Source organism: Yinghuangia aomiensis (assembly GCF_039542225.1).
Lineage (GTDB): Bacteria > Actinomycetota > Actinomycetes > Streptomycetales > Streptomycetaceae > Yinghuangia > Yinghuangia aomiensis.
The window spans coordinates 226,578-282,454 of the sequence record NZ_BAABHS010000010.1 but is presented as its reverse complement, the minus strand read 5'-3'; the positions used below and the strand labels follow the sequence as shown (position 1 = coordinate 282,454).

Here is a 55,877-nt window from a genome sequence, read left to right as displayed (position 1 = left end):
GTCGTGGGCAACGGCCTGTGGCAGGTGTTCACCCACCCGGAGGTCGTCACCGACTGGCGGCATGCACTGGTCGCCGAGCGCGGCAGCATCTGGGTGATGATCGGCGTCTCGCTGGTCGTGTTCCCGAAGCTCGCCCTGGGCCTGTCCGGGTTCGAGACGGGTGTCGCGGTCATGCCGCACGTGCGGGGCGACAAGGGCGATACGCGGGCCAAGCCGGCCGGGCGGATCCGCGAGACGAAGAAGCTGCTGACCACGGCGGCGCTCATCATGAGCGTCTTCCTCATCACGTCCAGCTTCATCACCACGCTGCTGATCCCCAAGGACGACTTCAAGCCGGGCGGCCCGGCGAACGGGCGCGCCTTGGCGTTCCTCGCCCACGAGAACCTCGGGTCGGCCTTCGGCACCGTCTACGACATCTCGACGATCCTCATCCTGTGGTTCGCGGGCGCGTCCGCGATGGCGGGCCTGCTGAACCTGATGCCGCGCTACCTGCCGCGGTACGGCATGGCGCCGGCGTGGGCGCGCGCGGTCCGGCCGATGGTCATCGTGTTCACTCTCGTGGCTTTCCTGGTCACCTGGATCTTCGACGCGAACGTCGACAAGCAGGGCGGCGCGTACGCGACCGGCGTGCTCGTGCTGATCACGTCGGCGGCCATCGCGGTGACCATCGCCGCCCGCCGGGCGCGGCAGCGCGGCTGGACGATCGCGTTCGGCATCATCGCCGTGGTCTTCGTCTACACGACCGCGGTCAACATCGCGGAGCGGCCGGACGGCGTGAAGATCGGCGCGTGCTTCATCGCCGGGATCATGGCGCTGTCGCTGCTGTCCCGCCTGGTGCGGGCGTTCGAGCTGCGCGTGACCGATCTGGAACTGGACCGGCTGGCCGAACGGTTCGTCCGCGACTGCGGGCACCGCACGATCCGCTTCGTGGCGAACCAGCCGGACACCCGCGACGACGCCGAATACCGCGACAAGGAAGACCGCATGCGCGCGGAGAACCACATCCCGGAGCACGAGGACGTGGTGTTCCTCGAGGTGACGGTGCTCGACCCGTCGGAGTTCGAGTCCGGGCTGAAGGTCGCCGGCAAGGTGATGCACGGCAAGTACCGGGTGCTGACCTTGCAGAGCACGTCGGTGCCGAACGCCCTCGCGGCGTTCCTGCTGTACGTCCGCGACAGCACCGGACAGCGGCCGCACATCTACTTCGAGTGGACCGAAGGCAATCCGCTGGCGAACTTCCTGCGCTTCTTCCTGTTCGGCCACGGCGAAGTCGCGCCGGTGACCCGCGAGGTCCTGCGCGAAGCGGAACCGGACCAGTCGCGGCGGCCGCACGTGCACGTGGGCTGACCGCCCGCCGACGGGTTTGCCTCGTTTGCCCGCTTTTCCGGATGCCGCGTGTCGCTTCCGGGTTCCTTGGGGATGAGGGCCCGTATGCCGATTGCTCCCGAACCCGTCCTCGGCCTGGTGAAGCGGCGCAACGAGCCGGTGGTGGTGCGGACGCTGCGCAGCACCGTCGCCGCGGTGCTGGCGTTCGTGGTCGCGCAGTGGCTGTCCGGCAACTCGGCGCCGCTGCTGGCCCCGCTGACCGCACTACTGGTCGTGCAGGTCACGACGTATTCGACGCTGACCATCGGCATCCGGCGGATGTTCAGCGTGCTCCTCGGCGTGCTCATCGCCGTGGGCTTCGCCGAGCTGGTCGACCTGACGTGGTGGAGCCTGGGCGTGCTCATCCTGGCGTCGCTCGTGGCGGGGCATCTGCTGAAGGTCGACCCGTTCGTCGAAGAGGTCGCGATCAGCGCGATGCTCGTGCTGGGCGTCGGCAACCTGCACGCCGCGCACACGACCGCGGCCGGGCGGGTCGGGGAGACCCTGATCGGCGTGGTCGTGGGGATGCTGTTCAACCTCGTGTACGCGCCGCCGACGTACATCCAGCCCGCCGGCGACGCGATCCACGACCTGTGCGCGCGTTTCCGCCGCCTGCTCACACGGATCGGCGGCGACCTGCGCACCGGGGCGTCGCGCAAGCACGCCGACGCGTGGATGCAGGAGGCGCGGGCCCTCGACGGCGAAATCGTGCAGGCGGACGCGGCACTGTCGCAGGCCGAGGAGAGCCTGCGGCTCAATCCGCGCGCGGCGCGCCACGCGCTGAACGCGGGAATCGTGCTGCGCAGCGGGCTGGACTCGCTGGAGCACTGCACGGTGACGATGCGGTCGGTGTGCCGCGGGCTGCTCGCGTTGACCGAGGAGTCCGACCGCTACGAGAACGTCTATCCGGCGGACGTGGCCGCCGCCCTCGACAACCTCCTCGGGCACATGGCGGATGCCGTCGACGCGTTCGGGCAGATGGTGACCGCGGAGATCAGCGCCCAGGCGGAGGAAGCGGAAGCGCACCTCGCGGACGCCCTGATCCGGTCCCGCGACGCCCGCGACGCGATCGCGCAACTGCTGCGCTCGGAAAGCGAGTACGAGCCGGACACCTGGGAGCTGCACGGTTCGCTGCTGGCGAGCGTGGACCAGATCCTCGACGAACTGGACGTCGACAAGCGCGCCGAACCGCGCCTGGCGGCGGCCAAGGCCGCGGCGGGCCCGACGCGCGCGGCACGGCATCTGCTGCGCATGAGCCGGGTCCGGGCACCGGAGGGCTCACGGGGCCGGGAGAACCGCGCCACCGTGGAGTGGCGGGCCGAGCACGAGCCCGGGGACGAACCGGAGGTCGGGTCGGGGCGGCGGTTCCGCGGGTCGCCCTCGGCGTCGCGCGGGCATCCGGGGCCGCCGCAGGCGCCGCGGTAGGCGGTCAGCCGGCCGGGCCGTGGCGGTACGGGGCCCGCCAGGTCAGCACGGTGCCTGCGCCGTCCGGGCGGGGCTGTGCCGCGAACGTGCCGCCGAGTTCGGCGGCGCGGGCGGCGAGGTTGTCGATGCCGCTGCTGCGGGTGCGGTCGGCGGGCATGCCGATGCCGTTGTCGGCGACCGTCACCACGACGTCGGCGGCGGTCGCGGCGACGGAGACCTCGACGGCGGTGGCCCGGGCGTGCCGGGCGACGTTGGAGAGCGCTTCGCGGGTGACGGCGAGGACGTGGTCGGCGACGTGTTCCGGCACGGCGGTGTCGAGGAGGCCGTCGAGGCGAAGCGTCGGCGAGAAACCGAGCGTGTCGGAGGCGTGGTCGGCGATCTGGAGGACCCGTACCCGGAGCCCGGCGGCGTTGCGGTCGCCGCGTTCGCGGGCCCGCAGGGAGAAGATCGTCGAGCGGATGAGCCGGATGGTCTCGTCGAGATCGTCGACGGTCTTCATGATGAGCTTCGCGGCGTCGTCGCCGACGATGCGGGTGACGCCTTGCAGGGTCATGCCGGAGGCGAACAGGCGTTGGATGGCGACGTCGTGCAGGTCGCGGGCGATCCGGTCGCGTTCCTCGAACGTCGTCAGCAGGTCGGCGTCGCGGCGGCGTTCGGCGATCTCCAGGGCCAGGCCGGCGTGTCCGGCGAACCCGGCGACCATCGCGACCGCGGCCTCGGAGAACGGCGGCCGCCCGGCCTGCGCGGTGAGGTGCAGGACGCCGAGGACGTGGTCGGGGGTGCCGAGCGGCAGCATGATCGTCGGCCCCGCGTCCGGGTCGCCGAGCGCTTCGTGGCCGCCGTGGTCGGCGACGACGCGCTCCCCCGTGGCGTAGACCCGGCCGGCCGGGGACTCGCCGCCGGGCAGCACGAGTCCGCGCACGCGGTCGGCGCCGTCGCCGTCGGCGGCGTCAACCACCAGGTCGCCCGTGCCCGGGACCGGGACCGCGACCGTGACCAGGTCGGCACCCGCCATTTCGCGCACGGTCGCGGCGAACGACCGCAGCACGTCGGCCGGCGCGTCCCCGGACAGCAGGCTCCGGGTCAGCTCGGACGCCGCGGACAGCCACTGCTCGCGCCGCCGCGCGTGGTCGTACAGCCGCGCGTTGTCGATCGCCACGCCCGCCGCGGCGGCAAGAGTGCGCACGACCGCTTCGTCGTCCTCGTCGAAGTCCGCACCGCCGCGCTTCTCGGTCAGGTACAGGTTCCCGAACACCTCGTCCCGGATCCGGATCGGCACGCCCAGGAAGCTGTGCATCGGCGGATGGTTCGCCGGGAACCCGTACGAGTCCGGATGGTCCGCGATCTCGTGCAGCCGCAGCGGATGCGGGTCCCGGATCACCAGCCCCAGAATGCCCCGGCCGGCCGGGAACGGGCCGATCTCGTGGATCGTCCGCGGATCCATGCCCACCGGCAGGAACCGGGCCAGGGTGTCCTCGTCGCCGATCACACCCAGCGCACCGTACTGCGCATCGACCAGCGTCGTCGCCGACTCGATGATCCGCCGCAGCACCGTCTCCAGATCCAGATCACTGCCGACCGACAGCACCGCTTCCAGAAGCGTGTGCACCCGGTCCCGAGTTCCGCGCACCACCTCGATGTGCGCCTGGAGTTCGCCCAGCAACTCGTCCAGCCGCATCCGCGGCAACGGCGCCCGTTCGGCGGGCGTGGACGGCTCCGGCATGGCTCCTCCCCCGGGTGACGGCCCGGCGGCGGCAGGGCTTCGGTGATCGGGCTCCATTATTGCGTCGCCCGACCACCGCGCCTTCACCCCCTCATGCCCCCGGCCGCCGGAACGGCGGCGTCCCCGACAGCTTTCCGCCGTCGATCGGCAGCGTCGCGCCGGTGACGAACGACGACTCGTCGGAGCACAGCCACACCACCGCCGCGGCGACTTCCTCGGGCCGACCGATCCGGCGCATCGGCATGGCAGCGGCCGCCATCGAGCGCGCCTGCTCCCCGGCGCGTTCGAGTTGCCCGGTGTGGATCGGCCCCGGGGCCAGGGCGTTCACGCGGATGCCCGCGTCGGCGTAGTCGAGCGCCGCGACCCGGGTCAGGCCGACCAGGCCGAACTTCGTCGACACATACCCGGCCAGGCCGCCGACCGCCTGGAGTCCGGCGGTCGAGGACATGTTGACGATCGCTCCCCCGCCGGACGCGAGCATCGCGGGGATCTCGTACTTCATCGCGAGGAACACGCCGCGCAGGTTCACCGCGAAAGCGCTGTCGAAGTCGGCGACGTCGACCTCGGCGAGCGGCGTCGGCGGGTGGCCGCCGCCCGCGGCGTTGTTGACCGCGGCGTCGAGGCGCCCGTACGTGTCGCAGGTGCGCGCGACGAGGCGCTCGACGGCGAGCGGGTCCGTCACGTCGGTCGGGACGGCGAGCGCGCGCCCGCCGTCCTCGGTGATCTCGTCGGCCAGCGCCTCCAGCGCGTCCGCGCTGCGGGCGGCCAGCACCACCGCCGCCCCGGCCCGGTGCAGCGCCCGGGCGGAGGCCGCGCCGATGCCGCGGGCGGCGCCGGTGACGAGGGCGACCCGCCCGTCGAGCGGGCGCGGAGCGGGGGTTTCGTGGACGGTCATGGTCGTTCTCCTTCGCGGAAACACGAACGCGTGCGGGGCTGCCGGAAACGCCGCGCACGTCGGCCGTGTCCGGCAGCGCCCCATCCCCTATGATTGATTGGACAGACTGTAAATACAAATTTCCGCCCCGGTCAAGGAGCCCCCACCCGATGAGCCCCCGCAAGTACGACTCCGGCAAGAGACAGGCCGCCGCCGAGGAGACCCGCACCCGGATACTCGACGCGGCCCGGGGCCTGCTGGCCGGGCCCACGCCGACCGCGGTCTCGGTCGACGCGGTCGCCAAGGCCGCCGACGTGTCGCGCCAGACCGTCTACAACACCTTCGGCTCGAAATCCGGCCTCCTCGAAGGTCTGTTCGACGCGCTGGCCGCGCACTCCGGCATGCACCTCGCGGACGCGTTCCGGGCGCCCGACCTGCCGACCGCACTCGCCCACGTCGCCGAGGCGTTCTGCCGGTTCTGGGAGTCCGACCGCGTCGTGCTGCGCCGGCTGCGGGGCATGGGCGCGCTCGACGCCGACCTGGGCCGCCAACTGCGCGAGCGCGACGCCATGCGCCGCACGGTGCTGGCCACCGTCCTGGCGACGTTCGACACGGCCGCGGACGAGGGCGCGATCGACGCGGTATGGCAGCTGACCGGATTCGAGACGTACGACGCGCTGGCCGGGCACCGCGCCGACGGCGCCGCGGAACGCTCCGCGGCAGAGACCGCGCAGGTCGTCACCGCCGCGGCACTCGCGATCCTCGCCGCCGCCACGGAGGACTAGACCGTCCCGGCGTGCCTGGTTGGCACTCTCTGCCACTTGGGCATAAATTGCCAGGAGGGGGTTGTGTACGACGCAAGGAGGACCACGTGCCACGCACGTATCTCGTCACCGGCGCAGCATCCGGGATCGGCAAAGCGACCGCCGACCGGCTCCGCGCCGAAGGCCATCGGGTGATCGGAGCGGATCTCCAGGGCACGGACATCGCCGCTGACCTGGCCACTCCCGAAGGACGCGCCGAACTCGTCGCGCGCGCGACGGAGTTGACCGGAGGCAGTCTGGACGCGGTGGTGGCCTGCGCGGGCGTGTCGCGGTTCGATCCGCTGACCGTGCGGGTGAACTGCTTCGGCGCGTTCGCGACGCTGGAGGGACTGCGCCCGCTGCTGGCGGCCGGGACCGACCCGCGTGCGGTGGTCATCGCCTCGGTGGCGTCGGTGCACCCGGCCGACCAGGCGATCGTGGACGCGGTCCTGGCCGGCGACGAAGCCGCCGCGGTCGACGCCGCGCAGGCCGCCGCGGACCGCGGCGAGGGCGGGGTGATCTACGGGTCGTCGAAGCAGGCGGTCGCACGCTGGATCCGGCGTACCGCGGTCACCGACGCCTGGGCCGGGGCGGGGATCCCGCTGAACGCGATCGGCCCGGGAACGATCCTGACCCCGATGACGGAGCCGCTGCTGGCCGATCCGGAGATGCGGGAGCTGGTGGACCGGAGCGTCCCGATGCCGCTGCACGGGCACGCGCGGCCGGAGCAGATCGCGCCGCTGCTGGACTGGCTGACGTCGCCGGAGAACACGCACGTCACAGGCCAGGTCGTGTTCATCGACGGCGGCGCCGACGCGGTGCTGCGCGGGGACGGTGTGTGGTGACCGCCGCCCGCGAACTCGTACGCACCGCGGTCGTCGACGCCGACCCGGACACCGTGTGGGCGCTGATCGGCGACTTCCACGGCCTGGCCGCCTGGCATCCGCACGTTCCGCCGTCGGAGAAGGACGACGACGGCGCGGTCCGGCTCTTCCGCGTCGACGGCAAGGTCGTGGCACGGGAACGGCTGCTCAGCCGCGACGACGCGGCCCGGTCGTACACGTACACCGTGCTCGACCCGATGCTGCCGATCAGCGACTACGTGGCCACACTGGCCGTCCGCCCGCATGCCGACGGCGTATCGCAGGTCGTCTGGCGCGCGGACTACCGCGCCGAGGACGCGGCGGTGCCGCAGGTCGAGGCCGTGTTCGGCGACGGCACGTACGGGACCGGACTGGCCGCACTCCAGGCCCGCTTCGCCTGACCCGGCCCGCCGGCCACCTCACCGGCATCGCCGCCGCGACCCCGCTTCCGCGACCTCGTGCCACCACGTCGGCGGTACGGGGTCGCACGGCGCGGCGGCCGGCGCGGCCCGGCCGGAGGCCGGCCGACGGTGGGGGTCAGGCGGCTTGGCCGTCGTGCCGTCGGGCGAACAGCACCCCGGCCGCTGCACAGGCGACCGCGGACAGCGCGAGTGCCGCGGCCGCGCCGCCGGGTGTCGGGTCGGCTCCGGCGAGCGCCCCCATCGCGGCGACGCCGAGGGTGGCGCCGGTCTGCCGCACGGCGTTGAGGATGCCGCCCGCGGACCCCGCGGTACCGGGCGGTGCGGCGGCGGCGATCGCGGCCACCAGCGCGGGCAGCGCGAACGAGATGCCGAAGCCGGTGAGCAGCAATCCTCCCGCCAGCACGGGGTACGGCGCGTCCTGCCCGGCGGCGACCGCGAGGGCCGCCCCGCCCGCGGTGAGCAGCGCCGTCCCGGTGAGGATCGGCGTGCGGGGGCCGCGCCGGGCGACGATGCGGCCGGTCAGCGGCGGGTTCGCGACGAACGGGATGGTCAGCGGCAGGAACGCGAGCCCGGTGGCGATCGGCCCGAGCGCGTGGGTGTGCCGCAGGAGCAGCGGGAGCACGAACAGGTCGCCGGCCAGGGTGAAGTTCACCGCCGCGCCGACCGCGAGACCGGCGCGCACGCCGCGGCTGCGCAGCAGACCGCCGCCGAGCACGGGCGCGTCGCTGCGGCGTTCCAGCCATGCGAACAGGGCGACCGCGGGCAGGGTCAGCGCACCGGAGAGTACGGCATGCGCCCAGGAGGACGATCCGGCGGCGATGACCGCGTCGGTCGGCAGCGCGAGGGCCAGGCATGCGGCGCCTTGGGCGCGCCAGTCGATGCGCCGGTCGCCGCGCGGGCAGGCGACGGTGCGGCCGGTCACCAGCAGCAGGACGGCGAGGGCGAGCGGCGCGTTGACGACGAAGATGGCGCGCCATCCGGCGAGTTCCACGAGGAGTCCGCCCGCGATGGGGCCGGTGGCGACGGCCGCGCCGCTGATGGCGGCCCAGGCGGCGACCGCGCGGGTCCGCTCGGCGGGGTCGGGGTAGAGGCGGGCGACCAGGGCCATCGAGGCGGGGACGACGGCTGCCGCGGCCACGCCGAGGAGTGCGCGGGCGGCGATGAGGGTGCCGAGGCCGGGCGCGGCGGCGCAGGCGAGGGAGACGACCCCGAAGGCGGCGGTGCCGGTGCGGAACACGCGGTGTGCGCCGTAGCGGTCGGCTACGGCGCCTGCGGAGAGGAGGAGGGCGGCGAAGAAGACGGTGTAGGCGGTGGTGGCCCATTGCAGGCCGGTGGTCGAGGCGTGGAGAGAGGCGGCGAGGTCGGGTTCGGCTACGGACAGCACGGTGAGGTCGAGGAGGACCATGAAGTAGCCGAGGGAGATGCCGAGCAGGATGACGGGTCTCGGGAGTTTGCCGGTGGTCGGTGCGGTGGCTGCGGGCCGGCCGCGGGGCTCGGTGCGGGGTGGGGCGTCGGTCATGTCCGGCACTCTTCCGGCGGGGCTGCGGGGGCTCCACCGGGGAAGCCGCATGCTCCGTTCGGAATTTCCGAACGCCCGGGGCGGGTTGGGCAGGGGCATGGAACTGCGTCAGCTCAGGACGTTCGAGGCCGTGGTGCGTCACCGTACGGTGACCGAGGCCGCGGCGGTTTTGGACCTTGCTCCGTCGACGGTGTCCGAGCACATTCGGGCGCTGGAACGGTCGCTGGGGGTGCCGGTGTTCGAGCGGACGGCGCGCGGCATGCGGGTGACGCCGGCCGGGGAGGTCCTGCGGGGGTGGGCCCGTCGGCTGCTGGAACAGGCGGATCAGGCACGGCGGGAGGTGGCCGGCGCGGGTCGGGCGCTGCGGTTGGGGGCGTTGGAGACGATCGCCGCGTCGCATGCGCCGGGGGTGTTGTCGCGGATCGCGGCGCGGGATCCGCGGGTTGCGGTGGAGGTCCGGCCGTCCCGGAGCCGTGACGCGTTGATGGAGGATGTGGCGGCGGGGGTGCTCGACGCGGCGCTCGTTCTGGACACGGGTGAGGAGTTGGGGGACCTGGGGTTCGCTCCGTTGTCGGCGTTGGCGTTTGCCGATGTCGAACCGATGCCGCTGGTGCTGGTCGCGGCTGCCGATCACCCGCTGCGGGACGCGGACGAGGTGACGCTTGAGGATCTGCGCGACGAGCGTCTGTTGACGAATGTGCCGAACTGTTCGTTCCTTCTGGCCGCCGACCGGGTTCTCGGTGGTGCGCTGCGTCGGGTCCGGGCGGAGGGTGTCCCGGTCATGCGGGCGTGGGCGGAGCAGGGGTTGGGGATCGCGCTGCTTCCGGAGTTCGCGGTGGCGCAGTCGTTGCAGGCGGGCACGTTGACGCGTCTCGCGTTCCCGGTCCCGCCGCTGCAGCTCCGCTTGATCTGGGGGGCTGACCAGGAAACGCGTGCCGACGTGCGCGAGCTGTTGTACGCGGTGGCGGCGGGGTCGGGCCGCCGCTGACGCCCTCCGCGCTCCCCCGCAGCACCCCTCCGGTCTTCTCGCTTCTCGCGGGTGTGGCGTGCAGCGCGGGCGCGGGGAGGGCGGCACAGGCGTGCGGTTGTCCGGGTCGACTCGTGCCCGGGCTCGGCTTGCGGGCGGGGCGCGTGCTGTGCGCGAGCGTGACTCAGCCTGGCTGCTGCGGCGGCTCGCCCCCACGCTCGAGCGCGCGACTCGGAGCGGCTGTTGCGCGGCTCGTGTCCTCAGGCTCGGGTGCGACTCCGAGCGGTTCGCGGGTGGCTCGACACCTCCGCGGCCGGGCTCCCCCGCCCGAGATAGTTGCATGATTGACACAACAATGCTTGGGTGGCCGGGCTGCTTGGTGTGGGGTTTCGGGGTGCCGGGAGGGTGCAGTGGAAGAGCGGATCCGGGCGTGGTTGGAGAAGCATCTCGGGCGGGTCGACCGGCTCGAGCGGCAGGCGCGGTGGCGGCCGGTGTGGTTTGCCGACGTGACGCGGGGCGACGGGACGCGGCTGCGGTTGTGCGTGCGCGGGGACCGGACCGACTATCCCGGGATCTACCCGCTCGAACACGAGATGCTCGTCCAGCGGCTGCTGAACGAGCGGGGCATTCGGGTGCCCGCCGTGTACGGCTGGATCGACGATCCGCGCGCCTACGTCATGGACCGGGTCGACGGGCAGGTCGACTTCGCCGGGTGCGGTGATGCGCAGCGCGATGCGGTGATGGACGACTATCTCGGCATCCTGGCGGAGATCCACGCGCTGGATCCGGCGCCGTTCGAGGCAGCCGGCGTGCAGGGCGACGGCATGGGCGGCTACGAGCGCTGGTACCGGTCGTCGAAGAAGCGGCCGGATCCGTTCCTGGAGTTCTGCCTCGGCTGGCTGCGGCGCCACCCGCTCGACATGCGGGGCCGCCGGTCGGTGGTGGTGTGGGACTCGGGCCAGTTCCACCACGACGGGCAGCGCATCACGGCCGTCCTCGATCTCGAACTCGCGCACATCGGCGACCCGTTGATGGACCTCGCCGCGTACCGCATGCGCGACACGATCATCGGCTACGGCGACTTCCGCCGCATGTACGCCAAGTACGAGGAACTGTCGGGCACTCCGGTCGACCTGGAGGCCATCCAGCACCACCACTTCGCGTTCACGCTGTCGAATCAGCTGGCGTTCCATGCAGCGCTCGCCGACCCGCCGCCGGGGTCGGACTACATGACGAACCTGCAGTGGTGCCACGAGACGAACCTGTTCGCGGTGGAGGCGCTCGCCGAGTACCAGGGGGTCGAACTGGCGCCGGTGGAGCTGCCGGAGGCCGAGGTGTCGGCGGCGGCGGTGCCGGGGCGGCACCTGGTCGAGTCGCTGCGGTCGGGCGACTACGAGCAGCGGCGGTTGTTCCGGCTGGCGCGGCACATCCGGCGGGTCGACGAGATCGGCCGCGCGTGTGCCGAGGCGGATCTCGACGATCTCGTGCCGCTGCTGGGCCGGCGGCCGCGGACGTGGCAGGAAGGCGACGCGGCCTTGGAGGAGTTCGTGCTGGCCGACGACGGCCGGTCGGACGAAGCGCTGGTGCCGCTGTTCCACCGCCGCTTGTGGCGTGCGCACCAGATGCTGGGCCCGGCGGGCTCCGCGATGACGACGCATCACGCGTTGCAGCCGCTGGCGTAACGGGTTTGCGATTCAAGAAACAGCTTTCCACAAAGCTGTCTGGAAGACTCGGGATGGGTGGTGCGGGAATGACGGATCGGGACAAGCGCGCGCAGACGGTCGCCGACTTCTGGCGCGGCGTCGACAGCCACGACTGGGACTTGGTGGCGTCCACGCTGGCCGACGACTTCGTGCGGATCGGCATGCGCGACAACGAGGAGGACACCTGCCGGGGCAAGGACGCGTACATCGCGTTCGTGTCCGGCGTGATCGGGCGCACGCAGACCCACGAACTCCAGTCGCGCTTCACGTTTTTGAGCGAGGACGGGCGCTTCGCGTTCAACGAGGCCGTCGAGATCATCACGTACGCGCCGGGCGAGGAGCCGCTGGCGATGCGGTTCGCGAACTACCTGGAGCTCGACGATGCCGGGCTGATCTGCAAGCTCGACATCTTCTGGAAGACGCCGCCGTCGATGCCGCCGGACTGGATCACGGTGGAGTCGGTCATCGGCGAGAAGGACGATGCCTGACGGAGGCCGCTGAGGGTGCCGCGGGAACGCGGCGCTGCGGCGGGTGCGGAGATGTGCGGTTCGGGCGGTGCCGTCGGCCTTGCGGGGTCGGCGGCACCGCCCGACGCGTTTCCGGGGCGTACTCGGGGAAGCGCGCGTCAGCGGCCGTCGGCCATCGCGGTGAGGGCGCGGGCGAGGTCGTCGAGCAGCTGCGGGATGCGGTCGCGGTCGGCGGAGTCCCAGTCGGCGGTGGCGTTGCCGAGGAGGCGGGCCCACGCGTCCCAGATGCGGCGCAGCGTGCGGGCACCCTTCGGGGTGAGTTCGAGGGTCGCGGCGCGGGCGTCCTGCGGGTCGGGGATGCGCCGGACCAGGCCGGCGGCGACCAGGTCGGTCACCTGGCGGCTGAGGGTGGTGCGGCCGACTTCCATCTGGTCGGCGAGGTCGCCGAGGCGGATCGGCTGGAAGTCGCCGATGCGGGTGAGCGCGAGCACCAGGTGTGCGGGGACGTCCGCGCGGGCTTCCTTGCCGACGCGGTCGAGCAGGCGGTCGTCGCGGGCGGCACGGACCAGGTCGCGGAGCGGCGGGATGAGGACGGCCAGCCAGGCGGCGTCGTCCGGGCGGCCGGCGCCGGCCGGGTCGGCGTCCGCGTCCTCGGCCGGACGTGTGGTCTTCGGGTCTGCCATCGCCTGCCTTCGCCTTGCCTCTGCGTCGGATGGTGATCGTAGCCGCCGAGGCGGGGGCGGCCGGGAGCGGCGCCACAGCCGACAGACCCATTGACTTTGTCAACCATTCTCGGATAGTTACGTCAGGTACATATTTCGAAGCCGTTCGAGGAACCCCGGACGGTTCGAGGCAAGGGAGCACCGCCGCCATGACAGGACGTCTGGACGGCCGCGTCGCGGTCGTCACCGGATCGGGTGCGGGCATCGGCAAGGGCATCGCACGCCGGTTCGCCCGCGAAGGATGCCGCGTCGTCGTCAACGACATCCGCGAGGCACCCGCGCGGGACACCGCCCGCGCGCTCGAAGCCGAGTTCGGCGTCGCGACGCTGGTCCGGGTCGGCGACGTCACCGACCGGGAGTTCGCGACAAGCCTGGTCGCCGACACGGTCACGGAGTGGGGGCGCATCGACGTCCTGGTGAACAACGCCTGGGGCGGCGGCCGCGTCAACCGGCTGGAGAACAAGACCGACGCGCAGATCGACCACGGCCTCACCATGGCGCTGTGGGCGGGACGCTGGACCATGCAGGCCGCGTTCGCCCCGATGCGGGACGCAGGCGGCGGGTCGATCATCAACATCTGCTCGCTCAACGGCGTCAACGCGCACATGTACACGGCCGAGTACAACGTCGGCAAGGAAGCCCTGCGCGCCTACACGCGCTCGGCCGCCCGCGAATGGGCCCAGCACCAGATCCGCGCCAACGTCATCTGCCCGGGCGCCAAGACCGAGGCGTTCGCGGCCTACGCCGCGGCCAACCCGGAGCAGGCGGCGGCCGCCGAAGCAATGAACCCCATGGGCCGCATGGGCGACCCCGAGTCCGACATCGGCGGCGTGGCACTGTTCCTCGCCTCCGACGACTCCCGCTACGTCACCGGCAACACCCTGTTCGTCGACGGCGGCGGCGCCATCAACGGAGTGGTGTGGCAGCCTGTCCCGGAAGAAGACCTGGCGGCACAGGGCTGAAGGGCAGGGGACGTTGGCGGCACGGGCTTCGGGAACGGACGCGCGGGACGGTGACGCGGCCTCGTCCGCCCGCGCCGCCGAGGCGGCGGCGGGAGGGCTCGGGGCCACGTTCGGCGACGAACCCACCGACCCGGTGGCGGTGTTCTTCGAGGCGTTCGGCGAGGCGTCGCGGCGGATGGCCTACAGCCGCATCGAACAGCGCCTCGCCGATCGGCACGGCCTCGACCTGCTGGCCTTCCGCCTGATGCTGCACCTGCGGCGGGAGGGCAGCCGGGTCGGCGACCTGGCGCACAGCGTCGTCGCGCACGCCTCACACACGTCGCGCGCGCTCGCCGTCCTCCAGACCCGCGGGTGGATCACGCGCACCGCAACCCGCGCGGACCGCCGCGTGGTCATCGTCCGCCCGACCGCACCCGGGTGGGACGCCTGCGTCGCCATCCGCACCGAACTGCGCGGTGCCTTGGCGGAACGCGTCCACGACTGGACACCCGACGAACTCCAGGCCGCTGCGGCGGCGATGCGAAGGTTGGCGGAGGCGCTGTAGGCGGGGTGAGGGTCTGGGGCGTCGTCGGCGTCGCGGGTGACGTGGGCTTCTCGGGCTTCTCGGGCTTCTCGGGCTTCGAAACCACACGGCGCCGCGGGCTCGCCTTGTCATACAGTCCTCCTTGTTTCCGGGCCGCGCCGTGTGGCCGGGCCCGGCCGGCAGCAGACCGGGACGCCGGAAGTCCCGGCGCCCGCAGGGGGAGACACGATGGCGAACTCACTCGACGATCCCAAACACGTCCTGGTCGACCGCGCCGCACGCCGCATGGCCGAGGAGTTCGGCGACAGCAGCCTGACCGTCCGTCAGAAGCTCGCCCTCACGTGCCGCGTCCTGTTCGACGCCGGACACGACTCCGGCCTCGCCGGCCAGATCACCGCACGCGGCAACCGCCCCGGCACCTACTACACCCAACGCCTCGGCTACGGCTTCGACGAAGTCACCGAGGACAACCTCCTCCTCGTCGACGAAGACCTCCAAGTCCTCGAAGGCGACGGGATGCCCAACCCGGCCAACCGCTTCCACTCGTGGATCTACCGGGCCCGCGAAGACGTCACCTGCATCGTGCACACCCACCCGCTGCACGCCGCCTCCCTCGCCATGCTCGAGGTGCCGCTGATCGTGTCGCAGATGGACACCACGCCGCTGTACGACGACTGCGCGTTCCTCCCCACCTGGCCCGGCATCCCCGTCGGCAACGAGGAAGGCGAGATCATCAGCGCCGCGCTCGGCGACAAACGCGCCGTCCTGCTGGCCCACCACGGCCAACTCGTCGCCGGGCGCACCGTCGAGGAAGCCTGCAACCTCGCCGTCCTCATCGAACGCGCCGCCCGCATGCAACTCCTCGCCATGTCCGCCGGCACCATCAGACCCCTGCCGGACGACCTGGCCCGCGAGGCACACGACTGGACGTCCACACCGCAGCGCCACCGGGCCACGTTCGCCTACTACGCGCGCCGTGCGCTGCGCCGCCACCCGGACTGCGTGGCGCCGGGGACCGTGATCGGCTGATCGCCGACGCGGCCGGTGGGGGGGCGTGCCCGCGCCTGTGCGCGGCCGGCGGGCACGTGAGCGTGCCCCCGGGCAGCCCCGACCCGTCCGCCCCCACCCACCACACGAAAACTTCTTCCGCGGTCCGGTCACACCGGGCCGTCGAGACCTGTCCAATCCCTTGTCGGTCGGAAGACGGCGCCACGAGCACCGTCACGACACTGGGAGGACACCCATGGAACAGCACAACGCTCTCACCACCACCACGGTCCTGGACTCGTGGATGACGCACCGCTCGGCGGGCGCCTCGGGACCGACGGTGGTGTTCCTGCACGGGAACCCGACCTCGTCCCACCTGTGGCGGACCACGCTCCCCCAGGTCGCCCGCGAGGCCCGCTGCCTCGCCCCGGACCTCATCGGCATGGGCGACTCCGGCAAGCCGGACTCCGCGTACCGCTTCGCCGACCACGCCCGCTACCTGGCGGCATGGCTGGACACCGTCGTCCCGGACGGACCGCTCGTATTCGTCGGGCACGACTGGGGCGGCGCGCTGGCGCAGGACTGGGCAACCCGGCACGGCGCGAACCGCGTCCGCGGCATCGCCCTCGTCGAGACCTTCCTCCGCCCGGTGGACTCCGCGGAAATGACGCCCGTCGCCCTCGACTTCTTCCGCGCGGCCCGCACCCCGGGAGTCGGCGAGGACATGATCCTCGACCAGAACCTCTTCATCGAAGGCAACTTGCGGCGCTTGGTCCCCGACATCACCGAAGCGGACCTCGACATCTACCGCGCAACCTGCCCCGACCCGGACTCCCGCCGCCCGATGCTCCAGTGGGCCCGCGAATTCCCCCTGGACGGCGAACCGGCGGACGTGACCGAGCGCGTCACCGCCTACGGCCGCTGGATGCGCGACTCGGCGGACGTGCCGAAACTGCTCATGACCGTCACCCCCGAAGTCGGCCTCGGCTCCACCGCCGCCATCGCCTGGGCCCGCGACAACGCCGCCAACCTCCGGACCGAGGACGTCGGCGAAGCCGGCCACCACGCCCCGGAACAGGTCGGCCCCCGGATCGGCGCAGCGGTCGCCCGCTGGCTCAAGGAGACCGCATGAACGACACCGACCTCACCCTCGCCACCCGCGCCGTCGACGGCGACCAGGACGCACTGGCCGAGATCGTCAAACGCGTCCAAGACCCCGTCTACCGCCTGGCCCTGCGCATGACCGGCCGACCACCCGACGCCGAGGACGCCGTACAGGAGATCCTCATCCGGATCCTCACCCGCCTGAGCACCTTCCACGGCGAAGCCGCCCTCCTCACCTGGGCCTACCGCATCGCCGTCAACCACCTGGTGAACCACGGCAAACGCCAGCGCCGCGAACTCCTCACATTCGACACCTACCGCCAAGACCTCCTCGACGGATTGGCCACCCCCGCCTACGAAGGCCCCGACGGCGACCTCCTCGCCGAGGAGATCCGCCTGCTCTGCACCCAGGCCCTCCTCCAGTGCCTCGACGAACCCGGCCGCCTGGCCTACGTCCTCGGCGACGTCATCGGACTGACCGGCACCGAAGCCGCCTGGGTACTCGCCACCAGCCCCGCCACCTACCGCAAACGCCTGGAACGCGCCCGCCGCCAAGTCCGCAACGCCATGCGCGACCGCTGCGGCCTCCTGAACGCGGCAGCACCGTGCCGGTGCGGCCGCCGAGTGACATACGCGCTGGCAAAGGGACGCATCGGGGAGGGCGGGCCGGTGTACGCGAGGCATCCGACGGTGGGTGGGGGTGAGGACGCGGGCGGGAACAGCCACCTGCCGGGGAGCGGGGCGCGGGGAGGTACCGGGGTTGGGACCGGGGCTGGGGCTGGGTCTGGGACCGGGGCTGGGACCGGGGCCGGGGCTGGGACCGGGGCCGGGGCTAGGGCTGGGGCTGGGCATGCGGCGGACACCCAACCAAGCAGGGGAATCTCCCACGCGGATGATCCTCGGGCTCATCCTGACGCGGAAGCCGCGCACCAACGGGCGGAGACCGAGCACACCGCCGCCGGCCTCGCCCACCTCCGCGACGTGGGAGAACTGCTGCGCAGCCACCCGCTGTACGCGGCACCACAGGACCGCGTGGACGCGGTCCTAGCCCTGGCCCGGTCCGGCGAGTACCCGGGGTTGCTGCCGGACACCACCGACAGCCCGTGAGCCCCAGCCGTTCCCACCCACTTCCTCGCCCACACCGGTCTGCACTCCTCCGCCCGCACTCCGCCGACCGGGTCGTGCCATCAGCAGCCCACGACCCGGTCGGCAACCGAGAACCCCGTCCCGCAGTCGGGACAGTCCCCCTCCCCGAACAGATACGTCAGCCCACGCGCCACGCGGTGTTGTCCATCGCCCACAGCCCGCACGTACAAACGCTCCCCCAAGCCCGCCAACTCCCCCGGCACCGAAGGGCGGAGGGGCGTAGTCGCCACCTCACGCAGCGCATAGTCGCCACTGGCCGCAAAGCACGCGTCGTCGCGCAACACGATGAAAAGACCGACGCCGCAATACGGGCAGTCGACTTCGTACTCCCCGGCGTTCAGCCCCTCAAGGCAGCGGTCCCACCTCTCGACCCCCTCGAAGGCCAGGAGGCACTGCACCAGCTCGACGTAGCTGTCCGCGCCCGGAGTCTCGTGAAGCGACTCGTCAACCAGCCGATGCAGCACCGCAATCGGGGCCGAGAAGTCCTCGAACACGTCATCACCGCTCACCACGCAGGCCACGATCGCTCCCGCCGCCTGCACCACGTACTGGCGCTCCTCCCCGCGGCGACTGGACGCAAGCCCGGCAAGCCGAGGCAGCGCAGCAAAACTCGCCGAGAAGGCGGTGTCCAACCGAGGACACAGGTGATCCATCAACTCCGACCAGCCGCCACACACATCGGCCTCGAACCGGTCCAACACCGCGGGGACATGCCCTGCCGACCCACACGCGTCCGCGAGCATCGACCATTCCGTCATGGCCCGATCCTGCACCCACCGCGCCTCGCACGAGCGGACCAGTCGGCGCCAGTCGTCGACACGTCGTCACGTGCCGCGAGCGCGGCCACCGCAGCCGAACCGGCCACTGCGCGACCTTCGAACTCACTGCCCCTCAGGGGCTGCTCAGAGACCACCACAGCGCACTCCTCGACGCCGCATCCCGCGGCTCGTTCCTTGGTCGACTTCCCGTCGTGCAGGCTGCTTGATTCGTGTTTTCGCATGGCCACATGGCTGGGCCCCTTTACCTGTCGCCTCGGATCAGGTCGCCACGACAGGCCCGCGGCCTTGCGCCGTCGGCCCCGCTCACGGCCCAAATCCTCCCGCCCCTGGGGTGATCAATCCCGACTCGTACGCGGCCACCACGGCCTGGGTCCGGTCCCGGAGGCCGAGTTTGGCGAGGAGGCGGCTGACGTGGGTTTTCACCGTCTCCTCGGTGACGCACAGGCGGATGGCGATCTCCGGGTTGGAGCGGCCCGTCGCGAGTTGCCGGAGGACTTCGGTTTCGCGCGGGGTGAGCGCGGCGAGTTCGGGCGGTGTGCCGCCCTCGGCGCGAGGACGCATGCGGGCGAACTGGCCGATCAGGCGGCGGGTGACCGTCGGTGCCAGGAGCGCCTCCCCCGCGGCGACCACCCGGACGGCGTCGAAGAGGCGTTCCGCGGTGACGTCTTTGAGCAGAAAGCCGCTGGCGCCCGCGGCCAGCGCGTCGTAGACGTGTTCGTCGAGATCGAACGTGGTCAGGATCAGCACGCGGGGCCCCGACCGGCCCGCAGCACCGTCCGCGCCGTCCGCGCCCGCCCCCGCCGCTGACCGCGCGGACAGAATGCGCTCGGTCGCGGCAATGCCGTCCAAGCCGGGCATGCGGACGTCCATCAAGACGACATCCGGCGCCTGGTCGGCGCAGAGCCGCACCGCTGCGGCTCCGTCGGCCGCCGTGCCGACCACGTCGAAGTCCGCCTGGGTCGCCAGAAGTCCGGCGAAGCCCGCGCGCACCACTTCGTGGTCGTCGACCACCACGATCCGGATCGCTGTGTCCGTACTCACCCCGCCCCCTTGTCCGGCACCGGAAGCGTAGCCGCCACGACGAATCCTCCCCCGGCCGCCGCACCGGCTTCGAAGGTGCCGCCGACCATGGCGGCGCGCTCCCGCATGCCGACCAGGCCGTGCCCGGCGGCGGGGTCCTGGGCCGAGAGCTGGAGACTGCCGGTGGTGGCCTCCCCCGGGCCGGGGCCGTTGTCGCGGATGCGCAGAAGCAGCCGCTCGGCGGTATAGGTCAGTTCGACGTCGACGGCGGCTCCCGGGGCGTGGCGGCGGGCGTTGGTGAGGGCTTCCTGCACGATGCGGTAGGCGGTGAGTTCGATGCCGGGGTCCAGGGGCACGACGTGGCCGCGGACGATGAGCCGGGTGGCTGCGCCGGCCGTGTCGCGGGCGTCGTCGACGAGGTCGACGAGCTGGTCGAGAGCGGGTTGCGGGGCGCGGCCGCTGCCCGTTCCGGCGTCTTCGCGGAGGACACCGAGCAGGCGGCGCATTTCGGTGAGGGCCGCGCGTGCGGTGTCGCCGATGGCCAGGAACCGCTTGCCGCCTTCGGGCGGCAGCCCGGCCGTGGTCAGGCGCGCGGTCTCGGCTTGCACGGAGATCATCGAGATGTGGTGGGCGACGACGTCGTGGAGTTCGCGCGCGATGCGTGCGCGCTCGCCGCGCGCGGCATGCTCGTGCAGCGTGTCGGCGATGGCTTGCGCCGCGGCGCTGTACTCGCGTGCCTGCACTTGGGCCCGGCGCGCGGTGCCGGCCCCCGCGACGACGCAGACGCACGACGCCATGACGACGGCGCGGATGCGTTCGCCGACGTCCGCATCGACCGCGGCGGCGATCGCGAACCCGACGAACACCGGAACCGGCACGATCGCCAGGACCCGCGACGCGTGGCGTCCCGCGTGGTAGAGGACGAGCAGCTGGGCGGCGATCCCGGCGGCCGTCGGCCCGTCGAAGATCGCGAACGCCAGGACGTTCGTCGTGGTGACCAGCACCGTCGCGGACACCGGCGAAGCGCGCAGCAACCCGGCCGGCAATGTCGCGCTCACCGCGAGGAGGAGACCGAACACCCGGTCGGAGGCAAGGCCGCCCACCGGGACATAGCCGCGGCTGTTCCAGCGGACCGTGAACTCGACCACGGCCGCCGCCACGAGGAGGGCCGCGGCGACGGCCGGGCCGTCCGCGACGGTCCACCAGCGCACGAAGCGCGGGTGGCGCAGGCGCGATCGGTCCACGCCCCGGCGACTGCGCGGGGAGGTCCCCGCGGGTGGGGATGTCGTGGGGGATGTTGTGGGGGATGTCGTGGGGGATGTCGTGAAGGCTGCTGCGGTTGCGGTCGTCGGGTCCGGCGTCCGCTCGGACGACATCGTCGTCGACGCGTCCGGCGGCACCAAGTCGGGTGACATTGCGGTTTCCTCCTCTCTTGTCCGGGCCGTCTCTCGCCTACGCCGGCGTCGCAGCCGGTGTCGATGTCCGTGCCGAGTGGGGTCTCGTGCGGGGGGTCGTGCGGCTTATCGGTGGGGAGCAGCCATTCTTTCGGGACGGCAACGCCACCGTCGTCACCCCTGGGAGAGATCTTTCCTGTCCCTCGTGTGAGCTACGCCCCCGGCCGAACGTCACTCGCGCCCGCGACGCCAAAGATTGCTCTCCCGCGTGACGACCCGGACCCCTCCGGCTTCCTAATCTCGCTGCCATGGACACGACCATCGAAGTCTCCGGGCTGCACAAGCGGTTCGGCCAGACCCCCGCCGTGGACGGGCTCTCGTTCACCGCACGCCCAGGCCACGTCACCGGTTTCGTCGGGCCGAACGGCGCCGGCAAGTCGACGACCATGCGCATGCTCGTCGGGCTCGACCTCCCCGACAGCGGGCACGCGCACATCGGCGGACGCCCGTACCGCGCGCTGCGCACCCCCTTGTACGAGGTGGGTGCGCTGCTCGATGCGGGCGCGATCCATCCGAACCGGCGCGGCCGCGACCATCTCCTCTGGCTCGCGCATTCGCACGGCCTGTCCGCCCGACGAGTCGACGAACTCCTCGAACTGGTAGGGCTCGCCTCGGCCGGGCGACGGCGCGCCGGCGGCTACTCGCTCGGCATGCGGCAGCGCCTGGGCATCGCCACCGCCCTGCTCGGCGACCCACCGGTGCTGCTGCTCGACGAGCCGGTCAACGGGCTCGATCCGGAGGGGATCCGGTGGATACGCGGGCTGCTCCGTTCCCTCGCCGCCGAGGGGCGCACCGTCCTGATCTCCAGCCACCTCATGAGCGAACTGGAGGACAGCGCCGACCATCTCGTCGTGGTCGGGCGCGGGCGCCTGGTCGCGGAAACCGGTGTCGCGGAGCTGCTGGCCGCGGCCTCCGGAAACCGCGTCGCGGTCCGCACCGAAGCACGCGTCCAGGCGATCGCCGTCCTGACCGGCGAGGGCGCCGCCGTGGCCGCCACCGGGCGGGACACGCTGACCGTCACCGACCTGCCGGCCGAACGCGTCATCGCGCTGCTCACCACGCACACGATCCCGTTCTCCGAGGTCAGCGCCCATCGGGCGACCCTCGAAGAGGCCTATATGGAACTCACCCGCGACAGCACCGAGTTCCACGCCGCCGGGGACTCCGCCCTGGCCCACCACCCGGGGGAAGACTGACATGAGCACCACCGAAACGACCGCATCGCCGCATCCCCAGCCGACCGGCTACACCTCGCCTCTGTCCCGCGGCCGCGACGGATTCCGGCAGCTGCTGCACGCCGAGTGGACGAAGCTGCGCACCGTGCGGCGCTGGTCGCTGACGCTGCTCGGCGCCGTGCTGGCGACGATCCTGGCGTCCCTGCTCAGCGCCCAAGGCAACCAGACCTCGGGCGGCGAGGACACGATCGCCGTCTCCGCCGACGGCACCACGGTGCGCGACAACTTCCGGTTCGTCCACCAGTCGCTCACCGGCGACGGATCGGTGACCGTGCGGGTCGCCGGCATCGTCCCGGCACCGGGCCGGAATGCCGACCGTCCGCCGATCCTGTCCCCGTGGACCAAGGCCGGGCTGATCGCCAAGGCCTCCACGGTGCCCGGCACGGGATATGCGGCCATCATGCTCACCCCGGGGCACGGCGTCCGCTTCCAACACGACTTCACCGGCGACACCGCGGGCAGTTCGGCCGGCACGGCCGCCCCGCGCTGGCTGCGTCTGACCCGCACCGGCGCGCTCCTCACCGGATACGAATCCACCGACGGCGCGACCTGGCACAAGGTCGGCTCGGCAAAGCCGGCCGGGCTGTCCGACACCATCGAGGTCGGCATGTTCACCACCTCGCCGGAAGCCGTCACCATGAACCGCTCGTTCTCGTCCACCGAGGTCAACGGCGAACTCGGCATGGCCACGGCCACCTTCGACCACTACACCGCAGACGGCAGGGTCACCGGCACGCTGCGCCCCGACGACGTCCGGCGCGCTGCCTCCTCCCCCAACGGCCCGTTCCCCGGTATGCCGTCGAACACGTCGACTGCGGACAACGGCACGTACACCATCACGGCCGCCGGCGACATCGCCCCGCTCGAGCCGGATATGGACCCGGTCCAGCAAGGTCTCCGCGGCACGATGACCGGGCTCATACCGCTGGCCGCACTCGGCGTCCTGTTCATCACCGCCGAGTTCCGCCGAGGCATGATCCTCACGACCTTCACCGCCAGCCCCCGGCGCGGGCGCGTGCTCGCCGCCAAGGCGGTGGTCCTGGGTGCCGTCACCTTCGTGGCCGGGCTCCTCGCGGCCCTGGTGTCCTTCGGCATCACCCGCGGCATCCTCCGCGGCAACGGCTTCAAGCCGCCCATGTTCCCCGAGGCCAGGTGGTCCGACGGTTCGGTACTGCGCGCCCTGGTGGGCACCGGCGTTCTGATGGCCCTGGTCACGGTCTGCGCTCTCGCGGTCGGGACGCTGCTGCGCAACACCGCGGCAGGCATCGCCGTGGTCGTCGTGGTCATGGTGCTGCCCCAGATCCTGATCTCGGGACTCCCCCTGGGCGCTGCCCGGTTCCTCGTCCAGTCCACGCCGATGGCCGGGTTCTCCATCCAGAACACCACGCACCGGGTGCCCCAAGTCGACAACGTCTGCCTTCCCGAGGAGGGGTGCTACACCTACGGCCCCTACGCCGGCCTCGGCGTGCTCGCCGCCTACACCGCCGTCCTGCTCGCCCTCGCCGTCTGGCAGTTGCGGCGACGGAAGGTGTGACCCCCATGCCCGCGCCCATCACCGAGCGTTCCTCCGCCCACCGGCCCCGGGCAGCCGTCCCCCGGGCGCCCGACCACACACATCGCGGGCAGCACCCGCTCCGTCTCTTCCCCGCGGCCGTCCACGCCGAGTGGACCAAGCTCCGCACCCTCAGCAGCACATGGTGGCTCCTCGCCGCCATCACCGCAGCCACCGTTGCCGCGGGGGCGGCGGCAACCGGTGCCCTGTCGTCCGAACACTGCCCTCCTCCGGGCAGCTGCGACCCGGATCAGGTCCGCACCGCACTCACCGGCCTCTGGATCGGCCAAGCCATCGTGGCTGTCCTCGGCGTACTGATGGCCTGCAACGAATACGCCACCGGCACCATCCACACGACCCTCACCGCCATACCCGACCGCCTCCGAGTCCTGGCCGCAAAAGCAGTGCTCCTCGCCGGCATCACCACGGCGACCGCCGTACCGGCCGTCGGCGGATCACTCCTCGCCGCCCGCTTCATCCTGCCCACCCGCGGCCACAAGCTCGCCCACCCCGCCATCTCCCTCACCGACGGCGCAACGGCCCGCGCCGCCATCGGCGCGGTCCTCTACCTGGTCGCGATCGCCCTCCTCAGCCTCGGACTGGCCTTCCTCCTCCGCGACACCGCAGGCGCCATCACCACCGCACTGGGCCTGCTGTACGTCTTCCCCCTGCTTGCCGGCTTCGTCAACAGCCCCACCTGGCAGGACAACATCCGCACGTTCGGCCCTGCCTCCGCAGGCCAATCCATCACCGCCACCCACCACCTCGACGCTCTCCCCATAGCCCCCTGGCCAGGCCTGGGCGTCCTGGCCTTGTACGCAGCCGCCGCGCTCACCTGCGGCAGCATCGCCCTATGCCGCAGGGACGCGTGAAATTCCCAAACCCCGCCGGTCGACGAGTCCGTCCGGCAGCGCACACCTCCCGAGGCTCGGACGGCTCCTCCTACGAGAACAGCGAGGGGGCAGGCCTACGGCGTCGGCCCTCCGAGGTGAGGGTGAACGTGTCACCGAAAGGCCCGTCGCCGAGCCGAACCGCCAGGAGCAGCGGCTCGGCGTACTCCGGCGGCCAGGACTCCTCGTCATCGCGGCCGTTCCACAAGTGGAAGAACACCATAGGTTCCTCGACGTCTTCGGTCAGGTAGCCGAGTGTCTTCCCGTACAAGGGGTTCGTCCCGCCGAACTGGATCGAGGGCGGCCCGAACCCCGCCGTGACATCACCCCACACCCGATCCTGAGCCGCCCAGTCGCTCACGTTCTCGCGCATCGAGGCATACGACACAGCGTCGAGCACACGATCGGGCACCAGCCAGCCAAGACGCCGAGCAATCTCGGCGTACACGGAAGAGATGTTGTCGTCGTCGGAACTGCGAGGCAGCCAGCGCCGAAGCCGGCCACGACTGGCGATAGTGCGGCGCGGAGGCAGAAAGAGGGCGCGCGACGGGCGCAGCACGCCAAGCGGCTGAGTCACTCCCGGTCGGGCAACACGAGGTCGCCGTCCGCGTCACCCCGACCTGAACGAGACGGTCCAGGTCAGTTCCGACGGCCCCGATTGCACGTTCTGGACAGGCCACGCGCGCGAGGGTGACGTTTCTGATGTGATCGGCGACATGCCACGGTTCAAGCGGGCCGGCGTGTGTCCGCTTCGCGCAGGCCCTTGATGTGCGGATGTGCGCGGCCGTGGCGTGCCTGAGATGCTCGGTCGCGCGGCGGAAACCCGATGGCGGTCACCTGGCGTCGGTGCAACATGTTCGGAGGCGGTGTGGGATCGTCGTTCGGCCTGGCGATCCCCGCGGGTACACGGCTCATGGCCGACACCCACACCCACTTCGGGATCCAGGTGACCCGTGACCTGTACGGGGGCATCGTGCGCTTCGCCGGTGCCTTAGCCGGGGTCGCCAAAGTAATCGAGACCGGCGGCCCGGACCGCAATCTGGCCGAACAAGAGCTTCTCCGACTGCGGGCGCAGTTCCGAGACGCGTTCGGCGTCGATGTGGACGCCGAGTTCCAGGCGGGGGTCCTGCGGCTGGCGGCGAACAGGCCGGCCGGCAGTACTCCTGATGCCACTGCCAACCCTCTGCTGGGCAGGATCGGTGCGGGCGTCGTGGCCTTGGCGGAGAAGTCCCGTGGCTTGTTCGACGTGGCTCCGAGCGTCCGCCTGGAGCCTGCGGATCTGCCGGTGCAGGCAGAATGGGACGCGTTCCGCAACGCCGCACGGACGGTCGTCGCCGCAGCGACGGACCCGGCGGCCGGTATGGACGGGGTGGTCACCCGCGGAGCCCGCGCGATGGTAGCGGGCCGGATCCTGGCCGCATATGGCATTCCAGTGGAGGCCGACACCGAGTCGATGCTGCAGGCCCCGCACCGTGGCTGGGCACTCGGCTTCGGGGCTCCGCCCCCGTCCGAATACGCCTCCATGCCCACAGCCCGGGATAGTACGGTGATGCACCAAGCCCGTGTACGCGTGGCTCTCGATCTTGCCGGCCACGATCCGGGCGGCTCGAACCCCGGAACGAAGCAGACCGCGCTGACTGACGCCGTGCTCGCCACCGAGCAACTCAGAAACGCGCCGACCGAGCAACTCGACACCATCGCCGAGATAGCTGTCAACGTGCTCGACGCCAAGGGCATTCTTCCACGCGGTGCCAGCATCGCACCGTCGGGCGCAGCGGCCAAAGCGACCGGGTTGATCGCCTACCAGTTCTACGTCGGCCACATCGGATACCCGGAAGAACGCGCAGCCTTTCCCGACCGGGAGACCGTGGGGCCGCACGAAGCACCCCGAGCCGGACGCACGTCGGAAGAGATCGGCATATACGCCTACGTGGGCGGTCCTTTGCGGATCGAAACCCTCGACGCGCGCCGGGCCCGGCCAACTGGTCGCGGCACCGCCCGCGCCGCCGCTGACCCGCGCCCCTACATCGACGCCGCAATCTCGACGGTCGCCCTGGACCGTGTGTACCAAGCAGCGGGCGCAGGCGAGCGCCGGGCGATGGCGACATACGCCCGCATCCAGAACGGCGAGCAGCCTTCGCCGTACGAACGGAACTTCATGGTGCGCCGCGGCCGCCAGATGCTCGCCCGCGCGAAGACGCACGCCTCCAGCCTCGCATCAACGACCGCGCGGGCACGGACGCAAACCGCGGTGGCAGGGTTGCCTGCGGTGCGGGTGGCGATGCGGGCGACGAAGCCGGACATCGCGGCCGCCGGCGGGCAGGGCACCGGGTTCGGCAGCCGAGTACGCCGATGGGTCACACAACGAGACAAAGGGACCGAGCGGATACCCCGCGATTCTCCGGGGTTGTGACCTCCGCCGGGACGTCGCGCCCCACCTCGACGCGTTCCCGCACTACCGATCGGCCGCTTGATACGGCCCGCCTCGTGCAGATACGGAGAGTGCCCCGAACACGGTGCTACCGGGCCGCGCGGAAGCCGTAGCGCGGGGCGACTCGGACGTGGACCTGCTGCACGCCGCCCAGGACGACGCCCTCGGGGTCGGGTTCGAGGACTGTGACGTGCTCGACCTGCCCGGTACTCGGTCGCAGGTTCGGGGTCGACCCGGGATACCGGAGGAACGGCGCGTCCCTGCGGAGGAGTTCGTCACCGTCGGCGAACATCGTGATCCGGTAGGTGTCCGGCTTCGTCGTCATGATCGCGAGCACTCTCCCGGGAAACCGCTCCCGGCAGCGGCGTCTACATCGTCCTGCCCGGCCCCGCCCACGCCATGGCTCGACCCACTCGACGCGCAAGGCCCGGTCTTCTCGCATCGTGACCACGCTGATGCTGACGGAGCACCCGACATCCTGCTGGATGTGTTGGGGATAGGCAGAAACGCACTCACCTTCGTCGGCGACGAGACGGCCGACTTTGGTGACCCGCGCACTGGTACACCCCCGGAAACCTGAGTCCGCTCAAGTTCGGGTGCTCAGAGAATCCGGCCTTCGATCCGGATCTGCGGCATGACCAGCCCTTCTCGAAGAAAGCGCCTGCCGCCGCGCGGCGAACTCGCCCCGATGTTCGGACCTTCGAAGTCGGCGGCAGCGCCTGCAGTCGCCCCCCTTCCCGAACCCGAACGCAGCAGCCCCCGCAACGCGAGCTCACCGGCACCGCACCAGACACCCCCAGCGGTCCCGGCGCCGCGCCCCGCACAGTCACCCACCCACCCACCCCATCAGTCGTAAGCCAGTTCCCGGCTCTCCGGCGCCTGCGGCAGCGCGCCGCGGTCGTTCGGCTCGGGTCGGGCGCGGGTGTCGAGGAGGTGGCTGAGGCCGCGGACGACGGCGTTGGCGGGGTCCGGGGCGACGTGCACCGGGACACCGGCGGCGTCCCGGACCATGGCGTCCATGCCGGGGAGGGCGGCCAGGCCACCGGCCATGACGATGCCGCGGTCGGCGAGTTCGATGACGAGTTCGGGGGTGCAGCGGCCCAGGACGCGGCGGACCGCGTCGACGACCATGCCGACCGGGCGGTCGACGGCCGCGCGGAGCGTGTCGAGGTCGACGTCGATGGTGCGGAGGCTGGCGCTGCGCAGGTCCCAGCAGCGGAGTGGGACGTAGCCGAGTTCGCAGGTGCCGGGGCCGAGGCGGGCGAACAGGCTGGGGGTCTCGCGGCGGGGCAGGACGACGCCGTAGGCGGCGCGGAGGTGTTCGGTGATGGCGCGTTCGACCGCGTCGCCGCCGACCGCGACGATGTCGTGGTCGACGACGGCCCCGTCGGCGATGATCGCGGCCTGCGTGGCGGATGCGCCGCACACGACGGACAGCGAGGCTTCGGCCTGGTGGTACGGGATGCCCGCGCCGACCGCGGCGGCCAGCGGTGCGGGGATGCTCTCGACGTGGCGGACGCCGAGGGGCGCGAGGGCCGCGGCGGCGGTGCGGCGGCCCGCCGGGCCGCTGCCGCACGGGAGTGCGACGAGGGCGCGGCGCCAGCGGCCGAAGAAACGTGGACGGCGGCCGGCGAGGTGGCGCAGCAGTACGCCGACTTGGTCGGGGTCGGCCACGATGCCGTTTTCGAGGGGGTGGACGACCCGGACGTGGGGTGCGCCGCGGCCGCGCATCGCCGCCGCGGCTTCGCCGGCCGCGACGATGTCGCCGGTGCGCGTGTCGAGGGCGAGGACGCTGGGGGCGTCGACGATGAGGCCCTCGTCGCGCACGGCGATGCGGGTGCGGGCGGCTCCGAGGTCCACGGCCAGGCGGCAGCGTGCGATACCCGTCGAGTGAGCAGCCAAGGGGGACCTCCAGAGCCGGGCTGAGGGCGTGTTGCCGTGCGGTCCGTCCATCCTGGGCAGCGTTCCGCGGGCTGGCATGTCGAGTGCTCCGGAGGGGTTACGTGCTTCGTCGCGGGATGATGCGCCGATCGCAGTACGCAGGACGGCCGGGCGTGTGAACCGAAGCGCTTGGGGCGTTGCGCCGGGCGCGGGTCCGGTGGGTAATGGAGCACCCGTTCGGCCCGAGTCGCCCGTTCGGCACGTGTGACGCGCGTCGGCGGGGCGGGACTTGGCGGGCGTGGGGGTGCGGCGAGGCATGTCACAGCGCCGCGACGGCTCCGCGAGGTCGGCCATTCGGTGGATCGTGTCGGCAACCCGCCCGGTTCGGTCATCCGGCGGCCCCTCGAACGGCGGAATCCGCCGGAATCGGGCCGCTGATTCCGGCGGGCAGAGTCCACACGGAGCGCCGCATCGGACACGCACCGCCTGCCAGACGCACACGGCGGAGAACCGCTACAGGCAGTAGACGGCCTCGTGCAGCACCCGACCGCCGCGGCGCTATCGTCGGGGACTAACGATCATCCGCACCAGGAGCACCACCATGAGTCTGTTCGACAGCGTGAAGAAGCTCAATCTCGGCGACCTGAAGGACAAAGCCGCCGACCTCGCCGCCAAGCACGAGGACAAGATCGAACAAGGCATCGACAAGGCCGCCGACTTCATCGACACGCGCACCGGGCACAAGCACAGCGACAAGCTCGACAGCGGGGCCGACAAGCTCAAGCAGGCCACGGAGAAGCTCGGCGACCAGGCCCGCCACGACGAGCCGGGCCAGAAACCGGAGAAGTAACGACGGGACAGTCCCCGCGTCATCCACTCCACAGCGCTTCGCCGCCGGCCGCCCACACCCCCGCCGCACCAGACGTCGATCGTCGGCACGAGCCCACAGCGGCGGGGGACATGGGCGATTAAGGACGCATGACGATGTGGCTCACGGATCCGTCGCCCCACACCGTCGTTTGCAGCATCATCCGACCGTCCGGCGACGCCACCGTGAATTCCGGCGCGAACCGATCCGTGAAGAGGGTCGCGAACCCGCTCCGCAGCAGGTCCACCTCGCTTCCGACCAGGTCCCACGCATCGAGGAGTCGGACCCGAAACCACACCTCGTCGGGTTCATCGTCGAGGTCTTCCCCGAGGCGTGCGCGCCCCACGGCCAGGAGAAACTCCCGCTGGTCGTCGACGAGTCCATACTCCGTGGCCATCCGGTACCAGCCCGCGTTGACCGTGTCGGCAAAGTCGGCGAACGTCGGCAACGCCACATCCCGCGCGCGGCTGGCCGGCACCTCCAAGCCCGCTCGCTTCAGCGGCCGGTGGGCCTAGCGTCGGGCCTCCCGTCCGCCCATATGCCCCCAAGGCCGTGGTCGTGGCGGAAAGGCGGGTCCGTTTGGCTGCGGCGGATCCGGAACAACCCGCCTACCTCGCGCTTTTCGGATACCACCGGCACTGGGCACGTGTCGACTTCTTACTCTCCACAATCGGGGGCCGGGAGCAGCAGCCCCCGGACACGGGGGAGGTGTCGGATGCCGCATGCGGACCGAGCCGGAACGGCGCGGCTGGGAACGGCTGTGCGACGGGCAGCGGTCGGGAACCGGGACATCACGGCGGGGCCGCTGCGGCCGCGGGGTGTAGGGCCGAGGTCCGTCTGTCCGGCTTCTTCCACCGCCTCTGCACCAACGGAATCGCCCCGCTACTCGGGTGCGTTGGCCGAGCCCGCGGTCGCCGCCGCGCCTCGACCGGGCTCGGCAGCCGACGACGGAAACGGTGCGGCAGTTGCCATCCTCGGCGCGTTGGAGGTCCGCCCCGCGCGTCCCGACGGGGCCGCGGCTCGGGACTGGCTGCCGGTCGTCGGTGCCCGTCCGCGTTCGTTGCTGGCGCGTCTTGCCGCCGCGTCGGGGCGCGTTGTCCTCACCGAGCGGCTGCTGGCCGAGGTGTGGCCTGAGGCTCCGCCGGCCGGCCGCGGCAAGGCGGTCGCTCAGGTCGTCCACCGGTTGCGGCGTCTTCTCGGCGACCGCGACGGCGAGTTCATCGCCACCCGGCCGCAGGGCTACGAACTGCGCGTCCCCGACGTCGAGATCGATGCCGCCGTCGCCCGGCTCCTCATCGAGCGCGGCCGTGCCCGTCTGGCCTGCGGCGACGCGGATACCGCGACCGTGTTGCTGGGCCGAGCGCTGGATCTGTGGCGTGGGGAGCCGTATGCGGGCATCGAGTGCGGCGGTCCGTCCGGTGTGGTCGCCCGGCACGGGGCGCATCTGTCGCGGCTGCGGGTCACGGCGCTCGAGTGTCGGATCGATGCGGATCTGGCGCTGCGCCGGTACAGCGAAGTGATCGACGAACTGGCGTATCTGATCGCCGGTGATCCGTTGTACGAGCCGTGGTGGCCGCGCCTCATGCTCTCGCTGGACGGTGCCGGCCGTCGGGCGGACGCGCTCTACACCTACCAGCGTCTGCGCTCGCTGCTCGTCGACGGGCTCGGCGTCGAGCCGGGGCCGGAGGCGCGGCGCGTCCATCAGCGGATCCTCGCGGGTGATCCGCCGCGGCGGGGCTGCAACTGCGCCTAGGCCGTGGCCGGACAGCGGGACGGGTCGGGGCTTCACGCACGAGCCCCGACCCGTCCTTCCCCGGGTTACGCGCAGACCCGGACCACCGGCGTGTAGATCGTCCGGTCGCCGAAGGTCGTGAAGCCGAGCATGTCGTAGCAGCCGCCCGGCGTGAGCGTGTACACCGTGCCGTTGCAGGACTTCATGATGTTGTTCGGCACCGACGTCGCGACACACGAGGTCGCGGTGGTGTTGAAGATGAACGCCCCCGTCTGCACACCCGGCAGCGGGTTCGTCTGGCCGCTCGTGTTGACACCGAGCGTGTAGCCCTGGACCTTTCCGCTGCCATAGGCCAGGCAGCCGATGACCTGTACCCCGGTGTAGACCGTCACCGGATCGGTGCAGGTCGCGTTTCCGAACGTCGGATACGTCGAGGTCCACGTCGACGTCCCCGCCGACGCCGGTCCCTGGGCGAGTGCGCCGAGCGCGAACACGGTCGCGACCACACCGAGCGCCTTGGCAATCTTCGAGCGAATCACAGCATTCCCCTCCGGCTCCCGCCGGTCTCCCGGCCGGAACCTGATGCGATGTCAGATGCCGAAGATCGTCACCCGCCCGTATTCCAGACCGGTTCCACTCGGGTTCCACGCGGCAGTGCCGCAAGCCGCGGCCTCGGCGGTGGTCACGTGGGCGCGGTGCCGACGTGAGAGAGGACGCAATGGACCAAGCCACCCGCAGCGAGTTCATCAGGAGGCCGGCAGCCGCGATCAGCTCCGTCACGGCCACGCACCCGCTGCGGGTCGCCATCGACGGGCCGCCCGCCTCCGGCAAGACCACGCTGACCGACGAACTCGCCGTCGTCCTGGGCGCGCAGGGCCGCGACGTCATCCGCGCGACCATCGACGACTTCCTCGTCCCCCGTGCTTGGCGCTACCGACGCGGCCGGTACTCGGCCGAAGGCTGCTACCTCGACGCGCACGACCACGCCGCGCTGTGCCGGGTCCTGCTCGATCCGCTGGGCCCGGGCGGAGACCGCATGTTCCGGCCGGCCGTCCTCGACGGCGACACCGACACCCCGTCGTCCGCGCCGGCCACGACCGCCCCCGCAGACGCCGTGCTGCTCTTCGACGGCGTCTTCCTCCTGCGCCCGGAACTCGTCGACCGGTGGGACCTGCGCATCTTCGTATCCGTCCCCTACGAGCTGACGGTAGAGCGCGCCAAAGACCGCGGCACAGCCTCGGCCGGGCCCACCAGCGACACCGCCGACACCGCCCGCACCACCACCACCGCCCGCACAGCCGAACTCGAACGGTCGTGGCGCAAGCGCTACATCCCCGCCCAACAGCTCTACTTCGCCACGGCCCACCCGACCGACCACGCCGACATCATCGTGTACAACGATCAACTCGAACGGCCGACTTGGGACGTCCGACCCCGCTCACCGATATACGGGATCTGAGAGGGCGGAGTCTCTCCCCCACAGAGAGAAAGAAGAGAGAGACTCCCACCCCCAACGCTCACCTCAGAACCCTCGCCAACGCGCCATACATGGCCCCGCGAGCCCGCTCCGCCACCTCCGCGCCCGGCAACGCGTTGGACCCGTGGAACGTCCCCGGCAGGTGGTGCAGTTCCACCGGCACCCCCGCCCGGATCAACCGCACCGCATAATCGAGGTCCTCGTCCCGCAGCGGATCGAACTCGTTGGCCGCCACGTACGCGGCAGGCAGCCCCCGCAAGTCCTCCGCCCGAGCCGCCGCCGCGTACGGCGACACCTCGCCGGGCGTTTCCCCCAGGTAGAACCGCCACCCCAGCACGGCCTGCTGCCCCGTCCACAGCGGCGTGTCGGTGAACTCCGTCGCCGACTGCGTCACGACCCGGTCGTCCAGCATCGGGTTGTCCAAGACCTGCAGCACCAGCTCCGGTCCCCCGTGGTCCCGGTTGTACAGCGCCAACGCCGCCGCCAGGCCCGCCCCCGCGCTCACGCCGCCCACCGCGATCCGCGCAGGATCGGCTCCGATATCCGCGCTCTCCTCCGCCACCCACGCCAGCGCCGCCCGGGCGTCGTCCAACGCCGCCGGATAGGGGTGCTCGGGAGCCAGCCGGTACTCGACGCTCACCACCAGGCATCCCACCTTGGTCGCGAGATCCGCACACGACCGGTCCGAACTGGCGATGTCTCCGAAGACATACCCGCCGCCGTGGAACCACACGAGCACCCCGAGCATCCCGGACGACCCCTCCGGCCGGTAGATGCGCACCGGAACGTCCGGCTGCCCGGATACCCCGGGCACCACCCGGTCGTCGACCGTCACCCCCTGAAGCGGCCCCGCAGCCGCCGCGACCTGTAGCCCACGCAAGCGCTGAGCCTCGCGAAACGCCGCCGGGTCGCTGATGTCCACCTGCGGCAACGCAGACAGGATCGCGCGGAGCTGAGGGTCGATCCGATGGTCCATAAGTCCTCCTCGATGCCGCCAAGTGCACAGCCGGCCGTACACGCCGCATCAGGACGGCCTCCGCAGGCGAGCAGCACACCTGCCGCCCCGCCCGACACCCCAATGCGACGCCCCGATGCGACGCCCGGATGTGACGCCCCGTCAGTTTGGCGCATCGCCCCCGCCCACCCCACCGCAGGGCCGTTAGGCCCTGTCCCCTCCTCCCCCGCCCCCGGAGACTCCCGACCGAAGAACCACGACCAACGCCCACGCCCCCACGCCCCCACACCCCGGATCGGACACCAGCCCCCATGCCCCCCAGCGCCCGCACCCGCCTCGAAGCCGATCGCGCCGCCCGCCGAGCCGCCGAACGACGCAAACGCACGCTCGTCATCTCCACGGCCGTCATCGTCGTCCTGGCCGTCGCCGCCACCATCGGCATCGTCGTCGGCCGCCACAAATCCGCGGCCGACGAGGCCGACTGGGCCTCCGTGGCCCAGAACGACCTACGGCTCCCCTCCGCGCAAATGGGCACCGGCATCCGCTACGGCCGCAACGCCGTCGCGCCGATCCTGGTCGTCTACGAGGACTTCCGGTGCCCGGTCTGCCGCGAAGTGGAAACGACGCTCGGCCCGACCATCCAGCGCCTCGCAGACGAAGGCACGATCCGGGTCGAGTTCCGCATCGCCTCGTTCCTCGACGGCAAGCTCGGCGGCAACGGCTCCAAATACGCGGCGAACGCCGCCGGTTGCGCCCAGGACGCCGGAGCCTTCAAGGCCTACCACGACGTCCTCTACGCCCACCAACCCGACGAACGCTCGGACGGCTTCGGCAACCGCACCCGCCTCCTCGAACTCGCGTCGCAAGTCGACGGTCTGCGCAGCGCAGCGTTCGACCGCTGCGTACGCGACCTCGCCTTCGCCCCCTGGGTCCAGGCCTCCCAGGCCGAATTCGCGAACGCGCAGATCGGCGGACGCCGGGTCACGGGCACGCCCACCCTCGCGTTGGCCGGGCGGCCGGTCGAGGTCCTGACCGACCGCGGGCCCATCGCCCCAGAGACGTTCGCCGCTCAGCTCAAGGCGCTTGCCGCGCCGACGCCGTAACGGCGCCGGGCATCAGCGCCCCGCCATCGAAGCACCGGCTCCCCTATCCCCCGCAACCTGGCCGATACCCGGTTCACTGCCCACCCGCGGCGGCCCCAACCGGACGACATCGCCCACCCCGGTCCGGAACACCAGCGCATCGTTGACGCCGCCCGCCCCGGTCGCCCGGACGTGGAACTCGACCTCCCCGTCCGGTCCGGGCGTGCTCACCAGCCGGTACGCCCGCCACGCCTGCTCGACCAGCGGTGACTCCACGGCCGCGAACTGGCCTGCCGCGTACGCGTACGGCTCGTGCGGCCGGACCCGGATCACCGCGGTGTCCGGCAGCGGCAGCCGGTGGTCGACCACCGTCGCGCTCCAGTACGGGGGTTCGGTCAAAGCCGCATCCGCGCCGTCGACCATCGCCGCGACCGCGAACCGCAGCATCCGCAGCCAGGCATCCTCGGCGGCCGCCGTCCATCGCACCCCGCCCCGCCGCCGCAGCGCTTCGCAGAGCGCATCCTCGAACGCCTGGTAATGCGCGGGCCGGACGCCGAGCTTGCGGTGGTCTCTCCCCAGTCTCGCGAACGTCGCCGCGATCTCCTCGGGCCGGTCGAGACGGTCGACCAGATAGTCGAACATCCGCGCGAGATGCGTCCGTTGAAACGCCATCGACTCCGGGAAGAGCGCACGCAAGTACGGATGCCGTTCGAACATCACGTCGTACAGATCTTCGATGAGCGCATCGAACGGCAGCACCAGCCCGACATGAGCCAGAATCACCTCCCGGTCCGCGACTCCGTCATGGAGCGCGGCGGACGGGAAGCCGGCCCCCGCGGCCGCGGCGGTAGCGGAAGGGGCGCCCCCGAGAATGCGCCGGCGCAAGCGCGAAGCGTCGTGGCGGGCGAGCAGGGCGTAGTAGTCGTGGCCGACGGAAATGGCTGCGGCTCCTGTCGTGCATACGGACGAACTGCCCAGTGCAGAGCCCGTTTCGGGCTGTCCGGCGGGCCAGTATGGCACCGGCCCGGAGAGCCCGAACGGCCCTGTCACCTGGGCCGTTCGGCCCTGAACACGGCCCCGCCGCATCGCGTTGACTATGCCGCGAGCCCGCCGCCGCGCCCCGTCATTCCATGACGCGTCCGGGGCTGCGACCGAGCGGCGGCGGGCCCACATCACGGACCGAAGCGGCGCCGCAGCGCGCGCACGCGAAGCAGGGCTTCCACCTCACCTGCCGTCCCCCGCACGCGAAGCAGGGCTTCCGCCCTACCCCGCCCTCCCCGCCGAAACCGCGCCCGCCGCCGCCAGCAACCGCGGCGCCATCGCCTCCAGTTCGGCCGCTCCCGCCCGCGACACCGGCGCGGTCACCAGGAGCGTCCCCACCGCCGAAGCGCCCGGTCCCGGGCCCGGCGCGTACACGGGTGCCCCCATGGCGATCGTCCCCGCCGCGCCTCCGGTGGTGACGTAGTATCCGCGCGCCCGCACCGCCGCCAGCTCGTCCTCCGGCGGCACCGCATCCCCGAGATGCCCCCTCGCTTCCTCGTCCAGGAACGCCGCCACGCCCGGTCCGGTCGTCAACGGCGCCTCCAGCCCGACCGGGATCACGATGCGCAGCGGCTGGCTGCTCTCGACCGAGTCCACGACGACGAACGACGGCCCCCGCACGACCCACAGCGTGACGGTCTCCCCCGTCGCCGACGCGAGCGCTTCGAGGTGCGGCCGGGCCCGGTCGAACAGGCCGCCCGCGAACCGGCGTCCCACGACCAGCGCTTGGGCGTCGAGGCTCCACGCGCTCGTCGCGGGGTCCTGCCGCAGCCAGCCCGCGTCGTGGAGGGTCACGACGGTGCGCTGCACGCCGCTTTTGTCCATGTCCAGCGCGCGGGCGAGGCGGGTGACGGTCACGGGCTGCTGTTCGGAGATGGCGGTCAGGACGCGCAGCGCCTTTTCCACGGTGCCGAGTCGGCCGACGGCCATGCGGGCCCTTCCCCCTTCGACGGAGTTCAGCTAGCGTCACCGTGTCACAAAGCAATCCCACAGGTCAAATAGTGACCTCACAGAGGGAGGGAGGGGTGTCCGTGGGCGCAGGGCCCAGCATCGGCATCCTGGGGGCGGGCGCGGGCGGTCTGGCGATGGCCGTCCGGCTCAAGCAGGCCGGGTTCCACGACCTCACGATCTTCGAGAAGTCCGACGGCGTGGGCGGGACTTGGCGCGACAACACGTATCCGGGCGCGGCGTGCGACATCATGTCGCACCTCTATTCGTTCTCGTTCGCGCCGAACCCCGAGTGGAGCAAGACCTACGCGGACCAGCCGGAGATCCTCGCCTACCTCGAAGGCATCGCGGACCGGTTCGGCATCCGACCCCATCTGCGGCTCGGCACCCCGATCGCCGAAGCCCGCTGGGACGACACCGCGCGCCGGTGGAGGCTCACCGCCGAGACCGGCGAGCTGTTCGAAGTCGACGTCCTGGTCAGCGCCCTCGGCATGCTGAACCTGCCCGCGTATCCGGACATCGAAGGCCTCGACGACTTCGCGGGCACGACGTTCCACTCGGCCCGCTGGAACCACGGCGAGGATCCGGCCGGCAAGCGGATCGCGGTGATCGGGACCGGGGCGAGCGCCGTGCAGTTCGTCCCCGAGATCGCGGAACCCGCCGCGCAGGTGCACGTGTTCCAGCGCTCCCCGGCGTGGATCGTGCCGAAGGCGCTGCGGCCGTACGCGCCCGAGGAGATCGAGAAGTTCCGGCGCAGTCCGCTGGCGATGCGCAAGCACCGCTGGGAGATCCTCGCGCAGCTCGAACGGCACACATCGATCCACAAGGCCGATGCGCGGACCGCCGAGCGGCAGAGCTGGCACCACGGTTTGCTGCGCCGCCAGATCCCGGACGACGAGGACCTCCGCGCCGCGCTCACCCCCGACTACGCGATCGGCTGCAAGCGTCTGCTGCCGTCGAACACGTGGTTCCCGACGTTCACCCGCCCTGATGTGGAACTCGTCACCGACCCCATCGACCGCGTCACCAAATCGGGTGTCCGCACCGCCGACGGCCGCGAGCGCGAGGTCGACACGATCATCCTCGGCACCGGCTTCCGCGCCTCCGAGTACCTCGCGGCCGTGGACGTGTACGGGCGCGACGGGCGCCGCCTGCGCGACGACTGGGCCGACGGCGCCGAGGCGTACCTGGGCATGACCGTCAGCGGCTACCCGAACCTGTTCGTCATGTACGGCCCCAACACCAATCAGGGCGGCGGTTCGATCCTGTTCGTCCTCGAAGCGCAGGCCCACTACATCACCCGCGCGGTCCGCACCCTCGCCCGCCGCCGCGTGGCCGCCCTGGAAGTCCGGGCCTCGGCGCAGCGCCGCTTCAACGACCGGCTCCAGCAGGCCATGGACGGCACCGTGTGGCTGGACTGCCACAGCTACTTCCGTGCACCGAACGGCCGCGTCACCACCCAGTGGCCCTATCCGGCGCGCCGCTACTGGTGGGAGACCCGGCGGCTCCGCACCCGGGACTACGATCTCCTGCCCCGCTGACCGCCGCCCCAGCCCCCACTCGCCGGCGCCCACCCCGCTCGCGCACCGGCTCGATGACCCGATGACCCGATGACCCCCGAAGGAGAACGACCCATGGACCTCGTCCTGCGCGGCGCCACCGTCGTCGACGGCACCGGCGCGGATCCGCGCCCCGCCGACGTCGGCATCGCCGGAGGCGTCATCGCCGCCGTCGGCGAGCCCGGCGGCCTGTCCGGGGCCGTCGCCGAAGGGGCCGCCGAAGTCGACCTGACCGGCCTGGTCCTGGCCCCCGGATTCATCGACATCCACACGCACTTCGACGCGCAGGTGCTGTGGGATCCGGACCTGACGCCGTCGTCGTGGCACGGCGTGACGAGTGTCCTGATGGGCAACTGCGGCTTCGGCATCGCCCCGACCCGGCCCGCGCACCGCGACCTGGTGGCGCGGACGCTGGAGAACGTCGAAGGCATGTCCCTCGATGCGCTGCACGCCGGCATCACCTGGGACTTCGAGTCGTTCCCCGACTACCTCGACACGCTGACCGCGGCCCGGCCGCGCCTCAACGTCGCGGCGATGATCGGGCACACGCCGCTGCGCCTGTTCGTGGTCGGCGAGGAGCAGGAACGCCCGGCGACCGCCGAGGAGATCGCCCGGATGCGGAGTCTGGTCGCGGAGGCGATGGAGGCAGGCGCGTTCGGGTTCGCGTCGTCGCGGGCGACGTCGCATCAGGGCGCGGGCGGGCGGCCGGTGCCCAGCCGTCATGCGGAGCGCGCCGAGTTCGACGAACTCGCTTCCGTCGTAGGCGACTGCGGCCACGGCATCATCCAGGTCACGGCAGGTCCGGACCTCGACGTCGACCACCTGCTCGAAGTCGGTGCCGCCACCGGGCGGCCGGTCACGTTCACCCCGCTGCTCACCGGCATGGGCGCGCCGGGCGCTGCCGTCAAGCGGGCCGACGCGTGTGCGGGCACGGACGTGTGGGGGCAGACGTCGTGCCGTCCGCTGGTCATGCAGGTGACGCTGGCGGATCCGTTCCCGTTCGCGACGATGCCGAGTTTCCAGGAGATCCTCGCGCTGCCCGCCGACGAGCGCGCCGAGCTGTATGCGGATCCGGCGTGGCGGGAGCGTGCCCGCGCGCAGGCCGAGGAGCGCTGGGGCAGCCGGCTGGCGAAGACCGACGTCGACGAGACGGAGCTGCCGGGGCTCGCCGGCCGGACGCTGCCCGACCTGGCCGCCGAGCACGGTTCGACGCCGTTCGACGTCATGATCGACACGGCGCTCGCCGAGGACCTGCGCACCCGGTTCCGAGTCGTGCTGGCCAACGACGACGAGCACGAACTCGCCGAACTGCTGCGGCATCCGCGTGTCCTCGTCGGACTGTCGGACGCGGGCGCCCACGCGTCGCAGCTCTGCGACGCGTGCTTCTCGACGCACCTCTTGGAGCACTGGGTCCGGGAGACCGGCCATCTGACGCTCGCCGAGGCGGTCCACCGCCTCACCGGCCGGCCCGCGGCGTTCCTCGGCTTGGCGGACCGCGGCCGGATCGCGCCGGGGCTGGCGGCGGACCTGGTGGCCTTCGACCCGGAGACGGTCGGGGTGGGGGCAATGGAACGCGTGTACGACCTGCCCGCGGGTGCCGACCGGCTCGTCGCGCACAGCGTCGGCATCGTCCACGTGTGGGTGAACGGTCAGGCGGTGCGGCAGGACAGCGCCGACCTCGACGTCGACGTGCGCCCCGGCGTCGTACTGCGGTCGGGGCGCTGACATGCGCGTCGTCCGCACCGGCGCCGCGCTGGGCGCCGAGATCCACGACGTCGACTTCTCCGCCGATTTGGCCGCGGAGACCGTCGACGGCATCCACCGCGCGCTGCTCGACCACCAGGTGGTGGTGCTCCGTGCCCCCGAAATGACGGTCGACCGGCACCTGGCACTGGCCGAGCGCTTCGGGGAGCCGGAAGTGCACGCGTTCTTCCCCAATCTCGGTGGCGGGCGCGAGCGGGTGAGCGTCCTCGATTCGGAGGACGGCACCCGGGCGAGCATGTGGCACGCCGACGAGACCTTCCTGGAGCGTCCGCCGCTGGGGACGCTGCTGCATGCCCAGGTCATCCCCGAGTTCGGCGGCGACACGGTGTGGGCGAGTTGCACGGCGGCGTACGACGCGCTGTCGGCACCGATGAAGACGTACCTCGAAGGGCTGACGGCGCTGCACGATCTCGCGCGCACCGTCGAACTGGCGTACGTCCGCGGCCATGCGACCGCGGAACGCTACGCCGCCTCCGTCGCCGCGGACCGCACGACCGAGCACCCGGTGGTGTGCACGCATCCGGAGACCGGCGCGCGGAGCCTGTATGTGAACCACACGTACACGCGTTCCATCCTCGGCTTGCCGCCGGCCGAGGCGGACGCCGTCCTGGCGTTCCTGTACCGGCACATGACCACCGAACGGTTCACCTACCGGCACCGGTGGTCCCCGGGCGACCTCGTCATCTGGGACAACCGGTGCACGCTGCACAACGCGCTGCCGGACTTCTCCGGGCACCGCCGCATGCACCGCGTGTCGGTGCTCGGGGGCCGCCCGAAGTAGCCGCCACGACCGCCGGAACCGCTCCCCCGAGACTCCCAACCCCTATACGTCTCACGGGCGTTGGGAGTCCCGGGCGAGCGGCCGCGACACCGCCGCCAACGGAAACGTTTCCGCATCCGCGGGGATCAACTGATCTTGCCTCTTGTTTTCTTGTCCGAGGCAAGCATCATGGGCTGTCTCCAGGCGCCCTGGTTCGCACGACCCGTCCGGCATTTCCTCCTGCTCAGGGAGCGTCGTTGGTGTCTCCGTCCCTGTTCCGCCCCACCGATCCCCCGGCCCGCGACGGCGCCGTCCCGCCCCGCGAGGGCCGCGGAACGGCCCGCCGCGCCCGACCCCGCTTCCGCACCGCGTTCCGCACCGCCGCCGCGGCGGTCGTGCTCGCCCTCGCCGCCACCGCGTGCGGCGGCGGCAGCGGCAAGTCGGGCGGCGGGAAAAGCCCGGCCGCCGCCGTTCCCGTCGTGCAGGGCGGGAAGGCGGTCATCCCGCTGCCCGTCGAATCGCGCGGCCTCGACCCGTTCACGGCGTCGTACACCGCCACCGCGGACGGCAGCCGCATGACCGCGCTGTACGACCTGCTCGTCTACCTCGACCCGAAGACCGGCCAGGTCAAGCCCAAGATCGCGGAGAGCCTCGCCCCCGACGCCGACGGCAAGGTCTGGACACTCAAGCTGCGCCCGAACATCAAGTTCAGCGACGGCACCCCCTACGACGCCGCCGCCGTCAAAGCCAACTGGGACGCGCACGCCGACCCGGCGATGAAGTCGCTGCGCCGCGCCCTGGTCGTCGGCGTGACCACCGAAGTGGTGAACCCGCTCGAAATGCGGATCACCCTGCCGGTGGCCAACCGCAGCTTCGACCGCACGGTCGCGTTCGGCCTGTGCTTCATCGCCTCGCCGACCGCGTTCAAGGCCGACCCCGCGGGCTTCTCCACCAAGCCCGTCGGCGCCGGGCCGTTCACGCTCAAGGAATGGGTGCGCGGCGACCACCAGACGATGGTCCGCAACCCCACCTACTGGCAGGCGGGCCTCCCGAAGCTGGACGAGGTCACCTTCAAGTCCATCGCGGACAACCAGCAGATCTTCAACGCGATGAGCAGCAACCAGGCCGACATCTCCGTCCTGTCGGACGGCGCGGCCAAGGCGGACGCCGACAAGCGCGGACTTAACTCGGACAGCTACTTCGTCGACGGCGGCCAGTTCTTCATGTTCAACCTGCGCCGCGCGCCGTTCGACGACCCGCGCGCCCGCAAGGCCGTGGCCATGGCGATCGACCAGGACGCCATGATGAAGACGCTGTTCAACGGCGAGGTCACCGCGGGCCGCGGCATCCTGCGCGACAACTCGGCCCTGCTGGAGCCGGGCGTGCAGCAGCAGCCTTCGTACAACCAGGCCGAGGCGCAGCGCCTGTTCGACGAACTGGCCGCCGAGGGCAAGCCGGTGAAGTTCACGTTCCTGACCCAGGCGCACGCGACGGCGCGCAAGACGGCCGAGTACATGCAGAGCCGCTTGAACCAGTACCGCAACGTGCACATGGAGATCGAGGCGGTGGAGATCGGCGCCTACATCACCAAGGGCTTGGTCAACCGCGACTTCCAGGCGCAGAACTACGGCGGCTGGCAGGCGGACCCGGACCCGTCGTACGACACGATGTTCCGCTCGAACAGCGCGTCGAACTATGCGGGCTACAACAGCCCGGCGGCCGACGCCGCACTGGACGCCGCGCGCGCGGCGTCAACCCCCGAGCAGCGGCGTGCCGCGTACACGAACCTGGTGCGCGCCATCGGCAACGACCTGCCGCTGTGGGTCTGGCAGGCGGCGACCACGACGGCGGTGTTCCGCACGAACATCGGCGGAATCCAGTTGGTGAACGAGGGCCAGTTGATCATGGAACAGGTGGGCAAGACGAGCTGAGGCAACTGCCGCTGCCCCCGTCGGTCGAGGCCGGCGGGGGCAGCGGCATGCCTGCCCCCGTCCGGCCGAGCCGTCCCGACCTCGGGACTTACGGCCCTGTCTGCGCGGGACCGATGCGGGCAGAGTCGATGATGAACGGCAGGGCGAAGCCATCGACGGCAGACGACGGCACGGAACGGCTGAGGGGATTCACCACATGTCGGAGATCAACGCGCAGGGCCGGCATCTGACCGTGGCGGTCGACGGGTCGGACCATGCGCTGCGGGCGGTGGCGTGGGCCGCGGCCGAGGCGGAGGCGCGGGACAGCGGCTTGCGGATCGTGCATGCGTGGCTGCCCCTGCCGGGGCCGGAAGGGCATGCGACGGGGCTCGCGGAAGGCCGTGCGGTGCTGGACGCGGCCGAGGAGCGGGCCCGGGAGGTGGCGCCGGAGCTGGAGATCCGATCGGCGTACGCGGCGGACCTGGTCGGCACGATGATCGCCGAGGAAAGCTCGGATGCGGAGCTGTTCGTGGTCGGCTCGCGGGGCCGCGGCGGGTTCCGGAGTCTGCTGCTGGGGTCGACGAGCCTTGCCGCGGCGTCGGTGGCGCGCTGCCCGGTCGTCGTGGTGCGGCCACCGGCCGAAGGCGACAAGGCGTTGCGTCCAGACGGTTCGGTGCCGCCGCGGGAGGTCGTGGCGGGCATCGACGTGCGCGACGAAGCCGACGCGGTGCTGGGCTTCGCGTTCGCCGCGGCGGCCGCGCATCCGGGAACGCGGGTGCGGGTGCTGCACGGGTGGACGATGGGCGCGTCGGCGATCGCGGGCGGCCCGGTGTTCGACGAGGTCGCGGTCGAGGACGCGGTGACGCGTGCGCTGTCCGAGGCCGTCGCGGGCTGGACGGAGAAGTACCCGCAGGTCCCGGTGGTGCGTACCGCCGTGCACGACGCGCCCGCGGCCGCGCTGGTGGACGCGTCCGAGCGGGCGCAGCTGACCGTGGTCGGGCGGCGTTCCGCGGGTACGTCGATGGGCCTGCGGCTCGGCATGGTGGCGCACGCCGTCCTGCTGCACGCCTACGGGCCGGTCGCGGTCGTCCCGCACGACCAGTGACCTGGCACCGCGGCGCCCGAGCCCGCCCCCTCAGAGCAGGATCCCCGAAGGCCGCGGAATGCCCGCCGCTTCGCAGCTCGCGTAGTAGCCGCGCAGCGTCGCGGCGGCGTCCGAGACGGCGACGACGTTGCCGTCCGCGTCGAGGTATTCGGTGATGCCGTGCACGATCGTGAGGGTCTCGGTCACTTCGGTGTTGTCCGCGGGCACGAACAACGTGTGGGTGGAGCCGGGCGGTTCGTAGAGGTATGAGCCCGCCCGGTTCACAAAGCCGTGCTCGCGGTAGCCCCACGCGCCGGACAGCGTGAACATGTGCACGGCGCCCACGTGCCGGTGCGTGCCGACCGCGAGGCCCGCGGGCAGGCGCCCGGCCATCACGTAGGTGCCTTCGTGCAGGTCCGCGCGCAGCAGCCGCATCATGGTGCCCGGGTAGGCGATGTTCTCGACCCACGGGACGTCTTCGGCGCCGGCGTGCACGGCTTCGGGGATCTCGGGAATCATGATCGGCCTTTCCGCGAAGCGACGGGCAACCGCCGTGGCGGCACGTCGACTTCTACAGTGCTGTAGATTTCGGTTCCCCGGGCGAATCCGCCCGCGGTGTCGATTCGGGAGAACTCATGGCCCTGTGGGACCGTTTCAAGCAGTCGGCGCAGACGATGCAGTCGCAGCTGACGGCGAAGAAGAACGACCTGAAGAGCGGCGCGTTCCGCGACGCGAGCATGGCGATGTGCGCGCTCGTCGCGGCCGCCGACGGGTCGGTCGACCAGGCCGAAACCGCCAAGGTCGCCCAGCTCATCGCCGCGAACGACGTCCTCCAGAACTTCGAACGCGCGGACCTGGAGCGCCGGTTCTACGCCTACGCGAACCAGCTGTCGGCCGACTACCAGGTCGGCAAGGTCCAGGTCATGCAGGACGTCGCCAAGGCCAAGAAGAAGCCCGACGAGGCGCGTGCCGTCATCCAGATCGGCATCGTCATCGGCGGCGCCGACGGCAACTTCGACCCGCAGGAGCGCGCCGTCGTCCGCGAGGCCTGCTTCGCGCTCGGCCTGGACCCGGCCGAGTTCGACGTCTGACCGGGTTCGCACGCCACCTCCCGCCGCCCGGCTGCAGAAACGCTTCGCCGGGCGGCGGCCCGGCATGCGCCCCCGGATTGTGGCGCGTCCGGACGGGTCTCGTCCATCGGTGCCGACACCCATATCCGGGGCGGCGCCGCGGATGGCAGCATGGCGGACCGCCCGTTTTGCGGCCGGCGCCTGTCCGCCAGGCAGGACCCGGTGCCGGGACGAAACGTTTTCCCGACCCCGAGGAGGCCCACCGTGCCCGCTGCGCGGATGCGTTCGACGCCCTTGCCCGGCATCGGCGTCAAGTACGACCTGACCACCCGCGAATCCCGGCACATCTCCGTCGTGGCGCACCGCGACGGCACCCGGACCGTCGGCGTGTACCGCGACGACGACCCGGACGCGTGCGCGCAGTCGCTGCGCCTGACCGAAGGCGAAAGCGCTTCGCTCATCGACGCGTTGATGCCCGCGCACCACAGCCCGAGCATCCTGCACACCACCGACCTCGGCCTGGTCGCCGAGCGCATCGAGCTGTCCGCGCAAGGCGTGTGGAACGGCCGGGTGCTGGGCGACACCAAGCTGCGCACCGACACCGGTGTCTCGATCGTGGCGGTGCTGCGCCGCTCGGGGGCCGTTCCGTCCCCCACGCCGGACTTCCGCCTGGCGGGCGGCGACACGCTGATCCTCATCGGCACCCGCGAGGGCGTCGACGCGGCGGCCGAGATCCTCGGTCGGGTGTGACGCGTGCATTCTGCGGTCTTCCTGATCGAATTCGGCGCCATCATCTTGGGACTCGGACTGCTCGGCCGGATGGCCGGGCGTCTGAAGTTCTCGCCGATCCCGCTCTACCTGCTGGCCGGCCTCGCCTTCGGCGAGGGCGGCCTTTTTCCGTTCGGGGCCAGTGAGGAGTTCGTCGCGATCGGCGCCGAGATCGGCGTCATCCTGCTGCTCCTCATGCTCGGCCTGGAGTACACGGCGACCGACCTGGTCTCCAACCTCAAGACGCAGTACCCGGCCGGGCTGGTCGACTGCGCGCTCAACGCCCTGCCCGGGGCGATCGCGGCGCTGCTGCTGGGCTGGGGCCCGGTCGCCGCGGTGGTGCTCGCGGGCGTCACCTGGATCTCGTCCTCCGGGGTCATCGCGAAGGTCCTCGGCGACCTGGGCTGGATCGGCAACCGGGAGACGCCGGTGGTGCTGAGCATCCTGGTGCTCGAAGACCTGGCGATGGCCGTGTACCTGCCGATCGTCACCGCGCTGGTCGCCGGAGTCGGCCTGGCGCAGGGCAGTCTGACGCTGGCCATAGCGCTGGGCGTGGCGGCGACCGTGCTGTTCGTCGCGGTCCGGTACGGGCGGCTGATCTCCCGGTTCGTGTCCAGCGACGACCCGGAGAAGCTGCTGCTCGTCGTGCTGGGCCTGACGCTGCTGGTCGCGGGCCTCGCGCAGGAGCTGCAGGTGTCGGCCGCGGTCGGGGCGTTCCTGGTGGGGATCGCGCTCTCCGGCGAGGTCGCGGAGGGTGCGCACGCGCTGCTGAGCCCGCTGCGGGACTTGTTCGCCGCGGTGTTCTTCGTGTTCTTCGGCCTGCACACCGATCCGACGAGCATCCCGCCGGTGCTGCTGCCCGCTCTCGCGCTCGCCGTGGTGACCGCGGCGACGAAGGTCGCGACCGGCTACTGGGCGGCCAGACGGGCGGGCATCGGCGTGAAGGGACGCTGGCGCGCGGGCGGCACGCTGGTGGCGCGCGGCGAGTTCTCCATCGTCATCGCGGGTCTGGCGGTGACGTCGGGGATCGAGCCGCAACTGGGTCCGCTCGCGACGGCGTACGTGCTCATCCTCGTGATCGTGGGGCCGCTCACCGCGCGGTACAGCGAGACGACCGGCGCCCGCTTCGCGGCGCGCGGGGCGGCGAAAGCCGCGGCCCCGGCCGACGACGGCGGCGAGGCCGGGGCACTGTCGCCGGTTCCGGCGGCACGCGGCGAAGCCGCGGACGAGGAACCGCGCGACAGCGTCTGACTCCGGACGCGGCGTGGCCGTCGTCACCCCCGTGCGTGGCCCTCTCCACCTGCGCGGCAGGCCCCCGGCCACCGATGGTTGACTGCGTCCATGAAACTTGCCAGTAGTGGACATGCCCATCCCGCCGTGCACCGGCTGCCCGGGCCCGACGGTGCGGGCGCGGGCGGCGCGGTGCCCGCGGTCCTGGCGCACGCGACCGGGTTCCACGGGCGCGTCTGGGGTCCGACGGCCCGCCGCCTGCCCGGGTACGCCTGCCACGCCGTGGACCTGCGCGGCCACGGCGACACCCCGGTCCCGGACGGCTACACGTTCCCGTGGGCCGAGTTCGGCGACGACGTGCTCGCCGCGGCCGACGGGATCGCCCGGGAGCCGGGCACCGGCCTCGTCGGCATCGGGCATTCGGCGGGCGGCGCCGCGCTGATCTTCGCGGAAGCCGCCCGGCCGGGGACCTTCGCGGCGCTGTGGCTGTTCGAGCCCGCGGTGTTCGCGCCGCCGCTGCCGGGCGGGGTCCTGGAGAACCCGCTCATCGAGCCGACCCGGCGGCGCCGCCCGGCGTTCGCGGACCGGGCGGAGGCGCTGCGCAACTTCGGGTCGAAGCCGCCGATGGCGTCGTTCGACCCGGAGGCGCTGGAGGCGTACGTCGACCACGGCTTCACCGCCGAAGGCGACCGCATCCGCCTCAAGTGCCTGCCGGACAACGAGGCCCAGGTGTACGTGTCGTCGGTGGTGTCCGAGGCCTACGACGCGATGGCGGAGATCCGCTGCCCGGTGCTGCTCGTGTACGGCGAGCAGACCGGCACCGACACGCGCCGCCGGCTCACCGACCGGCTGCCGAAGGGCGAGCTGGAGGTCCACGAGGACTTGGACCACTTCGGCCCGCTCACCCACCCGGAGCGCGCGGCGGCGTCGATCGCGGCGTGGTTCGGCGGCCTGGGCCTGGGGCCGGACGCGGGCTGAGCCCGAGAAAATATGCAGTCTTACTTGCGCAGCCCAGACTGCATATCTACGGTGGGGGCATGCCCGAAACACCGCTGGACGAGACTCGCCCGGGTCGGACTCGGCCGGACGAGACCGCGCCGGATCGGTCCGCGCATGCCGTGTCCCCGTCATCGCTGGCGGCCGCGCGGGAGGTCCGCGCGGTCTTCAGCAGACTGCGCCGCCGCCTGCGCGATTCGACGGACACCCGCGGGCTCACCCCGTCGCAGACGTCGGTGATCGGCTGGCTCGACAAGCAGGGCCCCGCGTCCGTCGCCACGCTGGCGGCACGCGAGCGGGTGCGGCACCAGTCGATGGCCGCCACCGTCGGCGTCCTGGAGGAACGCGGCCTCGTCGAGCGCCGCCCGGATCCCGACGACGGCCGCAGCCGGCTGATCTCGCTGACCGCGGACGGCCGCGGCCTCCTCGAGGACCGGCGCCGGGCCGGCGAGGAGTGGCTGACCCGCACGCTCGACGACCACTGCACCGAGGACGAGCGGCGGGCGGTGCTCGCCGCCATGGCGGTGCTGGCCCGGGTGACGGAGTTGTGACGGCGCCGGCGGGCCGCTGGGCGGCGGCGTTCCGGCGCGGCGGCCGACCGCGCGGCGGTGCGGCACCCGGCACGGCGCCGACCACGAGGCCGGACAAGGGGCCGGACCAAGCCGCGTTCGACCGGCGGCTGCTCCCGCCGCTGGTCCTCGGGTCGGTCCTCAACCCGATCAACACGTCGATCCTGGCCGTCTCGCTGGTGCCGATCGGTGCCGCGTTCGGCGCCGCGCCCGCGCAAACGGCGTGGCTGGTGTCGGCGCTGTACCTGGCGACCGCGATAGGCCAGCCGGTCGTCGGCCGGCTCATCGACTTGTACGGACCGCGCCGCCTCTACCTGGCCGGGATGGCGCTGGGCGGCCTCGCCGGGCTGGTCGGGACGTTCGCCCCGAACCTGGGCGTGCTCATCGCCGCCCGCGTGGTCCTCGGCTTCGGCACGTGCGCGGGCTATCCCGCCGCGATGTACCTGATCCGCAGCGAGGCCGACCGGACCGGCCGGGACAGTCCGGCGGGCATTCTGACGCTGCTCGCGGTGGCGAGCCAGACCGTCGCGGTGATCGGGCCGCCGCTCGGCGGCCTGCTGATCGCGCTGGGCGGGTGGCGCAGCACGCTGGCGTTGAACGTGCCGCTGGCGGCGGTGGGCTTCCTGTTCGGGATGTGGCGGCTGCCGCGCACCGACGTCCCGCCGCGCCGCGAGGGCACCCGCTTGGCCGCGGAATTGGACCTCGCGGGCATGCTGCTGTTCGCGGGCGCGCTGGTCACGCTGCTGTTGTTCCTGATGAACCCGCACGTGGAACTGTGGTGGCTGCTCGCGCTGACGGCGGCGTTGGCCGTGGGCTTCGTGGTGCGGGAAGTCCGCGCCGGGAAGCCGTTCGTCGACGTGCGCGTCCTGCGCGGGAACCTGCCGCTGGTGACGACGTACGCACGCGCCCTGCTGGCGTATCTCGTCGCCTACGCCTTCCTCTACGGCTACACGCAGTGGACGGAGGAGGGCCGCGGCCTGTCCGCCTCGCAGGCCGGCTTCATCCAACTGCCGCTGTTCGCCACCGCCATCGTCGTGTCCACCACGATGGGGCGCAGCACCGACATCCGCGTGAAACTGCTCGTCGGCGCGATCGGGCAGGTCGTCGCCTCGTCGCTGCTGTTCCTGCTGGGCGCGGGCAGCGGGATCTGGCTCCTCCTGCTCGTGTCGTTCGCTTTCGGCATCCCGCAAGGGGTGCTCAACCTGGCGTTGCAGAACTCGGTGTACCAGCAGGCGGACCCGGCGCGGATGGCGTCGTCCGCCGGACTGCTGCGCACCTTCAGCTATCTCGGCGCGATGGCCGCCTCCGCGGCGACCGGCGCCTTCTACCCGCACCGCGCGGACAGCGCCGGGCTGCACGAACTCGCGATGCTGATGCTCGTGGTGGCCGCGCTGTTCCTCGTGATCACGGCCGCGGACCGCTCCCTGGCCCGCACCGGCTCCTCACTCGCGAAAGGCTGATCCCCTATGACCGCCCCCGCGACCGCGCTGCTCGTCATGGACCTGCAGCGGAACATGACGGCGAACGTCACCGATCCCGAGTACCTCCCCCGCGTGGCCCGCGCGATCGACGCGGCACACGGCGCGGAGATCCCGGTGCTGTACGTGGTCGTCGGCTTCCGCCCCGGGCACCCCGAAGTGTCCCCGGACAACCTGGCGTTCGCCCGCCTGCGCGGACAGCCGGTGTTCACCGACGCCGACCCGGGCGCCGAGATCCACCCGGACGTGGCGCCGCGCGACGGGGAACTCGTGGTCGCGAAGAAGCGCTACAGCGCGTTCGCGGGCAACGACCTCGACATGCTGCTGCGGTCCGCCGGGATCCGGCACCTCGTGCTGACCGGCATCTCCACCAGCGGTGTCGTGCTGTCCACGCTGCGGCAGGCGGCCGACCTCGACTACCGGCTCACGGTGCTCGCCGACGCGTGCTTCGACCCCGACCCGGAGGTGCACGCCGTGCTCACCGGCAAGCTGTTCCCCCGCCAGGCGGCGGTCGTCGACGTCGCCACCTGGGCGAAGGACCCGATCGGCAGCGCCTGACGCGCCCTACCCGGCCTTTGTCCACAGGGCGCGTAACTCCGTTGCCCCACGCAGCCTCGTCCCCCTAACGTCATGTCCGTCGGCGGAACGCGCAAGCACCCCGCCGGCGGACCACAACGTGTAGCTCAGCCAGTAGAGCACCGGGCTCTGGACCCGGAGGGCGCGGGGGCGGGACCCGCCACGTTGGCGATCGGAACATCGGCGTGTAGCTCAGCAAGCAGAGCACCGGGCTCTCAACCCGGAGGGCGCGGGGGCGGGACCCGCCACGTCGGCGATGTCGGGGGACGACGGCATGTAGCTCAGCAAAGCAGAGCACCGGACGGTAAATCCGGAAGACGCGGGGGCAGCACCCGCCATGCCGATTCCCCCACCACGGCGTGTAGCTCAGCAAGCAGAGCACCGGGCTCCTATCCCGGAGGGCGCGGGGGCAGGGCCCGCCACGTCGGCATGAACGAGATTCACGTGCGGCCCGTCGCCAATCCCGGCTACGCGGATTGGCAGCTGGCCAAGGCATTCGTTACCGCCGCCTCCCACGAGGACGCCGCAACGCGGCGCCGCGCCGACGAGCGCGTGCGCCAATGGACGCAGGTCGGCCGCGGCATGGCCGACGGCTCGCTGTCCGTCGGCTCCCGCACGCCCGTCCGCGGGCTTCCCGCCTGGGTCACCCCGGAAATCGTGCGCGGCGGGTTCGCGACCGGCGACGCCGCCGCCGGCGGCCCGCTCACCGCGCACGAAACCGCGGTCGCGGACCGCGCCGGGCTGCGTGCCGCCGACCGGCGCGCGGTGTTCCGCTACTTCCTGACCGACGCCGGCATGGCCGAACTGCACGCGATGCTCGACGACGGCCGCTACCACGTGGCCGTGCCGGAAGAGGCCGCGCTGCTCACCATCGCGTGGCTGCTCCGGGCCGGCAACCGGGCCGAGGCGTTGGCGCTGCTCGACGAGATCGCCCCGTATGCGGACCGGCTGCGGTTCCTGCCGCGGCCGAGCGACACTCCGGTGCCCGACGGGTCCGCCGTGCACCGCGAGACCGTGGGCGACTTGCGCGCCACGCTCTCGGCGCGGCCGCCGAAGCCCGCGGTGGAGGCGATGAACGAGGCGCTCACGGTGTGGAACCCGTACGCCGACCAGCTCCTCGCGCACTGGCTGGAGACCGTCGACGACGACGGCCCGGGCGCGATCCGCCCGGCGGGCTGGGCCGAGCGCGGCCGCGAACTCCTGAAGCGCTACGACCGCTTGGCCGCGCAGCACAAGCTGTGCTCGAAGCACCGCGACCCGAAGGAGAACTCGGCGATCCTGCGCACGGCCTTGGCCGACGCGCTGGGTCTGACGCCGGGCACCCCCGCGCGCACCCTTTTCGGGCGCGCCGCCAAGCCCGCCGCACGCGTACCCGTCGCGCACGGCCTGCTCCGGCATGCCGTGGAGTCGATGGTCGCGAAGCGCGGCGCGCCCGGTTCGCCCGAGCACACCGCGCTGCGGGCCCGCCAGGCCGCGGACGCCTCGACGGCGACGCTGCACGAGCTGGCGCGGGTGCTCATATCCCGGCTGGCGAACCTGCGCGACGACGCGGGCCTGCCGGATACCGCATGGCTGCTGGAGCCGGTCGCCGAAGAGGAAGCCGACCGGATGGGCGTCCGCGCGGGCAGCCCGATCCCGGACAGCCTGCGGCATCCGGTCGAGCGTGCGCTGAGCGCGCCGGTGGCCGAGCTGGTCGAGCGCGGCATCGTGCCGTCCGCGGAGGTACTGGCCGAGCTGGTTCCGCAGTTGGTGGCGGCGACGACATCGTTGGCGTACCACGATCCTGCGCTGCGCACGCTCATGACCGCGGTGTACGGGGCGTTCGCCGAGCGCCGGTCGCTGCTGCTGCTCAACCTGGAGCACCAGGTGCGGTTGGAGGAACTGCCTTGGGTGAAGGGGGTGTCCAAGTACCGGCGGGTGTCGAGTGACACCGCGGGCAACGCGCGGGCGGCGTTGACCGAGCTGGGCACGCTGACGGTGCGCGCGTTCCCGGGCACGATCGTGCCGAACCCGCTGCTGCAGGAGCTGGGTTCGCTGGCACGGCAGGCCGATGCGGGGGCGGTGTTCACCGAGGAACTGGCGGCGGACATCTTCATGGGCACGTTCTCGGCGAAGTTCCTGCGCGCCGCGCAGGCGGCCGGCGAGCTGCTCGAAGGGACGTTGTACGAGCGGTACTACGGCATCGACTATGCGGCGATCCGGGCGATCGGCGACGTCAAGCGCGAGCGGGGCCTGGCCGCGGACACCTCGGACGCGTTCGCGGCGCTGTGCCGGGACCGGGCCGGCATCGATCCGCGGGGGCGCTGGTGGGTGGCGGCGAACGGGAAGGTGATCGAGCAGGCGCAGATCCTGACCACGCACAACCTGGCGGCGCTCGTGTACCCGATCGGTGTGGAGCCGCCGGAAGGCTGGGCGGAGCCGGCCCGGGGCGCCTACCGGACGGTGTGCCGTCTGGTGCAGCAAATCGCCGGGAATCCGCGGCCGTTGGGGACGATCAAGGATGCCGCGTACGCGTGGCGGCAGACGGTGTTCTTCCTGTCGCTGTGCGGTCTCGAGGAGCAGTTCGCGGTGGTCGCGTGGATGGCCGAGGAGACGGCGCGGCGTCCGGAGCACACGGCGCGGCGCCTCGCGCCGGTGCTGGCGGGCCTGCGGCACGTGTTCGTCGGCGGGAGCCTGGACGACACCGCCGTGCCGAACGTGCGCCGTTTCACGGGCTGGGACACCGGCGGCCACTGGATGCGCGACGCGTGACGGCGCAGCCGGTGCCATGACGCGCGGAAATGCCGCGGGCCGCGAGGAAGTTCCTCGCGGCCCGTCGGCGTTCGGCGCTTGGGTCGGTACGTCAGGCTTACGCGTGGCGTCAGGCTTGCGGATGTCTCGGGCTTGCGGATGCCTCGGGCTTGCGGATGCCTCGGGCTTGCGGCTTACGGCTTGCGCGCGATGCCACCGAGGACGAGGCGCTGGCCGACGTCCAGGCTGTCCGCGTCGGTCGGCACGTCGGGACGCCACAGATCGAGGTACACGACGCCGGGCTCGGCGAGTTCGAGGCCGTCGAAGTAGGCCTCGATCTCTTCGCGGGTGCGGAACCGGCCGGTCTTGTGCGAGCCCTGCATCACCCGTTCCAGCGCGTCGGATTCGACGCCGACGGAGAGGAAGTGGGTGAGGAACAGCCAGCTGCCGGACGGCAGGGCGTCGAGGTAGCGCTTGACGAGCCCGGCCGGGTCTTCGTCGTCGTTGATGTGGTGGATGACGCCGAGCATCATGACGGCGATCGGCTCGTCGGCCTTGATGAGCCCGGTCAGGTCGGGGTGGCCGAGCACGCCGTCCGGGTCGCGCATGTCGGCGGTGATGACCGTCGTGCGGTCGTTCTCGGCGAGGAGCGCGCGGCCGTGCGCGAGCACGATCGGGTCGTTGTCGACGTAGACGACGCGCGCCTCGGGGTCGCCGTCCTGGGCGACCTGGTGGGTGTTCTGCGCGGACGGCAGCCCGGAGCCGAGGTCGACGAACTGCCGGACGCCCTGCTCGACGAGGAACTTCACGCCGCGGGACAGGATGAGGCGGTGCGATATCGCGCACTCGGCCAAGCCCGGTGCGGCTTCCAGGAGTTCGGCGGCGACGGCGCGGTCGACGGCGAAGTTGTCCTTGCCGCCGAGCAGCGAGTCGTAGATGCGGGCGATGCTGGGCACCGTCACGTCGATTCCGGTGGGCGTCCAACCCTCCAGCGGATCCTGTGCCTCGTTGCTGTCGGGCATCGCGCGTCACCTCACATCGTCGGCATCCGGCCGAAAGGCCGGCAGGCATTGATCATACTGATGCGTTGCCCTCCGGATCGCCTTTCCCCACCCGGGTGTTCGTGGGCGAAGCCGACCGCGCGAATGCCGCACGAGTAGCAAAATGCACGCCATTGGGCCCCCCTCTTGCCAAGGTAAGCCTTGCCTAAGTTAATGTGGCGTCAGTTTCGGGTGCGGCCGTTTGGGCCGTATGAGCCCGTTTCCCGGCCTGCTCGCGCGCCGAGCCGGCCCCTCACAGCTGGAGAACGACCATGACGTCCCTTCGCCTGCCCGCCGGGATCACCCTGACCGCCACCGCGGCGGCGCTCGCCGTCGCCCTCGCCGCGCCGAACGCGTCGGCCGCGGGCTCGCTTTCGGCGAGCAAGACCGGCAACCTCAAGGTGTCCGGCGAGTCGATCACCGTCTCGGGCAGCGGCTTCGAGGCGAACAAGTCCCTCATGCTGATCAACTGCGACCTGTCGACGCAGCGCGGCGAGGGCTGCGACATGGCCGGCACGGCGTCGGTGACCACCGACGCGAAGGGCGCGTTCTCGTCCGCGTTCACCGCGAAGGGCTCCTACGGCACGACCGACTGCACCAAGGTCGCATGCGGCGTCGTGGTCTACGACATGTCCACGCACACCCTCCCCGCGCGCCTGAAGCTGTCGTTCGCCTCGGCCCCGGCGACGAGCAAGCCCGCCACGAGCAAGCCGGCCACCAAGCCCGCGACCGAGAAGCCGGCGACCGAGAAGCCCGCCACGGCCAAGCCGTCCACCAGCACCCCCGCCGCGGGCGGCGGCACGTCGGGCGGCACCTCCGGCGGCGCGTCGGCCGCCTCGGCCCCGGCGGGCGAGAAGCTGGCCTCGACCGGCGGATCCGACCTGACCCTGCCGCTGGCCGCGGGCGGCGCCGCCCTGCTGCTGGCCGGCGTGGGCGCCACCTTCGCGACCCGCCGCCGCGGCACGGGCAACCGCACCGCCTGACCGCCCCCTTCCTGGCGAATCGATTCTGCGGTGGGCCGGGCACCTTCACCGGCCCACCGCGGCCCTCGCGCGAAACATCCCCGCACCCCGGGCCGATGCCCCGAACCCCGCTCCTCCGACGGGGTCCGGGGCGTTTTCGCGTCCCGGGACTCCCCCGGCCCGCGCGTCTCACGGCCCTTGACTCGGCATGCCGCCCATGCCTTACTGAGGCCCCGCCTTAACTAAGGCAGGGCCTCAGTACGTCGTGAGAAGGGCCTCCGCCGTGACCGATCCAACCACCCCGACCGACGCCTCCGGCACCGCCGACGCGTGGACCCGGTTCTGCGCCGAACTGTCCGACCTCGGGCGGGCGGTGCACGCGGGCGGGCATCCCGATCCGGCGGACGGGGTGCGGCATCTGTCGCGCGTCGCCGTGCACGCGTTGCAGGCGTTGCTCGAAC

The 55,877-nt window shown here is 71.9% G+C and carries 53 protein-coding genes and 4 tRNA genes (2 of these 57 cut by a window edge); 40 read left to right on the top strand and 17 right to left on the bottom strand.

Annotated elements, in window-relative coordinates; genetic code table 11:
- Positions 1-1,347, top strand: the 3' portion of a protein-coding gene (locus tag ABEA93_RS16495; RefSeq protein WP_345676300.1) for an APC family permease. It extends 597 nt beyond the left edge of the window; 1,347 of the gene's 1,944 nt are visible here — the last part of the coding sequence; the start codon falls outside the window, past its left edge; its stop codon occupies positions 1,345-1,347.
- A gap of 84 nt (positions 1,348-1,431) precedes the next feature.
- A complete protein-coding gene (locus ABEA93_RS16490) occupies positions 1,432-2,790 on the top strand; it encodes an FUSC family protein (RefSeq protein ID WP_345676299.1) in 1,359 nt (452 codons plus the stop codon).
- A gap of 4 nt (positions 2,791-2,794) precedes the next feature.
- Here ABEA93_RS16490 and ABEA93_RS16485 read toward each other — a convergent pair whose 3' ends face one another.
- Positions 2,795-4,513, bottom strand: coding sequence for a sensor histidine kinase (locus tag ABEA93_RS16485; RefSeq protein WP_345676298.1), 1,719 nt, complete (start codon positions 4,511-4,513; stop codon positions 2,795-2,797).
- A gap of 91 nt (positions 4,514-4,604) precedes the next feature.
- Positions 4,605-5,408 (bottom strand): SDR family NAD(P)-dependent oxidoreductase, encoded by an 804-nt coding sequence (locus tag ABEA93_RS16480; RefSeq protein ID WP_345676297.1) that lies wholly within the window; start codon positions 5,406-5,408, stop codon positions 4,605-4,607.
- Positions 5,409-5,557: 149 nt separating this feature from the next.
- Here ABEA93_RS16480 and ABEA93_RS16475 point away from each other — a divergent pair, with 149 nt between their 5' ends.
- From ABEA93_RS16475 to ABEA93_RS16465, 3 genes are all read left to right on the top strand, one after another.
- Positions 5,558-6,172, top strand: coding sequence for a TetR/AcrR family transcriptional regulator (locus ABEA93_RS16475; RefSeq protein ID WP_345676296.1), 615 nt, complete (start codon positions 5,558-5,560; stop codon positions 6,170-6,172).
- Positions 6,173-6,258: 86 nt separating this feature from the next.
- The gene (locus ABEA93_RS16470; protein ID WP_345676295.1) at positions 6,259-7,035 is read left to right on the top strand and encodes an SDR family oxidoreductase; all 777 of its coding nucleotides are present in this window, start codon (positions 6,259-6,261) and stop codon (positions 7,033-7,035) included.
- A complete protein-coding gene (locus ABEA93_RS16465; RefSeq protein WP_345676294.1) occupies positions 7,029-7,454 on the top strand; it encodes an SRPBCC family protein in 426 nt (141 codons plus the stop codon). Before ABEA93_RS16470 ends, ABEA93_RS16465 begins: the two co-directional genes overlap by 7 nt.
- A 136-nt stretch (positions 7,455-7,590) precedes the next feature.
- Here the strand turns inward: ABEA93_RS16465 and ABEA93_RS16460 are convergent, their stop codons facing one another.
- The gene (locus tag ABEA93_RS16460; RefSeq protein ID WP_345676293.1) at positions 7,591-8,994 is read right to left on the bottom strand and encodes an MFS transporter; all 1,404 of its coding nucleotides are present in this window, start codon (positions 8,992-8,994) and stop codon (positions 7,591-7,593) included.
- Positions 8,995-9,091: 97 nt separating this feature from the next.
- Here ABEA93_RS16460 and ABEA93_RS16455 point away from each other — a divergent pair, with 97 nt between their 5' ends.
- From ABEA93_RS16455 to ABEA93_RS16445, 3 genes are all read left to right on the top strand, one after another.
- Complete coding sequence (locus ABEA93_RS16455) at positions 9,092-9,982, top strand: LysR family transcriptional regulator (RefSeq protein WP_345676292.1); 891 nt, start codon at positions 9,092-9,094, stop codon at positions 9,980-9,982.
- Between the two features lie 389 nt (positions 9,983-10,371).
- Positions 10,372-11,643 carry a phosphotransferase gene (locus ABEA93_RS16450; protein ID WP_345676291.1) on the top strand — a complete coding sequence of 424 codons (1,272 nt, stop codon included), beginning with the start codon at positions 10,372-10,374 and terminating at the stop codon, positions 11,641-11,643.
- Positions 11,644-11,711: 68 nt separating this feature from the next.
- A complete protein-coding gene (locus ABEA93_RS16445; RefSeq protein ID WP_345676290.1) occupies positions 11,712-12,152 on the top strand; it encodes a nuclear transport factor 2 family protein in 441 nt (146 codons plus the stop codon).
- 137 nt (positions 12,153-12,289) lie between these two features.
- Here ABEA93_RS16445 and ABEA93_RS16440 read toward each other — a convergent pair whose 3' ends face one another.
- The gene (locus ABEA93_RS16440) at positions 12,290-12,814 is read right to left on the bottom strand and encodes a MarR family winged helix-turn-helix transcriptional regulator (RefSeq protein WP_345676289.1); all 525 of its coding nucleotides are present in this window, start codon (positions 12,812-12,814) and stop codon (positions 12,290-12,292) included.
- A gap of 188 nt (positions 12,815-13,002) precedes the next feature.
- Between ABEA93_RS16440 and ABEA93_RS16435 the strand changes: the two genes are divergently transcribed.
- The 5 genes from ABEA93_RS16435 (at position 13,003) to ABEA93_RS16415 (ending at position 17,536) form a co-directional block, all read left to right on the top strand.
- Positions 13,003-13,815: an SDR family NAD(P)-dependent oxidoreductase gene (locus ABEA93_RS16435; RefSeq protein WP_345676288.1), complete on the top strand. Its 813-nt coding sequence runs from the start codon at positions 13,003-13,005 to the stop codon at positions 13,813-13,815.
- 13 nt (positions 13,816-13,828) lie between these two features.
- On the top strand, positions 13,829-14,359 hold the full coding sequence (locus ABEA93_RS16430; protein ID WP_345676287.1) for a MarR family winged helix-turn-helix transcriptional regulator: 531 nt from the start codon (positions 13,829-13,831) through the stop codon (positions 14,357-14,359).
- 207 nt (positions 14,360-14,566) lie between these two features.
- Entirely contained in the window at positions 14,567-15,367 is an 801-nt protein-coding gene (locus ABEA93_RS16425; protein ID WP_345676286.1) for an aldolase, read from the top strand.
- Between the two features lie 214 nt (positions 15,368-15,581).
- The gene (locus ABEA93_RS16420) at positions 15,582-16,457 is read left to right on the top strand and encodes a haloalkane dehalogenase (protein WP_345676285.1); all 876 of its coding nucleotides are present in this window, start codon (positions 15,582-15,584) and stop codon (positions 16,455-16,457) included.
- On the top strand, positions 16,454-17,536 hold the full coding sequence (locus tag ABEA93_RS16415) for an RNA polymerase sigma factor (RefSeq protein WP_345676284.1): 1,083 nt from the start codon (positions 16,454-16,456) through the stop codon (positions 17,534-17,536). The genes ABEA93_RS16420 and ABEA93_RS16415 overlap by 4 nt, the downstream gene beginning before the upstream one ends.
- An 80-nt stretch (positions 17,537-17,616) precedes the next feature.
- Here the strand turns inward: ABEA93_RS16415 and ABEA93_RS16410 are convergent, their stop codons facing one another.
- From ABEA93_RS16410 to ABEA93_RS16400, 3 genes are all read right to left on the bottom strand, one after another.
- Positions 17,617-18,333 (bottom strand): hypothetical protein, encoded by a 717-nt coding sequence (locus tag ABEA93_RS16410; RefSeq protein WP_345676283.1) that lies wholly within the window; start codon positions 18,331-18,333, stop codon positions 17,617-17,619.
- 324 nt (positions 18,334-18,657) lie between these two features.
- Positions 18,658-19,395: a response regulator gene (locus ABEA93_RS16405; protein ID WP_345676282.1), complete on the bottom strand. Its 738-nt coding sequence runs from the start codon at positions 19,393-19,395 to the stop codon at positions 18,658-18,660.
- Positions 19,392-20,618, bottom strand: coding sequence for a sensor histidine kinase (locus ABEA93_RS16400; protein WP_345676281.1), 1,227 nt, complete (start codon positions 20,616-20,618; stop codon positions 19,392-19,394). Before ABEA93_RS16400 ends, ABEA93_RS16405 begins: the two co-directional genes overlap by 4 nt.
- A 458-nt stretch (positions 20,619-21,076) precedes the next feature.
- Here ABEA93_RS16400 and ABEA93_RS16395 point away from each other — a divergent pair, with 458 nt between their 5' ends.
- The 3 genes from ABEA93_RS16395 to ABEA93_RS16385 are packed head-to-tail and all read left to right on the top strand — an operon-like array spanning position 21,077 to position 24,487.
- Positions 21,077-22,024, top strand: a complete 948-nt coding sequence (locus ABEA93_RS16395) for an ABC transporter ATP-binding protein (protein ID WP_345676280.1) — start codon at positions 21,077-21,079, stop codon at positions 22,022-22,024.
- A 1-nt stretch (position 22,025) separates the two neighbouring features.
- Positions 22,026-23,597 (top strand): ABC transporter permease subunit, encoded by a 1,572-nt coding sequence (locus ABEA93_RS16390; protein WP_345676279.1) that lies wholly within the window; start codon positions 22,026-22,028, stop codon positions 23,595-23,597.
- Between the two features lie 5 nt (positions 23,598-23,602).
- Entirely contained in the window at positions 23,603-24,487 is an 885-nt protein-coding gene (locus ABEA93_RS16385) for an ABC transporter permease (RefSeq protein WP_345676278.1), read from the top strand.
- A 70-nt stretch (positions 24,488-24,557) separates the two neighbouring features.
- Here the strand turns inward: ABEA93_RS16385 and ABEA93_RS16380 are convergent, their stop codons facing one another.
- On the bottom strand, positions 24,558-24,953 hold the full coding sequence (locus ABEA93_RS16380; RefSeq protein ID WP_345676277.1) for a hypothetical protein: 396 nt from the start codon (positions 24,951-24,953) through the stop codon (positions 24,558-24,560).
- A gap of 378 nt (positions 24,954-25,331) precedes the next feature.
- Here ABEA93_RS16380 and ABEA93_RS16375 point away from each other — a divergent pair, with 378 nt between their 5' ends.
- Positions 25,332-26,918 carry a hypothetical protein gene (locus ABEA93_RS16375; protein WP_345676276.1) on the top strand — a complete coding sequence of 529 codons (1,587 nt, stop codon included), beginning with the start codon at positions 25,332-25,334 and terminating at the stop codon, positions 26,916-26,918.
- A gap of 106 nt (positions 26,919-27,024) precedes the next feature.
- Here the strand turns inward: ABEA93_RS16375 and ABEA93_RS16370 are convergent, their stop codons facing one another.
- Together ABEA93_RS16370 and ABEA93_RS16365 are read right to left on the bottom strand one after the other, a co-directional pair.
- On the bottom strand, positions 27,025-27,261 hold the full coding sequence (locus tag ABEA93_RS16370; protein ID WP_345676275.1) for a hypothetical protein: 237 nt from the start codon (positions 27,259-27,261) through the stop codon (positions 27,025-27,027).
- Positions 27,262-27,782: 521 nt separating this feature from the next.
- Positions 27,783-28,838 (bottom strand): rod shape-determining protein, encoded by a 1,056-nt coding sequence (locus tag ABEA93_RS16365; RefSeq protein ID WP_345676274.1) that lies wholly within the window; start codon positions 28,836-28,838, stop codon positions 27,783-27,785.
- Between the two features lie 580 nt (positions 28,839-29,418).
- Between ABEA93_RS16365 and ABEA93_RS16360 the strand changes: the two genes are divergently transcribed.
- Positions 29,419-29,667 carry an antitoxin gene (locus tag ABEA93_RS16360; protein WP_345676273.1) on the top strand — a complete coding sequence of 83 codons (249 nt, stop codon included), beginning with the start codon at positions 29,419-29,421 and terminating at the stop codon, positions 29,665-29,667.
- A gap of 118 nt (positions 29,668-29,785) precedes the next feature.
- Here the strand turns inward: ABEA93_RS16360 and ABEA93_RS16355 are convergent, their stop codons facing one another.
- Positions 29,786-30,169 (bottom strand): hypothetical protein, encoded by a 384-nt coding sequence (locus ABEA93_RS16355; RefSeq protein WP_345676272.1) that lies wholly within the window; start codon positions 30,167-30,169, stop codon positions 29,786-29,788.
- 411 nt (positions 30,170-30,580) lie between these two features.
- Between ABEA93_RS16355 and ABEA93_RS16350 the strand changes: the two genes are divergently transcribed.
- Complete coding sequence (locus ABEA93_RS16350) at positions 30,581-31,438, top strand: AfsR/SARP family transcriptional regulator (RefSeq protein WP_345676271.1); 858 nt, start codon at positions 30,581-30,583, stop codon at positions 31,436-31,438.
- A 65-nt stretch (positions 31,439-31,503) separates the two neighbouring features.
- On the opposite strand, the gene ABEA93_RS16345 is transcribed toward ABEA93_RS16350, so the two are convergent.
- The gene (locus tag ABEA93_RS16345) at positions 31,504-31,956 is read right to left on the bottom strand and encodes a hypothetical protein (RefSeq protein ID WP_345676270.1); all 453 of its coding nucleotides are present in this window, start codon (positions 31,954-31,956) and stop codon (positions 31,504-31,506) included.
- Between the two features lie 179 nt (positions 31,957-32,135).
- Here ABEA93_RS16345 and ABEA93_RS16340 point away from each other — a divergent pair, with 179 nt between their 5' ends.
- Complete coding sequence (locus tag ABEA93_RS16340; RefSeq protein ID WP_345676269.1) at positions 32,136-32,876, top strand: cytidylate kinase family protein; 741 nt, start codon at positions 32,136-32,138, stop codon at positions 32,874-32,876.
- Positions 32,877-32,934: 58 nt separating this feature from the next.
- On the opposite strand, the gene ABEA93_RS16335 is transcribed toward ABEA93_RS16340, so the two are convergent.
- A complete protein-coding gene (locus ABEA93_RS16335; RefSeq protein ID WP_345676268.1) occupies positions 32,935-33,870 on the bottom strand; it encodes an alpha/beta hydrolase in 936 nt (311 codons plus the stop codon).
- Between the two features lie 290 nt (positions 33,871-34,160).
- Between ABEA93_RS16335 and ABEA93_RS16330 the strand changes: the two genes are divergently transcribed.
- Positions 34,161-34,952, top strand: coding sequence for a DsbA family protein (locus ABEA93_RS16330; RefSeq protein WP_345676267.1), 792 nt, complete (start codon positions 34,161-34,163; stop codon positions 34,950-34,952).
- A gap of 12 nt (positions 34,953-34,964) precedes the next feature.
- On the opposite strand, the gene ABEA93_RS16325 is transcribed toward ABEA93_RS16330, so the two are convergent.
- The gene (locus tag ABEA93_RS16325; protein WP_345676266.1) at positions 34,965-35,714 is read right to left on the bottom strand and encodes a globin domain-containing protein; all 750 of its coding nucleotides are present in this window, start codon (positions 35,712-35,714) and stop codon (positions 34,965-34,967) included.
- 480 nt (positions 35,715-36,194) lie between these two features.
- Positions 36,195-36,902 carry an IclR family transcriptional regulator gene (locus tag ABEA93_RS16320; RefSeq protein ID WP_345676265.1) on the bottom strand — a complete coding sequence of 236 codons (708 nt, stop codon included), beginning with the start codon at positions 36,900-36,902 and terminating at the stop codon, positions 36,195-36,197.
- Positions 36,903-36,997: 95 nt separating this feature from the next.
- Between ABEA93_RS16320 and ABEA93_RS16315 the strand changes: the two genes are divergently transcribed.
- From ABEA93_RS16315 to ABEA93_RS16295, 5 genes are all read left to right on the top strand, one after another.
- Positions 36,998-38,461 carry a flavin-containing monooxygenase gene (locus tag ABEA93_RS16315; protein WP_345676264.1) on the top strand — a complete coding sequence of 488 codons (1,464 nt, stop codon included), beginning with the start codon at positions 36,998-37,000 and terminating at the stop codon, positions 38,459-38,461.
- Positions 38,462-38,554: 93 nt separating this feature from the next.
- Positions 38,555-40,204: an N-acyl-D-amino-acid deacylase family protein gene (locus tag ABEA93_RS16310; RefSeq protein WP_345676263.1), complete on the top strand. Its 1,650-nt coding sequence runs from the start codon at positions 38,555-38,557 to the stop codon at positions 40,202-40,204.
- A gap of 1 nt (position 40,205) precedes the next feature.
- Positions 40,206-41,024: a TauD/TfdA dioxygenase family protein gene (locus ABEA93_RS16305; protein ID WP_345676262.1), complete on the top strand. Its 819-nt coding sequence runs from the start codon at positions 40,206-40,208 to the stop codon at positions 41,022-41,024.
- 239 nt (positions 41,025-41,263) lie between these two features.
- A complete protein-coding gene (locus ABEA93_RS16300) occupies positions 41,264-42,934 on the top strand; it encodes an ABC transporter substrate-binding protein (protein ID WP_345676261.1) in 1,671 nt (556 codons plus the stop codon).
- A gap of 196 nt (positions 42,935-43,130) precedes the next feature.
- Positions 43,131-44,018: a universal stress protein gene (locus ABEA93_RS16295; protein ID WP_345676260.1), complete on the top strand. Its 888-nt coding sequence runs from the start codon at positions 43,131-43,133 to the stop codon at positions 44,016-44,018.
- A 30-nt stretch (positions 44,019-44,048) separates the two neighbouring features.
- On the opposite strand, the gene ABEA93_RS16290 is transcribed toward ABEA93_RS16295, so the two are convergent.
- Complete coding sequence (locus tag ABEA93_RS16290) at positions 44,049-44,516, bottom strand: 2,4'-dihydroxyacetophenone dioxygenase family protein (protein ID WP_345676259.1); 468 nt, start codon at positions 44,514-44,516, stop codon at positions 44,049-44,051.
- A gap of 116 nt (positions 44,517-44,632) precedes the next feature.
- Between ABEA93_RS16290 and ABEA93_RS16285 the strand changes: the two genes are divergently transcribed.
- The 12 genes from ABEA93_RS16285 (at position 44,633) to ABEA93_RS16230 (ending at position 53,435) form a co-directional block, all read left to right on the top strand.
- Positions 44,633-45,088 (top strand): tellurite resistance TerB family protein, encoded by a 456-nt coding sequence (locus ABEA93_RS16285; protein WP_345676258.1) that lies wholly within the window; start codon positions 44,633-44,635, stop codon positions 45,086-45,088.
- A gap of 258 nt (positions 45,089-45,346) precedes the next feature.
- Positions 45,347-45,817 (top strand): cation:proton antiporter regulatory subunit, encoded by a 471-nt coding sequence (locus ABEA93_RS16280; protein ID WP_423527839.1) that lies wholly within the window; start codon positions 45,347-45,349, stop codon positions 45,815-45,817.
- A gap of 3 nt (positions 45,818-45,820) precedes the next feature.
- Positions 45,821-47,086 carry a cation:proton antiporter gene (locus tag ABEA93_RS16275; protein ID WP_345676256.1) on the top strand — a complete coding sequence of 422 codons (1,266 nt, stop codon included), beginning with the start codon at positions 45,821-45,823 and terminating at the stop codon, positions 47,084-47,086.
- A 90-nt stretch (positions 47,087-47,176) separates the two neighbouring features.
- Positions 47,177-48,043 (top strand): alpha/beta fold hydrolase, encoded by an 867-nt coding sequence (locus tag ABEA93_RS16270; protein ID WP_345676255.1) that lies wholly within the window; start codon positions 47,177-47,179, stop codon positions 48,041-48,043.
- Between the two features lie 59 nt (positions 48,044-48,102).
- Positions 48,103-48,612: a MarR family winged helix-turn-helix transcriptional regulator gene (locus tag ABEA93_RS16265; RefSeq protein ID WP_345676254.1), complete on the top strand. Its 510-nt coding sequence runs from the start codon at positions 48,103-48,105 to the stop codon at positions 48,610-48,612.
- Positions 48,613-48,752: 140 nt separating this feature from the next.
- Positions 48,753-50,090: an MFS transporter gene (locus tag ABEA93_RS16260; protein ID WP_425584965.1), complete on the top strand. Its 1,338-nt coding sequence runs from the start codon at positions 48,753-48,755 to the stop codon at positions 50,088-50,090.
- Positions 50,091-50,096: 6 nt separating this feature from the next.
- Entirely contained in the window at positions 50,097-50,666 is a 570-nt protein-coding gene (locus ABEA93_RS16255; RefSeq protein WP_345676253.1) for a cysteine hydrolase family protein, read from the top strand.
- A 114-nt stretch (positions 50,667-50,780) separates the two neighbouring features.
- Positions 50,781-50,853 (top strand) — tRNA-Gln (locus ABEA93_RS16250).
- 12 nt (positions 50,854-50,865) lie between these two features.
- Positions 50,866-50,938 (top strand) — tRNA-Glu (locus ABEA93_RS16245).
- A 16-nt stretch (positions 50,939-50,954) separates the two neighbouring features.
- Positions 50,955-51,028, top strand: a tRNA-Tyr gene (locus ABEA93_RS16240).
- A gap of 11 nt (positions 51,029-51,039) precedes the next feature.
- A tRNA-Arg gene (locus tag ABEA93_RS16235) sits at positions 51,040-51,112 on the top strand.
- 1 nt (position 51,113) lies between these two features.
- A complete protein-coding gene (locus tag ABEA93_RS16230) occupies positions 51,114-53,435 on the top strand; it encodes a hypothetical protein (RefSeq protein WP_345676252.1) in 2,322 nt (773 codons plus the stop codon).
- A gap of 173 nt (positions 53,436-53,608) precedes the next feature.
- Here ABEA93_RS16230 and ABEA93_RS16225 read toward each other — a convergent pair whose 3' ends face one another.
- On the bottom strand, positions 53,609-54,436 hold the full coding sequence (locus ABEA93_RS16225) for an SAM-dependent methyltransferase (RefSeq protein ID WP_345676251.1): 828 nt from the start codon (positions 54,434-54,436) through the stop codon (positions 53,609-53,611).
- A 290-nt stretch (positions 54,437-54,726) separates the two neighbouring features.
- Here ABEA93_RS16225 and ABEA93_RS16220 point away from each other — a divergent pair, with 290 nt between their 5' ends.
- Positions 54,727-55,437 (top strand): neocarzinostatin apoprotein domain-containing protein, encoded by a 711-nt coding sequence (locus ABEA93_RS16220; protein WP_345676250.1) that lies wholly within the window; start codon positions 54,727-54,729, stop codon positions 55,435-55,437.
- A 262-nt stretch (positions 55,438-55,699) separates the two neighbouring features.
- Positions 55,700-55,877: the start of a DUF1214 domain-containing protein gene (locus tag ABEA93_RS16215; RefSeq protein WP_345676249.1), read on the top strand. Its footprint extends 1,013 nt past the window's final position; the window shows 178 of its 1,191 coding nt (coding positions 1-178); its start codon is at positions 55,700-55,702; its stop codon lies beyond the right edge, outside the window.

What these genes read in the sequence shown, in the direction of transcription:
- ABEA93_RS16390 (WP_345676279.1), top strand. Translation starts at nt 22,026, where the DNA reads ATGAGCACCACCGAAACGACCGCATCGCCGCATCCCCAGCCGACCGGC.
- ABEA93_RS16370 (WP_345676275.1), bottom strand. Translation starts at nt 27,261, where the DNA reads ATGACGACGAAGCCGGACACCTACCGGATCACGATGTTCGCCGACGGT.
- ABEA93_RS16455 (WP_345676292.1), top strand. Translation starts at nt 9,092, where the DNA reads ATGGAACTGCGTCAGCTCAGGACGTTCGAGGCCGTGGTGCGTCACCGT.
- ABEA93_RS16415 (WP_345676284.1), top strand. Translation starts at nt 16,454, where the DNA reads ATGAACGACACCGACCTCACCCTCGCCACCCGCGCCGTCGACGGCGAC.
- ABEA93_RS16410 (WP_345676283.1), bottom strand. Translation starts at nt 18,333, where the DNA reads ATGACGGAATGGTCGATGCTCGCGGACGCGTGTGGGTCGGCAGGGCAT.
- ABEA93_RS16340 (WP_345676269.1), top strand. Translation starts at nt 32,136, where the DNA reads ATGGACCAAGCCACCCGCAGCGAGTTCATCAGGAGGCCGGCAGCCGCG.
- ABEA93_RS16440 (WP_345676289.1), bottom strand. Translation starts at nt 12,814, where the DNA reads ATGGCAGACCCGAAGACCACACGTCCGGCCGAGGACGCGGACGCCGAC.
- ABEA93_RS16255 (WP_345676253.1), top strand. Translation starts at nt 50,097, where the DNA reads ATGACCGCCCCCGCGACCGCGCTGCTCGTCATGGACCTGCAGCGGAAC.
- ABEA93_RS16485 (WP_345676298.1), bottom strand. Translation starts at nt 4,513, where the DNA reads ATGCCGGAGCCGTCCACGCCCGCCGAACGGGCGCCGTTGCCGCGGATG.
- ABEA93_RS16310 (WP_345676263.1), top strand. Translation starts at nt 38,555, where the DNA reads ATGGACCTCGTCCTGCGCGGCGCCACCGTCGTCGACGGCACCGGCGCG.
- ABEA93_RS16375 (WP_345676276.1), top strand. Translation starts at nt 25,332, where the DNA reads ATGGCGGTCACCTGGCGTCGGTGCAACATGTTCGGAGGCGGTGTGGGA.
- ABEA93_RS16285 (WP_345676258.1), top strand. Translation starts at nt 44,633, where the DNA reads ATGGCCCTGTGGGACCGTTTCAAGCAGTCGGCGCAGACGATGCAGTCG.
- ABEA93_RS16435 (WP_345676288.1), top strand. Translation starts at nt 13,003, where the DNA reads ATGACAGGACGTCTGGACGGCCGCGTCGCGGTCGTCACCGGATCGGGT.
- ABEA93_RS16270 (WP_345676255.1), top strand. Translation starts at nt 47,177, where the DNA reads ATGAAACTTGCCAGTAGTGGACATGCCCATCCCGCCGTGCACCGGCTG.
- ABEA93_RS16360 (WP_345676273.1), top strand. Translation starts at nt 29,419, where the DNA reads ATGAGTCTGTTCGACAGCGTGAAGAAGCTCAATCTCGGCGACCTGAAG.
- ABEA93_RS16395 (WP_345676280.1), top strand. Translation starts at nt 21,077, where the DNA reads ATGGACACGACCATCGAAGTCTCCGGGCTGCACAAGCGGTTCGGCCAG.
- ABEA93_RS16265 (WP_345676254.1), top strand. Translation starts at nt 48,103, where the DNA reads ATGCCCGAAACACCGCTGGACGAGACTCGCCCGGGTCGGACTCGGCCG.
- ABEA93_RS16420 (WP_345676285.1), top strand. Translation starts at nt 15,582, where the DNA reads ATGGAACAGCACAACGCTCTCACCACCACCACGGTCCTGGACTCGTGG.
- ABEA93_RS16480 (WP_345676297.1), bottom strand. Translation starts at nt 5,408, where the DNA reads ATGACCGTCCACGAAACCCCCGCTCCGCGCCCGCTCGACGGGCGGGTC.
- ABEA93_RS16335 (WP_345676268.1), bottom strand. Translation starts at nt 33,870, where the DNA reads ATGGACCATCGGATCGACCCTCAGCTCCGCGCGATCCTGTCTGCGTTG.
- ABEA93_RS16490 (WP_345676299.1), top strand. Translation starts at nt 1,432, where the DNA reads ATGCCGATTGCTCCCGAACCCGTCCTCGGCCTGGTGAAGCGGCGCAAC.
- ABEA93_RS16295 (WP_345676260.1), top strand. Translation starts at nt 43,131, where the DNA reads ATGTCGGAGATCAACGCGCAGGGCCGGCATCTGACCGTGGCGGTCGAC.
- ABEA93_RS16280 (WP_423527839.1), top strand. Translation starts at nt 45,347, where the DNA reads ATGCGTTCGACGCCCTTGCCCGGCATCGGCGTCAAGTACGACCTGACC.
- ABEA93_RS16320 (WP_345676265.1), bottom strand. Translation starts at nt 36,902, where the DNA reads ATGGCCGTCGGCCGACTCGGCACCGTGGAAAAGGCGCTGCGCGTCCTG.
- ABEA93_RS16290 (WP_345676259.1), bottom strand. Translation starts at nt 44,516, where the DNA reads ATGATTCCCGAGATCCCCGAAGCCGTGCACGCCGGCGCCGAAGACGTC.
- ABEA93_RS16330 (WP_345676267.1), top strand. Translation starts at nt 34,161, where the DNA reads ATGCCCCCCAGCGCCCGCACCCGCCTCGAAGCCGATCGCGCCGCCCGC.
- ABEA93_RS16230 (WP_345676252.1), top strand. Translation starts at nt 51,114, where the DNA reads ATGAACGAGATTCACGTGCGGCCCGTCGCCAATCCCGGCTACGCGGAT.
- ABEA93_RS16385 (WP_345676278.1), top strand. Translation starts at nt 23,603, where the DNA reads ATGCCCGCGCCCATCACCGAGCGTTCCTCCGCCCACCGGCCCCGGGCA.
- ABEA93_RS16225 (WP_345676251.1), bottom strand. Translation starts at nt 54,436, where the DNA reads ATGCCCGACAGCAACGAGGCACAGGATCCGCTGGAGGGTTGGACGCCC.
- ABEA93_RS16475 (WP_345676296.1), top strand. Translation starts at nt 5,558, where the DNA reads ATGAGCCCCCGCAAGTACGACTCCGGCAAGAGACAGGCCGCCGCCGAG.
- ABEA93_RS16305 (WP_345676262.1), top strand. Translation starts at nt 40,206, where the DNA reads ATGCGCGTCGTCCGCACCGGCGCCGCGCTGGGCGCCGAGATCCACGAC.
- ABEA93_RS16425 (WP_345676286.1), top strand. Translation starts at nt 14,567, where the DNA reads ATGGCGAACTCACTCGACGATCCCAAACACGTCCTGGTCGACCGCGCC.
- ABEA93_RS16220 (WP_345676250.1), top strand. Translation starts at nt 54,727, where the DNA reads ATGACGTCCCTTCGCCTGCCCGCCGGGATCACCCTGACCGCCACCGCG.
- ABEA93_RS16445 (WP_345676290.1), top strand. Translation starts at nt 11,712, where the DNA reads ATGACGGATCGGGACAAGCGCGCGCAGACGGTCGCCGACTTCTGGCGC.
- ABEA93_RS16460 (WP_345676293.1), bottom strand. Translation starts at nt 8,994, where the DNA reads ATGACCGACGCCCCACCCCGCACCGAGCCCCGCGGCCGGCCCGCAGCC.